The sequence below is a fragment of the Lysinibacillus sp. fls2-241-R2A-57 genome, assembly GCF_030209535.1.
Classification (GTDB): domain Bacteria; phylum Bacillota; class Bacilli; order Bacillales_A; family Planococcaceae; genus Lysinibacillus.
Map to the genome: position 1 here is coordinate 1 of NZ_JARVRU010000005.1, position 41255 is coordinate 41255.

Annotated in this window: 40 protein-coding genes and 1 pseudogene; 24 read left to right on the top strand and 17 right to left on the bottom strand. The window is 36.3% G+C overall.

Annotated features, from left to right (window positions below; genetic code table 11):
• Positions 1 to 343 precede the first annotated feature (343 nt).
• From QRN68_RS01405 to QRN68_RS01425, 5 genes are all read left to right on the top strand, one after another.
• Positions 344 to 907, top strand: coding sequence for a hypothetical protein (locus QRN68_RS01405; protein WP_285394811.1), 564 nt, complete (start codon positions 344 to 346; stop codon positions 905 to 907).
• Positions 908 to 1326: 419 nt separating this feature from the next.
• Complete coding sequence (locus tag QRN68_RS01410; protein WP_285394812.1) at positions 1327 to 1677, top strand: c-type cytochrome; 351 nt, start codon at positions 1327 to 1329, stop codon at positions 1675 to 1677.
• 179 nt (positions 1678 to 1856) lie between these two features.
• On the top strand, positions 1857 to 2549 hold the full coding sequence (locus QRN68_RS01415) for a tRNA (adenine(22)-N(1))-methyltransferase (protein WP_285394813.1): 693 nt from the start codon (positions 1857 to 1859) through the stop codon (positions 2547 to 2549).
• A gap of 1 nt (position 2550) precedes the next feature.
• Complete coding sequence (locus QRN68_RS01420) at positions 2551 to 3672, top strand: Nif3-like dinuclear metal center hexameric protein (protein WP_285394814.1); 1122 nt, start codon at positions 2551 to 2553, stop codon at positions 3670 to 3672.
• 15 nt (positions 3673 to 3687) lie between these two features.
• Positions 3688 to 3912 carry a hypothetical protein gene (locus QRN68_RS01425; protein ID WP_285394815.1) on the top strand — a complete coding sequence of 75 codons (225 nt, stop codon included), beginning with the start codon at positions 3688 to 3690 and terminating at the stop codon, positions 3910 to 3912.
• Positions 3913 to 4040: 128 nt separating this feature from the next.
• Here the strand turns inward: QRN68_RS01425 and QRN68_RS01430 are convergent, their stop codons facing one another.
• Positions 4041 to 5252 (bottom strand): MFS transporter, encoded by a 1212-nt coding sequence (locus QRN68_RS01430; RefSeq protein WP_285394816.1) that lies wholly within the window; start codon positions 5250 to 5252, stop codon positions 4041 to 4043.
• Positions 5233 to 6222, bottom strand: a complete 990-nt coding sequence (locus QRN68_RS01435; protein WP_285394817.1) for a ThiF family adenylyltransferase — start codon at positions 6220 to 6222, stop codon at positions 5233 to 5235. The genes QRN68_RS01430 and QRN68_RS01435 overlap by 20 nt, the downstream gene beginning before the upstream one ends.
• A 1067-nt stretch (positions 6223 to 7289) precedes the next feature.
• Between QRN68_RS01435 and QRN68_RS01440 the strand changes: the two genes are divergently transcribed.
• From QRN68_RS01440 to QRN68_RS01455, 4 genes and pseudogenes are all read left to right on the top strand, one after another.
• Positions 7290 to 7538 (top strand): DUF2164 domain-containing protein, encoded by a 249-nt coding sequence (locus tag QRN68_RS01440; RefSeq protein WP_285394818.1) that lies wholly within the window; start codon positions 7290 to 7292, stop codon positions 7536 to 7538.
• A 246-nt stretch (positions 7539 to 7784) separates the two neighbouring features.
• On the top strand, positions 7785 to 8318 hold the full coding sequence (locus tag QRN68_RS01445) for an NADPH-dependent FMN reductase (protein WP_285394819.1): 534 nt from the start codon (positions 7785 to 7787) through the stop codon (positions 8316 to 8318).
• 314 nt (positions 8319 to 8632) lie between these two features.
• A complete protein-coding gene (gene lepB / locus QRN68_RS01450; RefSeq protein WP_285394821.1) occupies positions 8633 to 9199 on the top strand; it encodes a signal peptidase I in 567 nt (188 codons plus the stop codon).
• 46 nt (positions 9200 to 9245) lie between these two features.
• Positions 9246 to 10271, top strand: a pseudogene (locus tag QRN68_RS01455) (PhzF family phenazine biosynthesis isomerase).
• 71 nt (positions 10272 to 10342) lie between these two features.
• Here QRN68_RS01455 and QRN68_RS01460 read toward each other — a convergent pair.
• Complete coding sequence (locus QRN68_RS01460; protein WP_285394822.1) at positions 10343 to 10522, bottom strand: hypothetical protein; 180 nt, start codon at positions 10520 to 10522, stop codon at positions 10343 to 10345.
• Between the two features lie 192 nt (positions 10523 to 10714).
• Between QRN68_RS01460 and QRN68_RS01465 the strand changes: the two genes are divergently transcribed.
• Positions 10715 to 11440, top strand: a complete 726-nt coding sequence (locus tag QRN68_RS01465; protein ID WP_285394855.1) for an alpha/beta fold hydrolase — start codon at positions 10715 to 10717, stop codon at positions 11438 to 11440.
• A 92-nt stretch (positions 11441 to 11532) separates the two neighbouring features.
• Here QRN68_RS01465 and QRN68_RS01470 read toward each other — a convergent pair whose 3' ends face one another.
• Entirely contained in the window at positions 11533 to 11679 is a 147-nt protein-coding gene (locus QRN68_RS01470; RefSeq protein ID WP_285394823.1) for a hypothetical protein, read from the bottom strand.
• 104 nt (positions 11680 to 11783) lie between these two features.
• On the opposite strand from QRN68_RS01470, the gene QRN68_RS01475 reads away from it, so the two are divergent.
• Positions 11784 to 12185: a hypothetical protein gene (locus tag QRN68_RS01475; protein ID WP_285394824.1), complete on the top strand. Its 402-nt coding sequence runs from the start codon at positions 11784 to 11786 to the stop codon at positions 12183 to 12185.
• Positions 12186 to 12221: 36 nt separating this feature from the next.
• Here the strand turns inward: QRN68_RS01475 and QRN68_RS01480 are convergent, their stop codons facing one another.
• The 3 genes from QRN68_RS01480 to QRN68_RS01490 form a co-directional block, all read right to left on the bottom strand.
• Positions 12222 to 12758 (bottom strand): tubby C-terminal domain-like protein, encoded by a 537-nt coding sequence (locus QRN68_RS01480; protein ID WP_285394825.1) that lies wholly within the window; start codon positions 12756 to 12758, stop codon positions 12222 to 12224.
• Between the two features lie 122 nt (positions 12759 to 12880).
• A complete protein-coding gene (locus QRN68_RS01485; protein ID WP_285394826.1) occupies positions 12881 to 14143 on the bottom strand; it encodes a dicarboxylate/amino acid:cation symporter in 1263 nt (420 codons plus the stop codon).
• 404 nt (positions 14144 to 14547) lie between these two features.
• Positions 14548 to 15597, bottom strand: coding sequence for a TRAP transporter substrate-binding protein (locus tag QRN68_RS01490; protein WP_285394827.1), 1050 nt, complete (start codon positions 15595 to 15597; stop codon positions 14548 to 14550).
• A gap of 111 nt (positions 15598 to 15708) precedes the next feature.
• On the opposite strand from QRN68_RS01490, the gene QRN68_RS01495 reads away from it, so the two are divergent.
• Together QRN68_RS01495 and QRN68_RS01500 are read left to right on the top strand one after the other, a co-directional pair.
• On the top strand, positions 15709 to 17292 hold the full coding sequence (locus QRN68_RS01495; protein WP_481817418.1) for an ATP-binding protein: 1584 nt from the start codon (positions 15709 to 15711) through the stop codon (positions 17290 to 17292).
• Between the two features lie 328 nt (positions 17293 to 17620).
• Entirely contained in the window at positions 17621 to 18322 is a 702-nt protein-coding gene (locus QRN68_RS01500) for a response regulator (RefSeq protein WP_285394828.1), read from the top strand.
• Between the two features lie 210 nt (positions 18323 to 18532).
• Here the strand turns inward: QRN68_RS01500 and QRN68_RS01505 are convergent, their stop codons facing one another.
• Positions 18533 to 19501 (bottom strand): 4-hydroxy-3-methylbut-2-enyl diphosphate reductase, encoded by a 969-nt coding sequence (locus tag QRN68_RS01505; protein WP_285394830.1) that lies wholly within the window; start codon positions 19499 to 19501, stop codon positions 18533 to 18535.
• A 73-nt stretch (positions 19502 to 19574) separates the two neighbouring features.
• Positions 19575 to 20132, bottom strand: coding sequence for a VrrA/YqfQ family protein (gene vrrA, locus QRN68_RS01510; protein WP_285394831.1), 558 nt, complete (start codon positions 20130 to 20132; stop codon positions 19575 to 19577).
• Positions 20133 to 20416: 284 nt separating this feature from the next.
• Here vrrA and QRN68_RS01515 point away from each other — a divergent pair, with 284 nt between their 5' ends.
• Positions 20417 to 20545, top strand: coding sequence for a hypothetical protein (locus QRN68_RS01515; protein WP_285394832.1), 129 nt, complete (start codon positions 20417 to 20419; stop codon positions 20543 to 20545).
• A gap of 214 nt (positions 20546 to 20759) precedes the next feature.
• On the top strand, positions 20760 to 22448 hold the full coding sequence (locus QRN68_RS01520; RefSeq protein WP_285394833.1) for a methyl-accepting chemotaxis protein: 1689 nt from the start codon (positions 20760 to 20762) through the stop codon (positions 22446 to 22448).
• A 170-nt stretch (positions 22449 to 22618) separates the two neighbouring features.
• Here the strand turns inward: QRN68_RS01520 and QRN68_RS01525 are convergent, their stop codons facing one another.
• The 6 genes from QRN68_RS01525 to QRN68_RS01550 all read right to left on the bottom strand — a co-directional run bounded on the left by QRN68_RS01525 (position 22619) and on the right by QRN68_RS01550 (position 28769).
• Positions 22619 to 22798: a FeoB-associated Cys-rich membrane protein gene (locus QRN68_RS01525; protein ID WP_285394835.1), complete on the bottom strand. Its 180-nt coding sequence runs from the start codon at positions 22796 to 22798 to the stop codon at positions 22619 to 22621.
• A gap of 10 nt (positions 22799 to 22808) precedes the next feature.
• The gene (gene feoB / locus QRN68_RS01530; RefSeq protein ID WP_285394836.1) at positions 22809 to 24788 is read right to left on the bottom strand and encodes a ferrous iron transport protein B; all 1980 of its coding nucleotides are present in this window, start codon (positions 24786 to 24788) and stop codon (positions 22809 to 22811) included.
• Positions 24785 to 25012 carry a FeoA family protein gene (locus tag QRN68_RS01535; protein WP_285394837.1) on the bottom strand — a complete coding sequence of 76 codons (228 nt, stop codon included), beginning with the start codon at positions 25010 to 25012 and terminating at the stop codon, positions 24785 to 24787. Before QRN68_RS01535 ends, feoB begins: the two co-directional genes overlap by 4 nt.
• Positions 25013 to 25121: 109 nt before the next feature.
• Positions 25122 to 25826: a response regulator transcription factor gene (locus QRN68_RS01540; RefSeq protein WP_285394838.1), complete on the bottom strand. Its 705-nt coding sequence runs from the start codon at positions 25824 to 25826 to the stop codon at positions 25122 to 25124.
• A complete protein-coding gene (locus tag QRN68_RS01545; RefSeq protein ID WP_285394839.1) occupies positions 25826 to 25987 on the bottom strand; it encodes a hypothetical protein in 162 nt (53 codons plus the stop codon). The genes QRN68_RS01540 and QRN68_RS01545 overlap by 1 nt, the downstream gene beginning before the upstream one ends.
• 64 nt (positions 25988 to 26051) lie before the next feature.
• Complete coding sequence (locus tag QRN68_RS01550; RefSeq protein ID WP_285394840.1) at positions 26052 to 28769, bottom strand: sensor histidine kinase; 2718 nt, start codon at positions 28767 to 28769, stop codon at positions 26052 to 26054.
• Between the two features lie 281 nt (positions 28770 to 29050).
• Here QRN68_RS01550 and QRN68_RS26895 point away from each other — a divergent pair, with 281 nt between their 5' ends.
• The 4 genes from QRN68_RS26895 (at position 29051) to kdpC (ending at position 33767) form a co-directional block, all read left to right on the top strand.
• The gene (locus tag QRN68_RS26895) at positions 29051 to 29119 is read left to right on the top strand and encodes a potassium-transporting ATPase subunit F (RefSeq protein ID WP_350224328.1); all 69 of its coding nucleotides are present in this window, start codon (positions 29051 to 29053) and stop codon (positions 29117 to 29119) included.
• Positions 29120 to 29143: 24 nt separating this feature from the next.
• Positions 29144 to 30847 carry a potassium-transporting ATPase subunit KdpA gene (gene kdpA, locus QRN68_RS01555; protein WP_285394841.1) on the top strand — a complete coding sequence of 568 codons (1704 nt, stop codon included), beginning with the start codon at positions 29144 to 29146 and terminating at the stop codon, positions 30845 to 30847.
• 194 nt (positions 30848 to 31041) lie between these two features.
• Positions 31042 to 33105, top strand: coding sequence for a potassium-transporting ATPase subunit KdpB (gene kdpB, locus QRN68_RS01560; protein WP_285394842.1), 2064 nt, complete (start codon positions 31042 to 31044; stop codon positions 33103 to 33105).
• An 11-nt stretch (positions 33106 to 33116) separates the two neighbouring features.
• Entirely contained in the window at positions 33117 to 33767 is a 651-nt protein-coding gene (gene kdpC / locus QRN68_RS01565; protein WP_285394843.1) for a potassium-transporting ATPase subunit KdpC, read from the top strand.
• 148 nt (positions 33768 to 33915) lie between these two features.
• Here kdpC and QRN68_RS01570 read toward each other — a convergent pair whose 3' ends face one another.
• Complete coding sequence (locus tag QRN68_RS01570) at positions 33916 to 34971, bottom strand: 2,3-butanediol dehydrogenase (RefSeq protein ID WP_285394844.1); 1056 nt, start codon at positions 34969 to 34971, stop codon at positions 33916 to 33918.
• A 699-nt stretch (positions 34972 to 35670) separates the two neighbouring features.
• On the opposite strand from QRN68_RS01570, the gene QRN68_RS01575 reads away from it, so the two are divergent.
• Positions 35671 to 36972: a DEAD/DEAH box helicase gene (locus tag QRN68_RS01575; RefSeq protein ID WP_285394846.1), complete on the top strand. Its 1302-nt coding sequence runs from the start codon at positions 35671 to 35673 to the stop codon at positions 36970 to 36972.
• A 12-nt stretch (positions 36973 to 36984) separates the two neighbouring features.
• Positions 36985 to 37878: a deoxyribonuclease IV gene (locus tag QRN68_RS01580; RefSeq protein ID WP_285394847.1), complete on the top strand. Its 894-nt coding sequence runs from the start codon at positions 36985 to 36987 to the stop codon at positions 37876 to 37878.
• 53 nt (positions 37879 to 37931) lie between these two features.
• On the opposite strand, the gene QRN68_RS01585 is transcribed toward QRN68_RS01580, so the two are convergent.
• Complete coding sequence (locus QRN68_RS01585) at positions 37932 to 38168, bottom strand: Nif11 family protein (RefSeq protein WP_068983573.1); 237 nt, start codon at positions 38166 to 38168, stop codon at positions 37932 to 37934.
• A gap of 429 nt (positions 38169 to 38597) precedes the next feature.
• On the opposite strand from QRN68_RS01585, the gene QRN68_RS01590 reads away from it, so the two are divergent.
• Genes QRN68_RS01590 through QRN68_RS01600 form a run of 3 tightly spaced genes read left to right on the top strand, consistent with a single transcriptional unit; the run spans position 38598 to position 40641 of the window.
• A complete protein-coding gene (locus QRN68_RS01590) occupies positions 38598 to 39344 on the top strand; it encodes a metal ABC transporter ATP-binding protein (protein ID WP_285394849.1) in 747 nt (248 codons plus the stop codon).
• A 14-nt stretch (positions 39345 to 39358) separates the two neighbouring features.
• On the top strand, positions 39359 to 40219 hold the full coding sequence (locus QRN68_RS01595) for a metal ABC transporter permease (RefSeq protein ID WP_285394850.1): 861 nt from the start codon (positions 39359 to 39361) through the stop codon (positions 40217 to 40219).
• Positions 40219 to 40641, top strand: a complete 423-nt coding sequence (locus tag QRN68_RS01600) for a Fur family transcriptional regulator (protein ID WP_285394853.1) — start codon at positions 40219 to 40221, stop codon at positions 40639 to 40641. The genes QRN68_RS01595 and QRN68_RS01600 overlap by 1 nt, the downstream gene beginning before the upstream one ends.
• Positions 40642 to 41255: the final 614 nt, after the last annotated feature.

The following is a 41255-nucleotide window of genomic DNA, read 5'->3' on the forward strand; positions in this document are numbered from 1 at the left end:
ACCAACTTTTTGAAAGAAATACACATTTCTTTTCTTAAGTTGACAGCTATGGCGAAGCGAATACCCGCGCGCCGGAGGAGAATACCCGCGGAAGCAAAGCAAATATCCGCGCGCCCGTAGAAACCCCTTCTCACCAAAAAACCTTTCTATCTTAAATTACTCTCCAACCTTTTTCTCATCTCATCGTCAATCATAGTAAATATTATTTCAATAATTACTTATATCGAGTAATTTGAATGAGACAATTTTAATATTTTTGCTACTTTTTACAGATGTGTTTTTGAAGATTTTGAGATAAAATTGTAATAACAACCATTATCAAGCAATGTTTGGAGTAAACACTATGACAAATCCTCGAAAAAAAATAATCTTAAATGAGATTTTGTTTTGGAAGCAGAACAAGCTATTACCGGAGCACTACTGTGACTTTTTAGCGGCTCTTTACGCAGAAGGAGCTGATCTTGAGGAGCTAGATCCAATACATCATAAACAAGCTATAATACCTTCAGAAAAGAGAAAGTTGGTACTTTTAATTGCAGGTATATGTATCGCTATAATTGCTCTTCTGTTTATCTATTTTACAATAACCTCATTAATGTTAATTTTAACGGTAATCGTTGGAATAGCTGCACTAGCATTATTCATTACAGCGTTTCGGGTGGCACAGAAAAATGATTTATTAGCTCCTATTTTTCATTTATTAGCAGCGGTTTTGTTATTTAGTATGTCTATTCGTATTTACACTACATATTTTAATGGAAATAATATTGCATTGTTTTGCTTGATTGCAGCAAATTGCGGTGTTTGGCTTTGGTCAGGTATAAAAATGAAGCTATTTTATTTCACGGTCTCAGGTGTTCTAGGATTACTAGCACTGATTGGCTACTATATCATAAACTTATCATAAGAATTCACCTTGTATAACTTCTTTTTAATGACGGGAATCTGTTTGCTTTCATATATAGCTTACAGATTCTTTTTTGCATCTCTTTTTTTGGGAAAAACCTTGTTCATCATAGAATAATAGTATTTTGAGATAATAGTATAGCTTATTTAGTTAATTAATTGTTTTAATTTCAGGTATATGAAAGCGTAAAGAGTGGAAAAATAACTGTGTGAAGAAGCTAGATTTTTAATAGATAGTCCAAATATTGGCGATTTCAAGACATATTTTATCCAATAGTTACAGAAATGTCGAATTTGTTACAAACAAAGGAAAACTTAGCGAATAGGGCTTTTCGTTTCATGGTTAATGAAGTACAATATTAGGTGTTGACTGATTCTATATTATAATAGAAGTAGATTTACAATGAGGAGGGGAAACATATGAAAAACAATCCAGTCGTTCCTTACATCTTAATCCTTGCATTTGGTATTGGTCTTATTTTCTTCATGTCTTTAACAGGTTCAGGAGACAAAAAAGAAATTGCTGCTGAAAAAGAGGGCGGTGGCGAAAAGACTGAAGCTACTGATGACGGTTCAGCTTTAGTACAATCTTGTATTGGCTGTCACGGTGGTGACTTAAAAGGCTCTGTAGGTCCAAACTTACATGGCTTAGATGAGGCTCGTATCGTTGACGTTTTAACTAACGGTATCGAAGGAACTCCAATGCAACCTGGAATGAAAACTGAAGCGGAAGCAAAAGAAATCGCTAAGTACATTTCAACTCTAAAATAGTAAAAAAAGTAGCTGTACTAAAAAAGCGTTAAATTGCGTAATTAGTACAGCTACAATTTATTTTATCTTCATTTCAAATGAAACATGGGGTTGCTCAAAATTTGAGGCAACTCCATTTGTTTTTTTTCACGACATCATACATACTAAGAATGGACTCTATATAAGGCAGGCGGTAAAAAATGAACGCACAGAAATTATCAAAACGATTAGAAACAGTAGCAAAATTTGTTCCCTCAGGAGCAGTTGTAGCGGATATTGGTAGCGACCATGCATATTTACCATGCTACTTAATTCATAAAGGTATTGCTTCTTCTGCGGTAGCAGGGGAAGTTGTGAAAGGACCTTTTGAATCAGCAGTTGGACAAGTGCAAAAAGAAGGGTTAACAGAAAAAATTACGGTGCGTCTTGCAAGTGGTTTAGCGGCAGTGGAAACAACTGATCACGTAGATACAGTTACTATTGCTGGAATGGGGGGACCTCTTATTGTTTCCATTTTAGAGAAGCACCCTGAAAAGCTGCAAGGGGTAACACGTCTTATTTTGCAACCGAATATTCATGCTAAGGTGATACGCGAATGGGCTTTAGCACATAATTGGGCAATACAGGATGAAGAGATTTTAGAAGAAGACGAAAAAATTTACGAAATTCTTGTATTACAAAGAGGTCCAATGAAGTTAACAGACCCAGAAATTTTATTTGGACCAAAATTAATGCAGCGAAAATCACCAGCATTTATTGAAAAATGGTCGCGTGAAAAAGAAAATTGGCAACGTGTATTAAAGTCCATTGAAGGGGCAGATCAAACACCTGAAATTGATGAAAAACGTGCAGAGTTAGGCGCACTACTTAGTTTAGTGGAAGGGGTTTTGTGAGATGAAGACAGTAAACGGTCAGGAAATTATCCAATTATTCGAATCATGGTCACCCAAAAAGCTTGCTTGTATGGAAAATGATCCAATTGGGCTTGCTATTGGCACATTAAACAAGCCTGTCAGTAAAGTATTAGTCACGTTGGATGTTAATGAAGCGGTGGCGCAAGAGGCAATCGAGCAAGGTTGTGAATTAATAATTGCACACCATCCACCAATATTCAGACGTTTAGCGAATATTCGTACTGACAATCCAGCTGGACGTTTATATGAAAAGCTTATCAAAAATGATATTGCCGTTTATGCAGCACATACGAATCTAGATGTAGCTGAAGGTGGTGTCAATGATTTACTAGCAGATGCTCTACAGCTTGAAAATCGATCTATTTTAGAAGAAACATATGCGGAAAATATGCTGAAGCTAGCTGTTTTTATACCGACTGCCAATGCAGATGCTCTATGTGAGGCATTAGCAAAGGCTGGAGCAGGTCGTATTGGTGATTATGAAGCATGTAGCTATACTACGTTGGGAGAAGGGCGTTTCCGTGCACTAGCAGGTGCAAATCCACATGTAGGTTCTATTGGTGAGTTACATGTTGAAGAAGAAGTGAAGGTGGAAGTGGTATTTCCGGAATCTATAAAAAATCGTGTATTAAAGGTAATGTTAAACGCACATCCATATGAAGAGCCTGCCTATGATATCATTCGCCTAGACCAGCAGACAAATGTAATGGGCTTAGGACGTGTAGGCTTCTTACCACAAGAAATGACCCTTCATGAATTTACTCAATTTGTAAAGCAGCAGCTAGATGTACCAGCTGTCCGAGTTGTTGGTGATTTACAGTCGAAAGTGAAAAAAGTTGCGCTTGTCGGTGGCGACGGCAATAAATATATCTATTCTGCAAAGCGTGCAGGAGCAGATGTATTTTTAACAGGAGATATGTATTTCCATACTGCACAGGACGCTCAAGCAATTGGTCTTCAAATTGTGGATCCAGGTCATCATGTGGAAAAAGTGATGATTGCCGGTGTAGCTAAAAAGATGGCAAAAATGTGTGAGGATAAAAAATTTACTGTTGAATTTGTGCAGTCTACTATTCATACAGAACCGTTTTTATTCGTGTAAGAGAGGGGAATAGATGTGTCGAGTGAAAGACCTGCTGGCAATAAAGCTGGTAAGTTATGGATTATGATTGGTTTACTGATTGCTGTGTTTGGAATAGGGATGACATTTATGACTAATTCGATGAATGCAAAAAAGATTGATGCAATGACAGAGCAATGTGAAAAAGACGGTGGAGAAGCTATCGTCTCAAAGGAAAAGAGTTTTCTATCAACAAACTATTCATTTAAATGTAACCAGTAATAATAAAAAGGCTGAATTAATCTATGTAATATAATTCAGCCTTTTTGTGTTGAAAATAAAACGCTTAAGGAAATCTTTGAGAATGTTGTGCTCAAAAAATGAGGGTAATTTCCGTTCCAAGCCATCGTTTAAACGTCTTCTAATGAATCTTTAGATTTGTTAAAAAATAAAAGATATAAACCAAATACTATAGTGATAACTCCTGTGATAAATATTAATTTTTCTACATCGTCATAAATCATAGGGATAAGCATACATGCAACAATGGCAGATGAAGAAACTGTATTTATTACAGATGAAACTTTACCTATATGTTTATAATCATAAAAATGATAGATCATTTTTCCATAAACTGTTCCTGACATACCAATTAACAAAAATGTTAAAGAAAAGAGAACTGTTTTTATTGCTATGTTATCTGTAAAGACAATCAATGTTATAGCTGTACCAGAAATCAGATAATCTATCATGAAAAAGTTTTTAAAAGGCATCTTAATATGGTTTGAGAGAAATACTCCAATTAACTCAGATCCCCTTTGGATAGCTAAAAGAATACCTAAATATTCAACTCCAATATTTATTATTACTAGATAAACACCAACAATTCGCATAACCATGGTTGTAAGGCCACTTAAAATACCTTCCATTACAACAATTCTTGAAGGTGTTTTTTCTGTCCAAAAATATTTAAATGAGTACAAAATGCTATCTTTGTAATTAAGATTTTGTTGAGAGTGATTGTCATTAATTGATGTATTATCAATGTTTTTATACGAAATTTTTAAGAATAATGCTATACATAATACAAAAGTAAATATATCAAGTACAAGTATACTTATTACGGACATATATATAAGAATAATTGCTGAGAGGAAGTTTGATATTATATCAACTGTATTATTAGTGATATTCATTATATAAACGGAATTTTCAATATCTTCCTTTTTGTTTTGTAATATTTCTGGAACAAAACTTGATTGAGCTGGATAAATCATTGTATTTGCAAATGAAAATATGAAATGCAATAAAAAAATTAATATTATATCTGATCTAAAGTACACAGTTAATAATATTCCAGTTATAGATATTAATTGGATAATTTCGAAACTAATTAATAATTTTTTTTTATTTTTAAAGTTGTCTATTAAAGTTCCAAAGGCAAAATTCATTAAGGATGGTAAAAAAGCTATTAATCCGAAGATAGCTAAAGCACTGGCACCAAAGTTATAAATAGATATTGTTATATAGGTTAAAACAACTGTATATAAGCTATCTCCGAAATTTGTTGCTAACCTTCCAGAAATTAAATAAATGAAGTTTTTATTTTTTGCTAAGGTCATATTTATATATGTTCCAGTCAAATAAGTCGATTTGAATTGCCTCTGGTTTATAATTTAGTTGTGTAATGACACTTTGAGCTTGATAAGAAATTAATCCTGCAGCCATATAAGTAATCGGAGCTATAACACTTGTCGGGAATGATATGTTTTCCAAAAGCTGTTCTCTTGAAGCACCTTGTTCTCCATATAGTTCAGAGCTTGTAATTGTTATATTTGGGTTCATACAAAATGTATTTATAACTGTAGAAGCATATGATCCTGAAATAAAAGGTTTATTAAATTCTATAGACAATTCATCAAACCAAACGTCAATTTTGTACTTTGGAGTATCGGCACAACATATTGAAATATCAAAATTATATTCTTTGAAAATATCCTTTAAGTCATCTTTGGTAGATATGTATTTATTAATTTTATTTACATTTACATTTGGATCTATTTTTTTTATATATTTATCAACTATATCAGCTTTATTTTTTCCTAAATCTTCTTTGAAATATGTACCCTGTCTAGTTAAATTTGATTCGTCTATAACATCATTGTCAATGATAGTGAATGTTTTAATACCCAATCTAGTTAAGATTTCGCAGACATTCGAACCAATTCCGCCTAAACCAACTATTAAAACATGTGCTTCATTTAATTTTTGTTGATAAATGGAAGGGTTTATATTATTCGAGATATCCATCCATTCGAAAAAGTTTATATTACGTGAATATTTATACTTTTTATCATATTCATTTGTAGTAAGTAGACCTAAATTCTTTAGAACATTAATTTTATTATTAAACTTTTCTTCGCTTATTTTTAATTCTGAACGTTCTTTCTCACCATTTAATACTTTTATAATATCAATGTTCATTTCACTTTTTTCTATTGATCTTTCGATTCCATCTTGGCCTAATCCAAAGACTATTTTTTCTCCTACAATTAAAGGCTGCAAAGTCTTTTTTATCTTTAATTCGGTCATAGAAATATTCCTCCAATTAAAACCTTATTTTTGAATTGAAACAAAACAGAAAGAGTGTAGATTCTTCTGTTTTGTTTTTTATAAAAGGGATTTTTGCAATATTTTTAGTGTTCTAGCACGCTATATTAGCGGTCGCCATTACGGAAATGTGGGTTCATTTAAATCACCTCCATTACTGATTAACGCTGTTCTTTGGAAGAGTGTGAATTTTCTGTGTATTCAGGACATCAGTCAACCTCTTACTTTTACCCGGGTATGATAAATAGCATATCATTAGCAATAAATATTTAAAAATCAACTTTTTTCATTAAATGAACAAAAAATGATGAAATTCAGAAAATCATTCACTGTTTTCTCTTCGAAATCGCAATAAAGAACTGTTGTTAGAATAAACTTAAAATATTTTGAACATTTAAGTACTCATAAATTCTTTAGAGAACCCTATGCTACCGGTCTATTATCAAGTTTTGTTATTAATTGAACAAAACTTGATAAAGTTCAATCTTTAATGATGGCTTTTAAAATTATATTAATTTTCTCTTTTGACAAACATATCTCTTAGGTCGCTTGAATTTTCCATTATTCCAAGTGAGGTTGTCGTTCTTCAAAATGAAGATCCAATATTGAAATATTCCAGAGGTTATCTTTCTTTAAATCTCTTCAAATTCAATGTTTGTTTGTCTTAACCTCCCGATGATGCTATCATCATCAAATTCAACTTCTTCATAATAAAGATACGAAGCAGTAAATTAAAAAAATGTAGAATGTGGATATAGAGCGAAGGCGAGTGCTGTAATACTATACGTTATTCTGGTGTCAGATAACAACGCGAGTGAAGCGGCTCATCCGACGCCCCCAGGAAAGCGCCGCCGGAAGGGAAATCAACCTCTCGTTTTGCCGAAGAGCCCAACATAATTTATTGTGATTCTTTAATTAATTGACATAATAGAGAATATGAAGACTGAATTATAGTATTTAATATAATTCAGTCTTTTTGTATATGCATGGATTAATTTTAGAGTGATATGATAGGTGAGTATAAATTGCAATGAGAGGAGAGTTGTGGAATGTTTATTCGTTTAACAAAAGAACAGCAAGAAACGATAATAGCTGATATTCAACGTTTTTTCTATAATAATCGAGATGAGGATATTACAGAATTTGAAGCAGAGCGAGTATTGGACTTTATCAAGGAAAACATTGCTCCGCATATTTATAATACGGCTATTTCGGATGCAAAATATGTTGTAGAAAGACAATATGCATCGATTGAGGAAGAACTTGTAGCATTAGAAAGACCAATTAAGATAAAATAATTAACTTCTTTCGGGTGTCCAAACACATTATGCCGAGGCATAATTGATTCCGAATCAAATAATTGGAAATTTTTATAAATGTATGATATTTTTATCTTGGATTGAAGATAATTTAATTCAAAATAAATTAACCATCTATGCATTGAATAAAGGAATGGATTCCTGTACAACATGGCTAGGAAAACCGTTTTTAAATTCAAATGAATGATTCGGTCACAATTTGAGGGATGAATGAGGAGGAGTAATATGTTGAAAATTGGGGTTATATTAGGAAGTACACGTGAGGGGCGTTTAAGTCCACAAGTTGGAGAATGGGTAAAGGCAGTAGCAGAAAAACGCGGTGATGCCGAATATGAAATAATTGATATCGCTGAATTTAAATTACCATTTCTAGGTGAGCCAGGAGGAGATACTTCAGGAGTAGCTGCTTGGTCACAAAAAGTCGCTGCCTGTGATGGTTTTGTATTTATCGCTGCAGAATATAACCATTCCATTACGGGTGCATTAAAAAATGCGTTAGATTATTTACGTAACGAATGGAATAATAAAGCAGCAGGTATTGTTTCTTACGGTTCTGTTGGTGGCGCAAGAGCAGCTGAACATTTACGTGGTATTCTTGGTGAATTATTAGTAGCAGATGTTCGTGTACATCCTGCTTTATCATTATTTACAGACTTCGAAAACGGCACAATTAAACCAAAGGATGTACAAACAGATTCAGTAAATCAAATGTTAGATCAACTTATTCCTTGGGCAACAGCATTAAAAACAATTCGATAAGAGCTTTAAGCAGTATGTACCGAAAAAAGTGCATATTGCTTTTTTTATGCGGAAACAAATTCATTGCTTTTAAAACATAGAGAACGAACACCATCTACTAGCAATATTTTTGGTAAAAGAGCTTCCGTGCTAATTCTTTCAATTTTTTTTAAAGAAAAAACTTTTTAGAATCGCTGAGGTACACATCATTCAATACCACTACGTGTCATGTCTCCGCTTCGATGCTTTGAACTTATGAAACTTTTTAGCAGGAAATTCGTATCCATTAATGTAAGACAATTGGATATTAGAGTAGAAGGATTGGAGTGTAAAGTGTGACAGAAAAACAAACAAGGAATGAATTTTGGGGATGGTTTAAAGCAATTGGACTAGCAATTATCTTAACAATGGGCGTCCGTTATTTTATTGTATCTCCTGTAGCTGTACAAGGTGCTTCAATGGAGCCAACTTTTGAAAATGGAGATAAAGTAATTGTTAATAAAGTGGGACCACGAATCTCAAATTATGACCGCTTCGATATTATTGTTTTTGAAGCAAAAGAAGATGAAAATTTTATTAAAAGAATTATCGGTTTACCAGGTGATCATATAGCCTATAAAGATGATGTTTTATATATAAACGGAAAAGCTTATGATGAGCCTTATTTAACTGAATATAAAGAAGCATTACGTGATAAAGGTAATTTTACTTATGATTTCACCCTAGAGGAACAATTAGGTGAAATGACTGTACCAGAGGGGCATTTTTTCGTTCTTGGAGATAATCGTCGTAGAAGCATAGATAGTCGAAAGCAGGAAGTCGGATTTGTTTCGCAGGATAAAATTTTAGGAACAGCAGACTTTGTATTGTGGCCATTTGAAAGACTTGGTAGTACACGCTAAAGTATCCACCTCACTAAAGAGCATATACAGAGAAAGGAAAAAGCATATGAAAATTGTTACAGTTCATCATTATGATGCGTTTAGCACGATACCTAATAAAGGTAACCCAGCAGGTGTTGTCGTTGAGGGAGATCAGTATAGTGAAATAGAAATGCAAGCTATTGCTAAGCAAGTAGGCTTTAACTTCTTTCAGCGGGTGTCCAAACCCCGCTGAAAGAAGTTAAAGCCTCCGGCGGATGTCACGGAATCGGAAAGGAGTTCTTTGTGCAAGCACAAAGCCGATTCCGGACGCAATTATGCCGAGGCATAATTGATTGAAACAGCCTTTGCACTAAAATCGGATAAAGCAGATTTACGTATTCGTTATTTCACACCAGGACATGAGGTGAATTTATGTGGACATGCTACGATGGCAACGCTTTATGCACTAAAAACAAAAGGTTTACTAGAAGATAAGTCAAAACTAACGATTGAGACGAAAGCAGGAATTCTTCCAATTGAGATAAAAGAACAACAAGCAGGACAAATTTACATCACCATGCACCATGCAACGCCTCAGTTTGAAGCCTTTAACGGTTCAAAATCTAAACTTGCACAATCAATAGGACTTACAGAGGAAGCGATACATCCTGAATTACCGATAGTTTATGGAAGTACCGGAATTTGGACATTGCTAATCCCTATTAAAAATTTATCATACTTTGAAAAAATGACGCCTCAATCTGCAGATTTTCCAGCGATCCTAGAAGAAATGCCAAAAGCATCCTTGCATCCTTTTTGTTTAGAGGCAATTGATAAGAATGCTGATATACATGCAAGGCATTTTTCATCTCCATATTCCGGAACAATTGAAGATGTTACGACAGGTACTGCCTCTGGTGTTATGGGGGCTTATTTTGCAGAATATATTGATCGACAAGCACAATTGCCAAAAACGCTAATCATCGAACAAGGTCAGGAACTTGGCAAGGATGGACGTGTCCATGTTCATGTGAAAAATGAAAAAGGGACATTGAATATTTCGATCACTGGAACTGCTGTGCATGTGAAGGAACTAAAGGTAGGAATTTAATAAGAATGGCCGCTTAAAGTTTTTTCATCACTTAAGAAGCGGCCATTTTTTCGGGAATGTTATCCATTCCATTAATGTTTTATTTCTTCAATGACTTTTTCTTTCAAATCTGGATCCATTGAGGAAAGCTTAACGTTATTAGTGAGACGTTCCTTTAATTCTCTGTCTGTCATAATACCGCGTTCTTCTAGAATTTGTACAAGAAGGTTTAATGTCATCAAGTTTTTAATGTCTGCTGCTTTTGTATCCATAAATAAATGCCTCCTAAAGTATAGTATTTCTACCTCTTTAGTGTACTCCTCTTTTAGAGGGATGGCATAAAAGTGTCAAAACAAAGCGAATTTATTTCGCGTCCCGGAATATATTGAATGATTCTAGCAAAAGCAAAACTAGCTCTTGATTACTCGATGAAATCTAAGTTAAAAAACAGAGGAAACGATAATATGTCTAAAGAAATGTTTGTACCAATTAATGATGTTAAAATGTATGCTAAATTGATAGGTAAAAAAAATGGTAAACCTACAGCGGTTATGGATGCAGGATATGGTGATTATTCTAAAGGGTGGGTTTCTATAATTTCTGATGTTTCAGCATTTACAGAAGTGTTAGTTTACGATAGAGCAGGACTTGGTAAAAGTGAAAAAAGTTCAAATCCTAGAACAAGTCGAGAAATGGTAAAGGAACTGAAAGAGCTTCTTATTAAATTGGAGATAGCACCTCCATATATATTTGTAGGTCATTCATTTGGTGGAGTAAATGCAAGGCTATATGCTAGTAAATATCCAAATGAAATTGCGGGATTGTTGTTGGTTGATTCTACTCCAGAGGACTACCAAGAAAGATTCCTTCCCACTATGACAAGGGAATTTCAAGAGGCGTATAAGAAACAATTTGTACACGAAGGCAATTATAAAGAATTTAAGGAAAGCTTAAAGCAATTAAAAGACCATCAGAAAAAATTAAACATACCGTTAATTGTTCTTTCTGCAGGTGACAAACATCATTATACGAAGGAATCTCAAGAACTGTGGAATAAAATGCAGAAAGAAATACTGCAAATTTCTACTCAAAGTGAATTTATTCTCGTAGAAAATAGTGCGCATTACATACAAAATGATGCACCGTCGATAGTGGTAGATGCAATAAAAAAGCTACTTAATAATTTTTAATATCATAGTGGCTGGGACGAAAACTGGTCAAAACCTTAAAAAGCACGATACATCAATAAAAAATATGCTTATATCATAAGCGACGTAAATTATCAGTGCGGCCAGAGAGTGTTACATGAAGGTAGATGTCGATATTTTTCAAAAGTTGGTTGATAAATTAAAATAGTTGGTTGATAAATCGATAAAGTTGGTCGATAAACAATCAAAAGTTCTCGATAAATCTCAAAACTGCAGCTCATTAAAGATTTTGTCGCTGCCGTTACGCTCCGCTCACTTTCGCTGCAGAAAAATGAGGTTTTGTCCCAGCCTTTATGGTTCATCATCAAAAATCGGAGATCCATTTATGAAACTATATGTCCTGTATATGTTGATCTTCGTTCGTTCCGACTGGACGCCCCCAGGAAGCTTTGCTCTGTGCGAAAGCGAAGCGACAGCGACAACAACTGTTTTATCTGTGCGAAAGCAAAGCGTCAGCAACAAATGGTTTATCTGTGCGAAAGCGAAGCGACAGCAACAACTGTTTTATCTGCGCGAAAGCATAGCGACAGCGACAATTGTTTTATCTGTGCGAAAGCAAAGCGACAGCAACAAATGTTTTATCTGTGCGAAAGCAAAGCGACAGCAACAACTGTTTTATCTGTGCGAAAGCGAAGCGTCAGCAACAAATGTTTTCTGTAGCGAAAGCAAAGCGACAGCAACAAATGTTTTCTGTAGCGAAAGCAAAGCGGCAGCGGCAAAGGCCTAGTCGGAACGGAAATCAACCTACGTTATGGTGATATTTCTAATTACTCATTGAGAATAATGCTTGATACAGAGTTGCTAGCAAAGCAACAAAAAGCGTATCATCTGAGTTAAAAAGCTTAAAAGCTACACCAGTACGTACGAGATCAGTTTCTATATTACTAGCACTTGCTATTTTCTCATCATTGCAATATAAATGGGCGGTAGATGTAAAGTCTTTTTCAAAGCGAAAAGCGAGTCCATCCATTGTAAAAGAGTACGAGGATTCAAGTAATTGAACCGTCTTCCTTTGTATTTGAAAAATTGTTCCATCTGGCATGATAAGCTGATGGCTGACACCCTTTGTCAATAGTGTGGATTGCACTTGAAAAAGAGGTGCATTTAAAGTAGAACGTGTTTCATAACGATGTGGTAAAGACTGCTGTGCGGCTACTAGCATGACAGCATTCATTACTTTTCCAACGGATGAACGTTCAACTTTTTGTAGCAAACATACTGCCTCATTTTGTTCATTTTTAATAGGAATATTTGAAAAGCTTTCGAAAGCTTTTGGGTAGGTAAGGGTAAATGTAGTCATATATAAACCTCCAATTTATTTACTATACGAGTAAGCGGTACAGGAGGTTTCATATTGAAAAGGGAAAATAAAAGGCTGGCCGATAATGTGAATATTTCACTTTCGGACAGCCTTTCATTTTATTATTTGATGATTGCTTCTCCTGCAAGAGCACGTTTTTCCTGCTCTGGATCGAATTCTTTCTCCATTTTTGAAACGACAACTGTTGCTACACCATTACCAATTAAGTTTGTAACGGCGCGAGCCTCTGACATAAATCGGTCGACACCAATTAAAAGTGCAATTCCTTCTACTGGAATCATTGGGAATGCCGCTAGTGTTGCCGCGAGCGTGATAAAGCCTGAGCCTGTTACTCCAGCAGCACCTTTAGATGTCAGCATTAGAATAGCAAGTAATGTAATTTGATGCCAAATATCTAAATCAACCCCATAAGCTTGTGCGATAAAAATAGCCGCCATGGATAAGTAAATAGACGTACCATCTAAGTTAAAGGAGTATCCTGTTGGCACAACAAGACCAACCACCTGTTTAGAGCAACCATAGTTTTCTAATTTGCGCATGATCGAAGGGAGTGCAGATTCTGATGATGATGTCCCGATAACAATGAAAATTTCATCTTTAATATACTTAATAAACTTAAAAATATTGAACCCAAAGTAACGTGTAATTAGGCCGAGGATGACTACGATAAAAATAAACATCGTAACATAAACGGATAGCATTAAAAACCCTAAGTTTCCAAGTGATTTAAGACCGAAATTTCCGATTGTGTAGCTCATAGCACCAAATGCACCAATCGGAGAAATCTTCATGACCATATTAACAATTTTAAAGAATATATCCGCTACTTGTTCGAAAAATTTAATAACTGGTTTAGCTGGTTCTCCAATAGAAGCAGCAGCTAATCCGAATAAAACAGCTGAGAATAAAACGGGTAATAACTCACCGTTTGCAAGTGCCCCGACAACATTTTCAGGAATGATATTCATAATAAATGCGCCAAAACCATGCTCTGTTTGAGCAGCAGCCTGTGTATATTGAGAAACATCTGCACCGTTTGCAGCTTCTGTATTAAAGCCTTTACCTGGCTGTACAATATTGACAACGATTAAACCAATCGCTAGTGCGAAAGTAGAGACGATTTCAAAATAAAGTAATGCCTTCCCGCCAATTTTACCAACTTTTTTTACATCGCCCATACTACCAATTCCAATAACAACCGTTAAGAAGATGATAGGAGCTATTAACATCTTAATTAATTTAATAAAAATATCAGCTAATATTTTTAACTGCGCTCCGAATTCTGGAAACACAGCACCGACAATAATACCTAGTACAATAGCAATCAGTACTTGTACAGTTAAGTTTTTAAAATTTATACGCATAAAGTTCTCCCCTTACACTAGTAATGAAAATTTTGTGAACGCTTTCATGTGGTTATCATAGCTGAAATTTTCCGACAATAGCTTTTATGACCGTAATGTTTCTATTGTTCATTTTGGTCATTTTCAGCTGAAAAACGAATAAACCTAGTGATAGCAAGGGTTCGAGCTGTTTTATAGTAGTTTTGTAGTTTTAAAAGCTATTATAATACAAAAAGAAAAATCCCCACTAAATGTGAGGATTTATCATAAATGAACAAAAATAAAGTTGTTGATGACATTTTTTAAGACGTATGCTTTGTATATAAGTTGACCTTCGTTACAGCTTGGTGAATCCTTTAGGCTCAACGGACGACCCCAGCCGGAACGGAAATCAATCACACGTTTTAGTGATGATCCCAAAATACTTATGGGGAAACAATTTTTTCAATTTCCGATAAAACATCATTATTTTGTACATTGTTTCTATAATAGTCATAGACAGGTGCTAGCTTTTCTTTAAAGCGTTGGCGTTCCTGATCACTCATCGTATAAATTTCAAAGTTATCTTGTTGCTCTAATTTTTGCAAATCTTTTTCATTCATTTGTATAGCTTGTTCAAATTGCCAGTCTGTTGTTTCTTTCATAGCCTCCATAATCTGTTTTTGGATTTTTGGAGGTAATGAATCCCAAAATTTATCGTTAATTAAAACAGCATATCCTAAAATCCCATGCTTTGTTAATGTCATATGCTTCTGCACTTTGTAAAAACCTTTAGAATAAATATTTGACGCTGTGTTTTCCTGCGCATCAATGGCATGCGATTCTAAATCAGTAAAAACCTCGCTAAAGGAAATCGGGATGGGTGTTGCTCCAACAGCCTCGAATTGCTTTTCAAGAGTTTCACTCGGCATTGTACGGACTCGTAAACCTTTTAAATCCTCGAATGTATGAATAGGGTGATCGACAGAGGTTAAATGTTTAAAGCCATTATGCCAAAAGCCTAGCCCCTTTATTTTAAAAGGCTCAAGCTCATTTAACAATTGTTCACCAATCGATCCAGTTAGAACCTCATGAACTTCTTCATCCGTATTAAAAAGGTAGGGTAAATCAAGAACCTGCCAATTTGGTAGATAGGATGTCATCTTTGAAAAAGTAGGGATAATCATTTCTACTTCTCCATTTTGTAAAGCTTGAAACTCGTTTTCATCATTAAACAAGGAGGAGTTTGGGTAGACGTGTACCTTCACTTCGCCATTTGTTTTTTCCTCAACAAGCTCGGCGAATTTACTTGCGGCCTGTCCTTTTGGCGTATTTTCAGCTACAACGTGACTTAAATGAATGGTAATTTGTGTGTCTAAGCCTTTTTGCTCATCATCATAGGGAAGAGGCTTGGCAAATAGTAAATCTTGCTGAACGCCTATTGCTATTGTTAACAGTAAAACGGTTGCTATTGTTCCAATAATAAATTTTTTCATCTATTACACCCAATTAATTCGTATTTTCTGATGTTTTTGTTATTCTAACATATGGAGTAAGCTAAAATATAGTATAAGGAGGAGAATATCTTGAAATTTCAAAAATTATCGATGAAGAGAAAAATTATGTCTCTAACTTTTTTTATTCTCATGCTCTCCTTTAGTATAGGTGGTACATTTTTGCTAGGGTTTGTAATGAATGAGCAGAAGGATAAGCTCGAAAATCAGGCTTTGCTTGTGGCAAAGACCGTATCACAGCTTCCTGAACTTAAAACCTACATTTCAAATAATAATGATTTTAACGAGGCTACTCAACACATTAATCCTGTAGTGGAAGAAATACGTGATATAAATGGTGCACAGTATATTGTTGTACTTGATATGAATAGACGTAAGTACTCACATCCAAATACAGAAGAAATCGGTCAAGTTTCGCAGTCAGGTGATCTAAACGCGGCGTTTGCTGAGCATTATTATACATCTATTGCACACGGTGAACATGGAGATATGGTACGAGCATTCGTCCCAATCATGAGTAATGAAGGAAAACAAATAGGTGTAGTAGTAGTAGGTTATAGTGTTTTAACTGTTGCTGAGTTGCTACAATCTATTCAAACAGAGTTAATTATTACAATTTTATTATCTCTTTTCTTTAGTGCATGGGGTGCTCATACATTGGGGCTGCATATGAAAAAGCAAATGTTTGGGCTAGAGCCCCATGAAATTGCTAAAATGTATGTAGAACGAACAGAAACCTTTAACGCGATGCATGAAGGGATTATTGCCATTGATAATGAATTGACAATTACAATATTTAATGAAAAAGCATGTGAAATATTAGATGTTCACAAACAACCGTCAACATTAATAGGGAAGAAAATCTTTGACGTGTTACCCGATACACGATTACCGGAGATTTTGGAGCTAGATCATCCTATTTTCAATCGTGAGCTCTATATTAATGGTCACAGTATTATGAGTAATCGCATTCCTATACAAGTAAACGGAAAAACAGTTGGAGCTGTGGCCATGTTTAAGGATCGTACAGAAGTGAAAAAGCTTGCGGAGGAATTAACAGGTGTTAAGGCTTTTGTACAAGCATTACGCGTACAAACACATGAGCATAAAAATAAATTGCACACCATTGCTGGTCTTTTACAACTTGGACATCATGAACAAGCACTTTCCTATTTACAACAAGTAAAGGAAGAGCATGATGAAATTACAAACTTTTTAAATGAACGGATTAAAAATGAAAATATTTCAGGGCTATTGCTTAGTAAAATTTCCTATGCAAAAGAACAAGGAATTCGATTGGAGATTGACCGAGAAAGTCGCCTGACAACATTTCCAAAAAATTTAGATCATCATGATTTCGTCATTTTATTTGGTAACTTAATTGAAAATGCTTTTGATGCATTAAGGGATGTACAAATTGAAGAAAAAATTATCCATGTTTCTGTTGATGAGGATGAGGAAGTACTGGCAATATTAGTAACGGACAATGGTATTGGTATGACAGATGAAGTAAAGGCACATATTTTTGATAATGGCTATTCAACAAAAGATAGAAAAGGTCGAGGCATTGGACTTTATTTAATAAAGGAAATTGTGCAAAAAGGGCAAGGTGAAGTAGATGTCATAAGTGAACCAAATAAGGGAACGAGCTTTTTAATAACTTTTTACCATCATTAATTTAGTAATTGAAAAAGGCGGGTTGATTAGGAAAAATAGGTTTATTATTGAGGGATAAAACGATTTTTTTGTTACTAATTTTGCCGATATATTTCCGTTTTAACTGATTATAGCGTAGGGCTACTCGACGCTCGCAGGAAAGTGAGTAGCCCGTATAGCGGAAATCAGAGCCTTCAAATTAATTAGTGTGGATAAAAATGGTTAATCAACAACACAAGGTGATTTAATTTTCTAGCAAAGGCAAGTGATTCTAGGAGGACGTGTGACGCTCTCCTTAGGTTCAATATTACACATATAGAGATAGAACAGAGTGTATGGAGGTCTGACAGTGACACAGATGAGGGTTTTATTAATAGAGGATGATCCAATGGTGCGAGAGGTAAATCGCCAATTTATTGAAAAGATAGCTGGATTCGAAGTAATTGGACAAGCCTCAAATGGAGTTGAGGGGATTGCTCAAATTCATAAACTTAAACCAGAACTAGTATTTATGGATATTTTCATGCCGGAGCAGGACGGAGTGACAAGCTTACGAAAAATTCGGGAACTCAAATTACCAGTAGATGTAATTACGGTAACTGCTGCTAATGATATGGAAACTGTAAAACAGGTACTGCATCTCGGCGTCTTTGATTATATTATGAAGCCTTTTTCATTTGAACGAGTGCAAGGAACACTTGAAAATTATTTGCGTTTCAAAAAGCAAATGCAAACAGAACGTGAGCTAACGCAAGGCGAGCTTGATCAGTTATTCCATTATCATAGTGGGCATAATGAGGTTCAGCAATCTAATGTCTCACGGTCAGAAAAAAGTTTACCAAAGGGTTTTAATCGTGCAACTCTGGAGAAAGTTGTGCATTATTTGCAATCTGTAGAAGGAGCATCGGCAGAAGATGTTGCGAGTGGTGTAGGCATTGCACGCGTAACAGCAAGACGATACTTAGATTATTTAGAGAAACAAGAGGAAATAACGATGGATGTGCATTATGGTGGTATTGGTCGTCCAGTCAATTATTATTTTAGTAAATAATGAAAAATCCTGATTGTCAAATAGGCAATCAGGATTTTTTTATTAAAATTTTAAGTTGTGGGTAACCAAAAGCATAGTTTTCGTCTAGGCTAAAGCGCTATATCCTCGAGGTCGCTTTGATCCCTCGGGCAAAAATGGTGGAGCGTTTACTTTTGCTTCGGGCTCGCCAGCGCTTGTCGGATGTAAACGAGTGCTTTAGCGCATTTGTTGTTAGTGAGGCATAATTTTTTCGACAGGTTTTGGTGTTTTAATTTTAGGTAAAATTTTATCTAATGTAACGGTACGCTTAATAATATGTGTTGATTCATCATTCTCATTAAATTGATCAAGGAATGAAATAACCTCTTTTACAATAGGCGTTGGTGTTGAAGCACCTGCTGTGACAGCGACAGTATTAATTCCTTTTAACCATTCAATTTTCAGCTCGGAAACGTCTGCGATTCGATATGATGGTGTTCCTGCTATTTCAACAGACACTTGCGTTAAACGATTCGAGTTATTGGATTTAGGGTCACCAACAACAATAAGTAAATCGGCTTCCCCAGCTTGCTGAGCAACCGCCTCTTGACGTACCTGTGTTGCCAAACAAATCTCTTTATGCACTTCAATATGTGGGAATTTCTCTTTTAAACTATCCATTAAATGAGCGACATCCCATTGACTCATTGTCGTTTGATTCGTTACCAGTAATTTATCATTTGTTAAATTTAATGCGTCAATATCAGTGGATGATTGCACTAAATGTACGTGATCTGGTGCAACTCCAATTGCTCCCTCAGGCTCAGGATGGCCTTTTTTACCGATATAAATAATATCATAGCCCTCTGCTGATTTTTCACGAATTAAATCGTGTGTAACTGTAACGTCAGGACATGTAGCATCAATGGATACTAAACCTTTTTGCTTTGCAATTTCACGAATTTCAGGTGAAACACCATGCGCTGTGAAAATAACAGTGCCAGTTTCAACTTGTTGAATAATTTCTAAACGATTATCACCATCTAATGTAATGATGCCATCCTCTTCAAAGGCATCCGTGACATGTTTATTATGCACAATCATACCTAAAATGTAGATAGGTCTTGGTAATGTTTTATCGAGTGCGGCGTTTCGAGCGATGACCATCGCATCAACAACACCGTAGCAATAGCCACGTGGATTAATTTTTAATACTTGCATGGTTGTGACTCCTTTCAAGCTTACCTATCTACATTATAACGGACAGGGACGGCGAATACAAAGAAACGTTCATCTACATAGGTGGCTGAAAAATACGTGGCTTGGATGGAAGTGGGTCAGGAGGAGTAAATGATGCACTTTGCCGCGACGTTTTTCGGCTTTTAGTAGAACCTACTCCATCGCTTGCCGCAGCCTCAGTTGCTGCTCCTGCCCCTGCTTTAGCTCCTGCAGAAGGTAGACCTTGAAATCCTTTATACAATTTTAAAAGTGACGGGATATTTTTTACCATTGGCATTGCTTGCTGAATGTAAGGCGTATATGTTTTAGCAGTGTTAAATATGTTATTCGCATTTTGTAAAAATGAACCGATCTTTGAAGCATCCTGCACTGGGGGCATTGGCATTTGTCCTCCGAATGATCCTATTCCACTGGACATTGGAAAGCCTCCTGGAATACGCGGTTGATTTGGAAAGCCACCTGGAATACGTGGCTGATTTGGGAAGCCTCCAGGCGTGAAAAAGGACTGCGGTGACATCGGTGTTGGCATTTGTGGCATTTGCATCGGCATTTGCATGGGCATTCTCATGCCACCAGGATACATTGAGAACGGATAAGGTGGTCTAAATACCATAACGATCTCCTTTCTTTAACATTGATGACATACCTGATTATAAATATGATATGCAGAAGGGGATGCTAGCGTTCGACAAAGACAAATAAACAAGTAAGGTGATTGTGAAGGTATCCCTCGAAAGTCATGTAGTTTTTTCTCAGTCCATATGTAGAATCATACTGGTTGAAAGGGGATACTATTTTGTTAGTAAATGGATCATCACCAAAAGTTGTGGATGACATTTGTTAAACGTATATCTTGTATATAAGTTGATTGGATCTTTGTTCCAGCTGGGCGACTCCTTGAGGATCAGCGTCACAGATGAGACCCTGGAGCAAGCAACGCGGCTCATCGGACGCGCCAGTCGGAACGGAAATCAACCACACGTTTTGGTGACGTGCCTTAAAAAAGTTGATTTTGTTAAAAAATAGTGAAATATATTACGTTTTTGTAAATAAATTGTTACAATATTTTAGTTAGACTCATCACCAAAAGCTGGGAATGACATTTGTTTGTTAAAACCTATGCCATGTATATAAGTTGATTGGAGTGAAGCGTTCAGGCGGAATGGAAATCAACACCACATTATAGTGATGAGACTTTTGCTAGACTAAAATAGCAGAGGTTAAAACTAGGAGGTATTCTGTGACTATTAAAGTTAGAAGTATAGTGTCATTTGGTCTTATTGTAATATTAGTTTTAATAATGGGGATTTTCCAAGAACAAAATGCCAAATCCCAACTTGAGCAAGTACATTTAATGAAAGAAAAAACACTTCAAACGACACTACTAGCAGATGAGATGAAGTTGTCGGTTGTACAGGTTCAGCAGTATTTGACTGATATTAGTGCCACAAGAGCACTCAATAATTTAGATGATGGATTTGAGCAAGCAGAAAAATATAGCAAAGTTTTTTATCAGAATTTGGAGAAACTGAAAAATTTGCATCCGCAAGATCAGAAAAGATTAGATGCGATTAAAGTAGCGTTTGATGATTATTATAGTACTGGTCAGAAAATGGCTAATAGCTATATTCAAGGTGGGCCTGAGCTAGGGAATAAAATTATGCTAGAATTCGATACTACATCAGTTGAGATTAACGAAAAAGTAGATATGTTTCAGCAAGAAAACATTACAGAAATACAAAACTCTTTAGCAAATGTTGAAAAACTCATTGATGATAATATGCAGTGGTTCTTATGGATGTTCATCATTATTGTAATTATTTGTATAGTCGTTGGGGTTGTATTCGCACGTTCCATCGTTGTTCCAGTAAATAAGCTAACTTCTGCAGCTAAGATAATTGCTAAAGGAGATTTATGTCAAAAGGACATTGAAGTCAGAGCAAAGGATGAAATTAAAGATTTGGCAAATTCTTTTAATGTGATGAAGTCGAATTTACATTCACTAATACATAGTATGACCGTAAGTGTTGAACATACAACATCAGCAGCTGAACAATTAGCAGCAAGTACAGATGAAATTTCACATTCATCTCATGATATTGCAAACCTAGTAGAGAGAATGGCCATCAGTGATAATCAAGCGGCTGCTACTGGTCGTGAAAGTTCGGTAGCAATGGATGAAACAGCACAAGGTGTTCAACGTATAGCTGAGGCTACTCAAATGCTTCATTCCAAAGCAGTAGACACACAATCTATTGCAAACGATGGTGAAAAAACGTTGCATATCGCAGAAAACCAAATGTCGATTATCCAACAATCTTCAAATACAACAAATGAACGTATTAAGAAGCTAAGCACACAATCGGCTGAAATCGTTAATATAACGAAAGTAATAACTGAGATTACTGAGCAAACAAATCTTTTAGCACTAAATGCTGCGATTGAGGCGGCTCGTGCAGGAGAGCATGGCAAAGGCTTTGCGGTCGTGGCAGATGAAGTTCGCAAATTAGCTGAGGAATCCAAAACATCTGCTAATCAAATAGTAGATGTAATTGCACTTATTCAGCAAGAAACGAAGGAAGTAGAAAAGGCGGTAAGTGTAACTGTAGTGAACGTGGATGAGGGTGTCACATTTATTCAAAATGCGCAAAATTCCTTCGATGAAATTTTACATGCGATTGGTGGTATGACATCTCAAATCGAGGATGTGTCAGCTTCTACACAACAAATTTCAGCAAGTATTGAAGAAATGGCAGCATCAGTCAATGAAATGTCTTCTTCTGCCGTACATGCCGCAGAGCAATCTGATACAATTGCATCGACAATAGAAGAGCAAGCTGCAACTATTCAAGAAATTAATGCAGTTGCAAAATCATTAAGTGACGAAGCGGTATCAGTGAAGGAAGAAATTAATAAATTTAAAATTTAAGCGGTTCTTCACCATAACGTAGAGTTGATTTCCGTTCTGACAGGGCGCATCCGATGAGCCGCTTCTAAATACTTGGGCTTTAAAATGAAACCTCCAAGTCTAAAAGTTCATATAAAAAGCGAGGTAGCCTCCAAAGGATTTGGAGCTACCTCGCTGTATTTTCTACAAATTTATTTATGGGTAATATCATTCAGTTTAGAAGGAGGTGCACATGTGTTGGTAGAACAACTCTTCTGTAATGAGCAAGCTGCACATTTGCCTTTTTTCTGCTTTTTAATGCTCTTATATAAGGTAATACCAGCATAGCCAAAAATAATACAACCGATTAAAATATTAATCAATAAAGTCATTCTCTACACCTCACATCAATAAATTCCCAATACCATAAATGATAAGTGCAATAATATAAGCTACAGCAAATGGATAAAGTGTTGCAAATAAAGTCCATTTTACAGACTGTGTTTCCCTTTTTATTGCACCTACTGTTGCTAAACAAGGCATATAAAGTAAAACAAATGCCAAGAATGTATAGGCACTTAAAGCAGTAAAATGAGTTGTCATTGTAGAGGATAAGACACCCTCACTCACGCCATAAATAATCGCCATTGTCGAAACAATCACTTCTTTTGCTAGGAATCCAGAAATAAGGGATGCACCAGCTTGCCAAGTTCCAAATCCAAGCGGGATAAACAACACGCCAAAAGCGCCCCCAATAATTGCTAAGAAACTTTCATCCATATTAACATTAGCGCCATGTGGTCCAAAATAAGAAAGGAGCCAAATGATAACGGAACCAGCAAAGATAATAGTACCAGCTTTGCGGAAAAATCCTTTTCCTTTTTCCCAAGTGGAACGCCAAAGTGTTTTAAACTGTGGTACATGATAGGCTGGTAACTCAACAATGAAAACTGAAGTTTTATTTTTCAAAATCGTCATAGATAATATTTTTGTCACAATAAGCGCTATCACTATCCCCATAATATATAAGGAGAATACCACTAAAGATTGATGTTCAGTAAAGAATGCTGCACCAAATAAAGCATACACAGGTAACCTTGCTGAACAGCTCATAAACGGAGCTACAAGTATAGTTAATAGACGTTCTCTAGGCTGTTCAATTGTTCTTGCAGCCATTACACCAGGAACGTTACATCCGAAGCTTACAATCATCGGAATAAAAGCCTTGCCGTTTAAGCCGAAAAATTCCATAATGCGATCCATGACAACAGCAATTCTCGCCATATAACCGGAATCTTCTAATAGTGAAATGAAGAAAAATAGTACAAAGATTTGTGGAATGAAAACTAAGACACCACCAACACCTGCAATGATCCCATCACATATTAAATTAATAATAAAAGGGGATGCACCAATAGCTTTTAAGCCTTGCGTCACTGTATCTGTAAATGGTCCACCTACAAAGCCGTCCAAGAAATCTGAAAGTGGGGTACCGATCCATGCAAATGTTGCTTGAAACATTAAATACATAAGCGCTAAGAAAATCGGAATACCTAAAATCGGATGTGTTAAAATTTTATCAACTTTCTCTGACCATTGTGTTTCACTTTTCTCTTGAATAATTACTTCGCTGTAGATGTTAGAAATATATAAATCACGTTTTTTAGCAATAGCATTCGTTAATGGTTCACCTATTTGCTTCTCTAAAGCATCACGCATTGCAACTAGCTTTTCAAAGTATTCCTTTTCTTTCAAATAAGCGTCAATCGCTTCATTTTCCATTAAAAATTGAATAGCACACCATCTGCGTTGTTCTTCAGGGACATGCTGTAACAATGCTTCAATTTTTGAGATACCTTCTTCAATGAGAGTATCATAGGTTAATGTGAAACGTTGTTGAGTACGATCTGAGGCTTGAATAGCAGTATAAATACCGTCAACACCTTTACCAGTACGAGCGCTTATTGGAATAACAGGTACTCCTAAAAAACTCTGTAATTTCTCGACATCAATTGAAATGCCTTTCTTTTTCGCAACGTCAATCATATTTAAACAAATGTAAACAGGTTTACTAAGTTCAAGTATATCTACAGTTAATTGCATATTTCGTTCGAAATTAGAAGCATCAATAATATTTAAAATTCCATCTACCTGATCTTCCAGTAAAAATGAAGTAACAACACTTTCATCCTTTGAAATGGGATTAAGCGTATAGACACCAGGTAAATCAATAATTTCCTTTTGTAGTTTCTTTATTTGTCCTACTTTTTTTTCAACGGTTACACCACTCCAATTGCCAACATATTCATATGAATTTGTCAACGTATTGAACAATGATGTTTTACCGATATTGGGGTTACCTATTAAAGCTAATCTACTCATAATTGCTCGACCTTTATCTCCATTAAATCTTTTTTTCTAAGTCCGATTTTCTGTCCCTGGCATTCCAATATACATGCTCCAGAAAACCATCCTTTTTGGACCATACAAATTTGGCAGCCTTCCTTTATGCCAAAAGCATTTAAACGTTTGCATAAAAGGGAGTCAATTTGCTGAAGATCTTTTACTTTAACTTTTTCACCCAATTGAACAGTATGAAGGTTCATGAGATCTACCTACTTCCTTGTGATTGATAATCATTATCAACAAGTATTATAGTATCATTATTTATCACATCTATCAATAAAAAGTTGAGGTTAAAGCTTGATCAGACCCTTATTCTTCGTCATGACAACGAAGCATTCTGTAACCAACGCGGACATGTGTTTGGATTAACTTTGGATTAGCTGGATTGTCCTCTATTTTCTTTCGAAGTGTGGCCATGAAAACTCTAAGACTTGGAACATCCGATTGTAGTACATTGTGCCAAATTTCTTTTAAAATAAAGTTGTGCGTTAAAACTTTACCGACATGCTTTGATAAAATAACTAATAGCTTATACTCAATAGGCGTCAAATGAACTTCTTTTCCATTTACAAACACAGTATTTGCCAAGTAGTTTATTTGTAAATGACCATTTACAAAGATAGAGGGTTCATTTTCTAACTGATGTTCATACGTTAATCTTCTTAAGGCTACTCGAATACGGGCTAATAGTTCTTCAACACTGAAAGGCTTTGTGACATAATCGTCTGCACCTGCATCTAATGCATTGATTTTATCGTGTTCTTCACCACGCGCACTAACAACGATAATCGGAGTTTGAGTCCAGCTTCTAATTTTCGATATAAGCTCTACACCGTCTATGTCTGGTAGTCCTAAATCCAAAATAATAACGTCTGGTTTCATGACGAGAGCCTTTTGTAGGGCACTATTACCATCTCGTGCAATATCGTATTCATAATGCTGCGTTGCTAACGTCATTTTAATTAAATTGCCAATGGCTACATCGTCTTCTACTACTAGAATTCGTTTATTCATCAAATTTCATTACTCCTTTTTGGCGCATCACCATAACGTGAGGTTGATTTCCGTTCCGACTGGGCGTTTTTTTTTGGCGTCCGATGAGCGCTTGGGCCAACATGTTTACTGTGCGAAAGCGAAGCGACAGGTTCCTCTGCTGGCTCGCTCCAAGGTCTCATCTTTGACGCTGACCAGGGAGTTGCCCATTCTCCAATCCAATCAACTTATATACACGACATATTTTTAATAAATGTCATGCCTAACTTGTGGTAATGGACTTTTTTTCAGTGAAAAGGTAAAAGTCGTTCCTTTAGGTTTATTGTCTGAAACAGTTATTTCACTATCATGTAATTTTAATATCGTTTGACAGAGTGCTAAGCCTAATCCTAGACCTCTTCGACTATCGCTACGCTGTATTTTTCCTGTTGTAAATGGCTCAAAAAGGTTGCTTTTTATAGCATCATCAATACCAGGTCCATCATCAGAAATGCTAAATTGTGCTAAGCCATCAGATTCTTTAACCGTTATAGTAATAACACTACCTGATGGTGTGTAGGTCAATGCATTATCAATAATATTTATCAGTACTTGAATAATAAGTCGTGCATCCATTACAGCGAGTAAAAATTCTGGTTCAATATGATAGGATATTTTATGTGTGTTGTTTAAACAAACGACATGGGTTAATGCCTCTTGAATAATATCTTCTACAAGCTCTAATTGCATCTCTAAAGCAAGTTGTCCATCTTCTAACTTAGAAACAGCAAGTAAGTTTTCCACCATTTGTACAAGCCATTTAGAATTTTTATAAATATCCTCATATATTTTGTTTTTTTCATCATCTCGAATTTGCGATGCATTGGTCAGTAATATATCTGCATTTCCGGAAATAGCAGTAAGTGGTGTTCTTAAATCATGAGAGATTGCGCGTAAAAGGTTAGCTCGCATCTGTTCCAGTTCAGCTTCTCTAGCTACTTCTTCATTGAGTTTCTGTAAATACCACTTATCGAGTGCGAATGAAAAATCATTGATAATGGCATGTAAAATATTACGCTCAAAAGCGGGTAATAGTAATTGCTTTGACAGTGCAATGCCAATAACGCCCTTAACACTCTCGTTAGAAATAACCGGTAAATAATAGGCATTTACTTCAGGAAATATATCAGTGGTCACTCCTGCTACATGCTTATTATTTATGACCCAGCTTACTACACCATGCTCATTCGGATTGTTAAAAAGGGACGCGATTTTTTTATTTTCAATGCTAGACATGCTCTCAGTACTGAAAAAAGTAGATTTCACAATTAAATTATTTTCTATTTCAAAGAATTGTACTGGTTTTTCTACTAACTTAACGATTTGCGACATGCCTTCAGTAATAATTTCCTCGATAGATTTAGCATGTTGAAGTCTGCGATTTGTATCAAGGAGCACCTCCATTCGATAAGATTTACGAACTGCTACAATGGTTTGCTCCTTTATTTTTTTCGTTAAGCTACTTGTAATTACTCCTGATAGAAACATGATCATAAAGGTTATCGGATAGTCGCGATGATAGGCCTCAAATGAAAAACGTGGTTCTGTAAATAAGTAATTAAAAAGGAGTACGGCTATGCTGGAGCTAATGATGCTTATCATCCATCCTGATGACCAAATGGCAAGAATTAAAACACCTAAAATATAGATCGTAATGATGTTCGATTCACTTACACCAATTGTGTAGAAATAGAGCCCGACAATCGATACTATGCCAAACACTATGACCATTTTAAATAAGTCAAGCCATTCAAATGACAGTTTATTTTTCACATTAGGGAAGTAGAATTGTTCATTTTCTTGATCTGGCACTATGTGTATGGCTAAATTCGGTACAAATTCGTTAAGTCGATCGCTAATTTTTGCGTTTGGTCGCCACCATTTTTTTCTCATGCTCGTTCTACCGATGACTAATTTAGTGACACCGCTAATTTGTGCATAGTTGGCCAGGGCAGCGGCTACGTCGTCTTCTTGAACAATTACGACATGGCCACCAAGCTGTTCAACAAGTTTCATATGCTGCTGAAGTCGTTCTGAATTTGCGTTATTTCGATCATGCTCCTGTACGTTTTGTACATAAAGAGCTGTAAATTTGCCATGTAATGCCTGTGCAAGCCTTGCAGTAGTTCGAATAACTTTAGCATTCGTAGGAGAACTACTAATCCCAACAAGTAAATGCTCTTCGATTTGTACATGATGTTTAGGAGATTCGTTACTATTTACTTGCTTATAGTTAATCGTATCGGCAGCTCTCCGTAGTGCAATTTCACGCAGGGATACTAAATTTTGTTTGCGAAAAAAAGATTGCAGCGCTTTTTCTACTTGTTGTTTTACATAAATTTTGCCTTCTTGTAGGCGTTGAATTAACTCATCTGGTTCAATATCGACAATCTTTATTTGTGCCGCTTGATCAATTAAATAATCTGGAATACGTTCTCGTACCTTTATGCCAGTTATTTCTTCTACTAAATCATGAAGACTTTCAATGTGTTGAATGTTTACAGTTGTATAGACATGAATACCCTTTGCAAGTAATTCCTCTACATCTCCAAAGCGTTTCTTGTGCCGCATCGTTGGAACATTAGTATGTGCCAATTCATCAATAAGGACAATTTCTGGCTTGCGCTGCAGTACCGCATCTATATCCAATTCCTGAAAAGTTTTTCCTTTATAATTTATTTTTTTCATAGGGATTTGCTCAAGCCCCTCGAGTAGAGCTAATGTATCTGGGCGAGGATGTGGCTCTACATAGCCAACTACCACATCTTTACCAAGTTTTTTTGCCTGATGTGCTGCATCCAGCATTGCATAAGTTTTACCTACTCCAGCAGCATAACCAAGAAAGATCTTTAGTTTTCCTACATATTGTTCCTCCTGTTGAAGCCTCGCTAAAAACGTCTCTGGAGTTGGACGTGTATTTTCCATCCTCTTTCACCTCATTTGTATTATAGCGTTATCTGCCATTAAGAAAGTGTTAAGATTTTCGCTCTTTATAGTTTCTTAATAGAAAAAGCGAATTCCTAACACTACATTAATTTGAAAGTCAGTATGATGAGAGCATCCTAATTGGAAGAGGGGTGTTTCGATTGATGGACTTTTATATGATTGGCTTACTCATTATAAGCTTTGCATGTCTTTATGCGTTAACCGCTTGGTGCTTCAAGCTAGTAGAAGAGAAGTAAGGAGGAATGAAAATGTGGATTTTTATGGGGATTGTACTTGTATTCCTTTTCGGTTATCTAGGGCATGCATTACTATATCCTGAAAAATATTAATAGGCTGGTAGGAGGTACTACAGTATGTGGCAAATCGCCATTGTATTAATCATTTATTTACCGCTCGTTATTTTAACTGGTCACTATCTATTTCGGGTGACGATGCATCAAAAAACATGGCTTGATCCAATTATGGATAGATTTGATGCTGTTATTTATAAGTTATGCGGCATTAAACAAGTCGATATGACTGGTAAACAGTATGTACTTTCATTAATTCTTTCAAATGCTTTTATGGTGTTTATTGGATATATTCTATTACGCATTCAAGCGATGCTGTTTTTAAACCCAAATAATATTGACAATATGGAATCAACACTTTCATTTAATACTATTATTTCATTTATGACGAACACGAATCTTCAACATTATAGTGGCGAATCAGGACTCAGTTATTTATCACAAATGTTAGTCATTATCTTTATGATGTTTACATCTGCAGCTACTGGTTATGCCGCGTGTATGGCGTTCTGCCGTCGTCTAGTTGCTAAAACTGACACTATAGGGAATTTCTTTGTGGATTTCGTTCGTGTTATTACACGTGTGTTAATGCCTCTATCTATTGTTGTTGCCATTATTTTAGTAGCTCAAGGTTCTCCGCAAACCTTAAGTGCGAATAAAACTGTCCAAACAATAGAAGGTAAATCACAAGATATTGCCCTTGGACCTGTAGCTTCTCTTGAATCCATCAAGCATATAGGCACTAATGGTGGTGGTTTTAATGGAGCGAATTCAACGACGCCTTTTGAAAATCCAACGGTCATTTCTAATATTGTGGAAATGCTATCTATGATGTTATTACCAGGTGCTTGTGTAGTTGCATTTAGTTTAATGGTCGCCTATAGAAAAAAGAAAACTATATTTGGAAAACAGGGGCTATCCATTTTTGTGGCAATGGGAGTGTTGTTCCTAGTCGGACTTACGACTGTGTATGTAGCAGAGAAAGCAGGTAATCCAATCATTAGTGAGCTCGGAATTTCGCAGGAGCTTGGAAGTATGGAAGGAAAAGAGATGCGCTTTGGGGTAGCACAATCAGCATTATTTACAACAGTGACTACTGCTTTTACAACGGGATCTGTTAACAATATGCATGATACGTTAACGCCGCTTGGTGGTCTTGTACCGATGTTCAATATGATGCTAAATGTTGTGTTTGGAGGCAAGGGAGTCGGCCTGATGAACATGATGATGTATGTGTTACTGACAATTTTCATCGCTTGTTTAATGATTGGTCGAACACCTCAGTTTTTAGGCAAGAAAATTGAAGAGAAGGAAATGAAGCTAATTGCCCTTTGTATATTGATCCACCCTGCTATTATTCTATTATTTTCAGCACTTGCAGTTGCAACAACAGCAGGAGTAGCGGGCATAACGAATCCAGGTGCACATGGTTTATCGCAGGTTCTCTATGAATTTGCATCGGCCTCTGCAAACAACGGCTCAGGGTTTGAAGGATTAGCTGACAACTCAACATTTTGGAATGTGACGACAGGTCTTGCCATGTTCTTTGGACGTTATTTGACGATTATTATTCAACTAGCTATAGCGTCTCTACTTGCTAAAAAGATGTTTCATAGTGATTCGGTGGGAACATTGAAAACGGATAATACTATTTTTACATTTTTACTTGTTGCTATCGTTTTAATGATTGGTGCTCTTACATTTTTACCAGCATTAGCTCTTGGGCCAATTACAGAGCACTTACAACTTTATCTTCCTTCAACTTAAGAATCCCGCCTGTTAATGCGGTAAGATGTTGCGGTTGTGGTTGAAGAGCCTTCGGACGCATTGTTATCTGTAGCGACAGCGAAGTGCTAACGTAGCGGCAACAACGAATGTTTTCTGTGCGAAAGCAAAGTGCTAACGTAGCGACAGCACAATTACGCCAAGGCGAAATTGATTTTTAATAAGGAGAGACACTTATGGAAACTGCAAGAAAAAGTTTTATTACGGGCAAAATGTTTAAAAGCTCGATGATAGACGCTTTAAAGAAGTTTAGCCCAGTATATATGGTGAAAAATCCTGTTATGTTTGTAGTAGAGATAGGGTTTATGTTTGTCCTGTTATTAACCCTATTTCCTAACATATTTGGGAACGAAGTAGGGGAACATGACCGATTGTATAATGCGATCGTCGCCGTTATTCTTTTTGTAACCATTCTATTTGCTAATTTTGCTGAGTCGATTGCTGAAGGACGAGGGAAGGCACAGGTTCAAACTTTAAAAAAGACGAAAACAGTGACACAGGCTCGTGTTCTGCTTAGTGATGGCTCTGAAATATTTAAACAGGCGCATGAGTTAAAAAAGGGCGATATCGTTTTAGTTCAGGCAGGAGAGGTTATTCCAAACGATGGAGAAGTCATTGATGGAATTGCTACCGTAGATGAATCTGCGATAACGGGTGAATCTGCACCAGTTGTAAAGGAGCGGGGCGGTGATTTTTCATCAGTTACAGGTGGTACGACGGTTACGAGTGATTGGCTGATGATCGAAATTACCTCAATGCCTGGTGAATCATTTTTAGATAAAATGATATCGCTCATCGAAGGAGCTAGTCGTAAAAAAACGCCAAATGAAGTAGCGCTCAATACACTTTTAGTAAGCTTAACAATTATTTTCTTATTAGTTGTTGTGACACTGTATCCAATGACAACTTATTTAAATGTACCGATTTCTATCGCAACGTTAATTGCCTTGACAGTTTGTTTAATTCCTACAACGATTGGTGGATTATTGTCGGCGATCGGAATTGCGGGAATGGATAGGGTTACACAGTTTAATGTAATAGCGATGTCTGGAAGAGCCGTAGAGGCGTGTGGAGACGTGGATACATTAATCTTAGATAAAACAGGAACGATTACTTATGGAAATCGTATGGCAGCTGAATTTCTGCCAGTAACAGGCGTAGAAAGTAAAGAGTTAATCCGAGCTGCATGGCTTAGTTCCTTAACAGATGATACACCTGAAGGAAAATCTATTTTGTCACTTGCTTGCGAATTAGGAGTAAATACAGGCGGTGAAGAAAACATTATCAAGTCAAGTGAACATATTCCATTTACTGCACAGACACGGATGAGCGGATTGGATATGAAGGATGGCACAAAAATTCGAAAAGGAGCCTACGATACGATAAAAAAAGAAAGTATGAAAGCAGGTTATAGTATTCCTGCAAATTTGGAACAGCTGATCCATCAAGTATCTTCTGTTGGTGGGACACCACTTGTAGTAACGTTAAACGACAAAATTTTAGGTGTTATTTACTTAAAGGATGTCGTCAAGGCAGGACTTAAGGAACGCTTTGAGCAGCTTCGTGCAATGGGTATTAAAACGATCATGTGTACAGGAGATAACCCACTTACTGCAGCATCTATCGCAAAGGAAGCGGGAGTGGACAGCTTTATTGCAGAAAGTAAGCCGGAAGACAAGATTCAAGTCATTAAAGATGAGCAGGCGCAAGGGAAAGTGGTAGCTATGACTGGTGACGGTACGAATGATGCGCCAGCATTGGCACAGGCGAATGTAGGGCTTGCTATGAACTCAGGTACGAATGCAGCGAAGGAAGCTGCAAACATGGTTGATTTAGATTCAAATCCAACTAAAATTATTGAAGTTGTAGAGATTGGGAAACAATTACTAATGACTCGGGGAGCACTAACGACTTTCAGTATTGCTAATGATATTGCAAAGTATTTTGCCATTATCCCAGCTATGCTAATGGTCGCTGTACCTGAGATGAGTGCATTAAACATTATGAAGCTCAATTCACCTTCAAGCGCAATTATTTCTGCATTAATTTTTAATGCGATCATCATTCCATTGCTAATTCCAATTGCAATGAAAGGCGTAAAATATAAGCCAATGAGTGCTGCAAAATTATTAAATAAAAACTTACTTATTTATGGAGTAGGTGGAATAATAGCTCCGTTTATTGGCATTAAGTTAATCGATTTACTAGTTGGGCCACTATTCCGGACGTTTGGTTTATAGGAGGAAGGTACATGCGAAAATTTTTTGAGAACTCAAAGCAAGCATTATTGATCACAATAACAATGTTCGTTCTATGTGGTTTTATATACCCGTTTGCTGTGACTGCATTAGCTCAAGGGTTATTTCATCATCAAGCAAATGGCAGTTTAATAGAAATCGACGGTGAAGCAGTTGGTTCAGAATTAATAGGTCAAGCTTTTACAGCGCCTGAGTACTTCTCGGGACGTGTTTCATCCGTCAATTACAATGTTTATACAAAAGAGGATACGATACCAGATGAAAATGGCCAGGTGAATTATAGCGGTGTAAGCTCTGGAACTTTTAACTATGCACCATCTAATCCGGAATTGAAGAAGAGAATAGAAGCAGATATCGAGAAGTTTTTAGTAGCAAACCCAACCGTAAAACGACAAGACATACCTGCTGATTTAATGACTGCTTCAGGTTCAGGGTTAGATCCCCATATCAGTGTAAAAGCTGCACAAATACAAGTAAAACGTATTGCCCAAGCAAGTGGGCTCTCTGAGGAAGAGATTGAAAAAATTATAGAGGCAAATACGGAAAAACGGTCATTTGGAGTTTTTGGCGAAAATAAGGTGAACTTCCTTATGGCCAATCTAGATATTATGAAAAAAATGGAGGGAAATGAGGCTCATCAATAAAAGTTGTGATGTCATATGTTAAAACGTAGGACATGAAAAGTTGATTGGAGTCGAACAGTCGGAACGGAAATCAACCGTACGTTATGAGAGTTAACAAATCAAAAACAGGTAGAGAAAAGTGTCTTTATTTTCTCTACCTGACTTTATTTTACGCTTGTGAATTTACAAGGATTTTAATTTGGTTGCGCTCTTTCATAAGTGCATCGAAGCCTTCTGTTACGACTTCATCAAGAGCAATTCGTTTCGTAACAAGTTTTTCAGCAGGGAAGTAACCTTGTTTCATTAATTCCATAACTGCTGGGAAAATATCACGATAAGCAATAATACCTTTTACAGAACGCTCTGTCAGTACGATATTGTTAGGCAGAATAGAAGCATCAGTTTCCCAAATAGAAACGATAATTGTTTCACCTTCGAATGTTGTTGAATCAATTGCTTGTTGTAATACTACAGGGACACCTGTTACTTCAAATGCAACATCTACGCCACCATTAGTTAATTCATGTAGGCGGGCGACCGCATCCTCGTCTTGAGGATTAATAACTGCTGTTGCGCCTAACTCTAAAGCTTTGGCAGCACGCTCTGCTGAAAGTTCTACAGCGTAAATTTCAGCTGCTCCAGCAGCACGCAATGCTTCGATAACAAGAAGACCGATTGGACCTGTTCCAAAGACTGCTGCTTTATCACCTGCTTTTAATTTACTTTGACGAACTGAATGTAATGCTACTGCTGCTGGTTCAACTAGTGCACCTTGTTCATAGGAAAGCCCCTCAGGCATTTTATGTACCATTTTTTCATCTACCATTGTATATTCAGAGAAACCTCCGCCACCGCCAGAAAGACCGTGGAATCCTAGGTGCTTACAAATATTATATTTCCCTTTTTTACAAGCAGCACATTCGCCACATGCAAGAATAGGTTCTACAACTACAGGATCACCAATTTGTACTTTTGTAACACCTTCACCAATTTCTACTACTTCACCAGAGAACTCATGTCCCATAACAATTGGCGCAATATCTTTACTTACATAATGAGGTTGTTCCACTGGAATAAAGATTGGGCCAGCTGCGTATTCATGTAAATCACTTCCACAAATTCCTGTCCAATGTACTTTGATTTTCACTTTTCCTGAGGCAATTACTGGTTCTTCAATGTTTTCTACTCGGATGTCTTTTGCTTTATACCATCTTGCTGCTTTCATGATAAATCAACCTCCTCTAATATCTTACATTTTTATCGTAACATATGGTAATTATTCAAATCATTAGTTATCGATTAATTGACATAAAATATACTAATTCTTAACTTTTTTCATCAGCATTTCAGCTTATACATTTGAAGAGGCTGATTAGCAAAAAAACAACAAAAAAATCCTTTTATCAGTCTGTAATAAACCTATATTTTCCTAATCAACATACTTGATAAAGTGTATCAAAAAACAAAGATTGATTTTCACTCCAAATAGGGCTTTTCCGCGCAAGTTCATCCCACAGGAATCACCACTCTCCATGAAAAATAAACGATTCCTCATCATTATTCTGAGTAGCAAACTGAATCAAAATAGTATTAAAGCTATGTTTAACATACTAAAAAGATCTAGACTACATTATATTGGAAGCTCACCATAGAACGAGACGGTTTTGACGCTCCTCACAAAATGGGAATATTGAGGTCTTACGATTAAAATATCATACAGCTTTATGCAATCAAGAGTAGCGTTTGCCTGAACTGAGCGCTTTTTTTTATTGCATATTAACAGCATTTCGAGTAACTTTGATAAGGGCTTCGCTACAGCTATGATTAAAGAATAAAATAATGTTCATGCTTAAGATAATAGGACGTTAATATACCTAAAAGTTGAATCATGATACAATGAGAAAGATGTTAGGAGGAACGAATTATGTCAAAATATACTGATTATAATTTTCAGCCATTTTTGCAGGACGCAATTGCAAAACTTGGCTTCACAGAACCAACGCCAATTCAAAAGGAAATCATTCCGCTACTACTAAAAGGGAAGAGTGCAATCGGGCAGGCACATACAGGAACAGGAAAAACACATAGTTTCTTAATTCCAATTGTGCAACGTATTAATCCCGACAAGCAGGAAGTGCAAGCTATTATTACGTCACCTACACGTGAGCTTGCTCAACAGATTTTTGATGCGTTAAATCAATTAATAGAAGGAACAACTATTCAAGCGAAACTATTTATTGGGGGTACGGACAAACAACGCTCTATCGATAAGTTAAAAACGCAACCACAAATTGTTGTTGGGACACCAGGACGTATTCGTGATCTTGTTACAGAGCAAGCGTTATTTGTGCATACGGCGCCAATTTTAGTTGTCGACGAGGCAGATTTAGCATTTGATATGGGCTTTATAGAGGAGATTGACGGCTTTGCCTCTCAAATGCCTGAAAAGCTTGAAATGTTTGTATTCTCAGCAACAATTCCAGAAAAGCTTCAGCCTTTCTTAAAAAAATATATGGAAGCACCTGTTCATATCCATATGAACGATAAACGCCCGGTCGCAGAAGGAATTGACTTTGTACTTGTACCAGTGCGTTCTAAATCACGAAACAAACGTTTGTTGGAAGTTATTGAAGGGATCAATCCATTTTTAGCTGTCATTTTCACTAACACACGTAAAACTGCAGAGCACGTTGCAGGCTACTTAAATGAAAACGGGATTCGCTGTGGTCAAATACATGGTGATTTAAGTCCGCGTGATCGTAAGAAGATGATGAAGCAAATTCGAGATTTGGATTATCAATATATCGTTGCAACAGATCTTGCAGCGCGTGGTATCGATATTCAAGGAATTTCACATGTCATTAACTACGAAATTCCAGAGGACTTAGAATTCTTTGTTCACCGTGTAGGACGTACAGCCCGTGCAGGTAATAAAGGAACTGCTATCACATTGTTTGAGCCATCAGATGAGGATGCAGTAGTACGTGTTGAGAAAATGGGCATTCCATTTGTTCAAAAAGACGTGAAAAATGGCGAATGGACTGAATTAAAAGAGCGTCATGCACGTAAAAATCGTGTGAAGCAGGAAAATGAAATCGATGCGAAAGCCAAATCATTAGTTCGTAAGCCGAAAAAAGTAAAACCAGGCTACAAACGTAATATGAAATGGGAAATGGAAAAAATTAAAAAGCGTGAACGTCGCATAAAAGCTCGCGGTAAAAAATAAGGAGGCATTCAAATGCTACTTGGATCACATGTTTCGATGAGTGGAAAAGAAATGATGCTCGGGTCAAGTAAAGAAGCTCTTTCGTATGGGGCAAATACCTTTATGATTTATACAGGAGCACCTCAAAACACTCGTCGTAAGGCAATTGCTGACCTTAATATTATGAACGGTTTACTACACATGAAAGAGCATGGCATGACAAATATTGTTGTCCATGCTCCATACATTATCAATATTGCGAACACAGAAAAGCCTGAAACTTTCCGTCTGGGTGTAGATTTCTTGCAATCTGAGATCGAACGTACAGCGGCTTTGGAAGCAACACAAATTGTATTGCATCCGGGTGCACATGTTGGTGCCGGAGCGGACGCAGGTATTGCTAAGATTATTGAAGGCTTAAATGAAGTATTATCACAGGACTACCCAGTACAAATCGCATTAGAGACGATGGCGGGGAAGGGAACTGAATGTGGTCGTTCCTTTGAAGAGCTTGCCAAAATTATTGATGGTGTGACACATAATGAGCGTCTTTCAGTATGCTTTGATACTTGTCATACACATGATGCGGGTTACAATATTGTCGAGGATTTTGATGGCGTATTAAATGAGTTTGATAAATTAATAGGTGTAGATCGTATCAAAGTCTTGCATATCAATGATTCAAAAAATGTTCGTGGTGCAGGAAAAGACCGTCACGAAAATATTGGCTTCGGTCATATTGGTTTTGACGCCTTAAAATATATTGTACATCATCCACAATTAATGGAGATTCCTAAAATCCTAGAAACACCATTTGTCGCATTAAATAGTGATGCCAAATCAAAATCGGCTCCTTATAAACATGAAATAGAGATGCTACGTAATGGAGAGTTTAAACCTGAGTTAATCGATGCTCTAAGAGGATAAAAAAATAGCCCGAAATCAGCTTGCATAAATACTGATTATCGGGCTATTTTCTATTATTTTGTAAATAGTGCGATAAGCTGTCTAGAACGCTTTCTACCTAAAACAGCTTCAACCTCTACAAGTATATCTTTCGGAATACCTAAAAAGAGCCAAGTAAATGAGAATTGCTCCAAATAAGGTCGAAGTTTTTTTACTTCAGAAGTTGTAATTTCAAATCCTTCGGCACGAGCAATGGCAACAACTTCTTTATCACTACTTTGTGCTAATTGCTGTAAAAATTGAATACTCAAAGCCAATCCCCCTTTTAAAGTTTTTTAGTTTCTTTGAAACGAAATCCTTCTTGTGAACGCCGTGACAACAATGAAAACCCTTACTTTAAAAGTGTTAGAATCAATGCCTATTACAATTTAATTTGAGCGCGGTTCAAATAAATAATAAAATCTTTGTTTAAGCGAAAAGACCACAATATTAGACACATAAAAGCAAACTAATTTTCCAGGTATGTTGATTAGCCATTTTTATACATTTGAATTAATTCAAATCGGCTGATTTCAAATAGGAATATATTAGCAAAATAGCAACGAGAAAAAGCCTTTATAATAAACCTATTTTTTTCCTAATCAACACGGCTGATAATTTTCTTTACAAAAACGGTACTTTCATTTATACTTACAATTTGTAAATCGTAATGATTTTGAATTAGAAAGAAGCGATCGTGCATGAAAAAAGCATTTATTGAAATTGAAAACGTGTCATTTCAATATGACTATACACAAGTATTAAAAAATATCTCTTTCCGTGTAGAAGAGGGAGATTTTTTAGCACTTCTCGGTCCAAATGGTTCTGGGAAATCGACATTATTAAAAATTATTTTAGGATTATTAAGACCAATGTCTGGAGAAATAAAATTATTTGGTGAACCAAGTGCAACTTTTAAGCATCGTGAATGGATAGGGTATGTGTCACAAAAATCCAATGCCTTCAATTCAGGATTTCCAGCAACCGTCCAAGAGGTAGTAAAAAGCGGATTAACTAAAAAATTAGGGCTATTTAAAAAACCTGGACGAGATGCAAAAGGAAAAGTACTTGAAGCATTAAAAGCTGTTGGAATGGAAGCTTTTATGAATCGTAATATTGGTGAATTATCCGGTGGGCAACAGCAACGTGTCTTCATTGCAAGAGCCTTAGTCAGTGAACCGAGGCTACTAATATTAGATGAACCAACTGTCGGCATTGATCATGAGAATGTACAGTCATTTTATGATATGCTGGTCAAATTGAATCGGGAACAGGGAATTACAATGATTCTTGTTACACATGATGTCGATACAGTATCGAACCGTATCAGCCATGTAGCATGTTTAAATCAAACTATACACTTCCATGGTTACAAAAATGAATTTGATACAATTTCTCAGGATGCGCTTGATGCTTGGTATGGCCATTCTGTGAGAAAGATTCACTAGAAGGAGAAGGCACAATGATTGAAGCAATTTTTAACTATGAATTTTTACAAAATGCCTTTTTCTCGGGAATATTAATTGGCATATTGGCACCACTGCTAGGTGTTTTTATTGTTGTTCGCAGGCTGTCACTTATTGCAGATGCCTTGTCACATGTGACACTCGCAGGTATAGCGGGTAGCTTATATATCAGTCAATCTGTCCCGGCCTTGGCCATGCTAAATCCAATTTATTTAGGCATCATTGCCTCTGTCAGCGGTTCGATTTTAATTGAGCGTCTTAGACGTTTATATAAGCACTATGAAGAGCTTGCCATTCCAATTATTATGTCAGGTGGGATTGGGATTAGTGCTATATTTATTTCGCTTGCAAGTGGCTTTAGCACGGATTTAATGAGCTATTTATTTGGTTCGGTATCAGCTGTGTCACGTCAGGATTTATGGGTAGTGGTAGGAATTGCTGCCGTTGTTATTATCTTTTTGTTGTTATTTTTTAAGGAGCTTTTTGTTTTATCGTTTGACGAGGAATATGCAAAAGCTAGCGGTCTACCTGCACGTTGGATTCATCTCTTATTTATGGTTGTGACAGCACTAGTTATTGCTGCAAGTATGCGTATAGTTGGTATTTTGCTTGTGTCGTCACTAATGACATTACCAGTGGCTGCTGCCATGCGGTTGGCAAAGGGCTTTAAGCAAACGATTATCTATGCGATTGTCTTTGGGGAAGCAGCTGTGTTAATAGGTCTTGTCAGTGCTTTTTATCTGGATTTAGCGCCTGGTGGTACAATTGTCGTCACTTCCATCTTCATTTTGTTGCTAGTTATTCTAGGGAAGAAAGTAGTATTTAAAATAACTGCAAAACAAGAGGAGGTTGCTTAGTGAATGTTTCGAAAGCGTGGGAAATTTTAAAAAAGAACGGCTATAAAAAAACAGATAAGCGGGAGTTAATTTTAGATATGTTTGCAGCAACAGATAAATATCTAACAGCTCGTGACTTATTGGATGTTTTAAAAAAAGATTTTCCTGGTATGAGTTTTGATACAATTTATCGCAACCTAGCAACGTTTGTGAAGCTTGGAATACTGGATGAAACGGAGTTATCTGGGGAGCGAAATTTCCGTATGCATTGCGAGTCTGAACATCATCACCATCATTTTATTTGTATGGATTGTGGCAATGTCAAGGAGCTAAATCTTTGTCCTATGGAAATGCTCGGAGAAAAACTACCAGACTATGAAATTGAAAATCATAAATTTGAGATTTATGGTAAATGTCCGGAATGTAAACATGAAGCCTTTTAAAGCTTGAGTTTTTTACTACTGTAAATCTAAAATGACAATACTAAAAAAAGGGTTAGCTCCAAGTGATGTTTCACTTGGAACTAACCCTTTAATAGTTTCTAAGCAATTCTGCGAATAGCATCAATCTTATTGCAATCAATTGTTAGAATTATTGAAGTTGTTTCTAGGAAAGTTGCACAACAATTTTGTGGGTCGAAGGCAATGAATGTCACACCAAGGAAAAGATGTCTAGTCTAGTTGGGACTTCTAATTTTCTTAATTGATGGCAAATACAATCTTTACAGTTATGGCTGAATCTACTAGAGTATTTTTCCATTTCATGACAACATTTTTTATGACACTTGCTGTAATCCCAGTTCATATGTGTTGCGAATCGATTATCTTCCATTACTAAGACCGCCCCGTGGCTATTAGTGTAAAGTTTGCACCTTACACTGTAATCTATTATTTATCAAGAAAAAGAGATTGGTAAATGTCCGATAGGTAATTTAAAAAGTTATTTTTTCTTAAATATTGATAGAGGGATTTTGCTGTTTTTGTATAATTTGGGCTCTTCACTAAAACGTGTGGTTGATTTCCGTTCCGACTGGGCGCTTTCCAGGGGGCGTCCGATG

Bases quoted from the DNA above. Each gene is read 5' to 3' on its own strand.
- QRN68_RS01595 (WP_285394850.1), top strand. From the start codon at position 39,359: ATGATTGAAGCAATTTTTAACTATGAATTTTTACAAAATGCCTTTTTC.
- QRN68_RS01415 (WP_285394813.1), top strand. From the start codon at position 1,857: ATGAACGCACAGAAATTATCAAAACGATTAGAAACAGTAGCAAAATTT.
- QRN68_RS01440 (WP_285394818.1), top strand. From the start codon at position 7,290: ATGTTTATTCGTTTAACAAAAGAACAGCAAGAAACGATAATAGCTGAT.
- QRN68_RS01580 (WP_285394847.1), top strand. From the start codon at position 36,985: ATGCTACTTGGATCACATGTTTCGATGAGTGGAAAAGAAATGATGCTC.
- QRN68_RS01430 (WP_285394816.1), bottom strand. From the start codon at position 5,252: ATGACCTTAGCAAAAAATAAAAACTTCATTTATTTAATTTCTGGAAGG.
- QRN68_RS01545 (WP_285394839.1), bottom strand. From the start codon at position 25,987: ATGAGACCTTGGAGCGAGCCAGCAGAGGAACCTGTCGCTTCGCTTTCG.
- kdpA (WP_285394841.1), top strand. From the start codon at position 29,144: ATGTGGCAAATCGCCATTGTATTAATCATTTATTTACCGCTCGTTATT.
- feoB (WP_285394836.1), bottom strand. From the start codon at position 24,788: ATGAGTAGATTAGCTTTAATAGGTAACCCCAATATCGGTAAAACATCA.
- QRN68_RS01490 (WP_285394827.1), bottom strand. From the start codon at position 15,597: ATGAAAAAATTTATTATTGGAACAATAGCAACCGTTTTACTGTTAACA.
- QRN68_RS01480 (WP_285394825.1), bottom strand. From the start codon at position 12,758: ATGACTACATTTACCCTTACCTACCCAAAAGCTTTCGAAAGCTTTTCA.
- QRN68_RS01460 (WP_285394822.1), bottom strand. From the start codon at position 10,522: ATGGATACAAAAGCAGCAGACATTAAAAACTTGATGACATTAAACCTT.
- QRN68_RS01470 (WP_285394823.1), bottom strand. From the start codon at position 11,679: ATGAGCTGCAGTTTTGAGATTTATCGAGAACTTTTGATTGTTTATCGA.
- QRN68_RS01420 (WP_285394814.1), top strand. From the start codon at position 2,551: ATGAAGACAGTAAACGGTCAGGAAATTATCCAATTATTCGAATCATGG.
- QRN68_RS01535 (WP_285394837.1), bottom strand. From the start codon at position 25,012: ATGAACCTTCATACTGTTCAATTGGGTGAAAAAGTTAAAGTAAAAGAT.
- QRN68_RS01410 (WP_285394812.1), top strand. From the start codon at position 1,327: ATGAAAAACAATCCAGTCGTTCCTTACATCTTAATCCTTGCATTTGGT.
- kdpC (WP_285394843.1), top strand. From the start codon at position 33,117: ATGCGAAAATTTTTTGAGAACTCAAAGCAAGCATTATTGATCACAATA.
- QRN68_RS01495 (WP_481817418.1), top strand. From the start codon at position 15,709: ATGAAGAGAAAAATTATGTCTCTAACTTTTTTTATTCTCATGCTCTCC.
- QRN68_RS01575 (WP_285394846.1), top strand. From the start codon at position 35,671: ATGTCAAAATATACTGATTATAATTTTCAGCCATTTTTGCAGGACGCA.
- QRN68_RS01550 (WP_285394840.1), bottom strand. From the start codon at position 28,769: ATGGAAAATACACGTCCAACTCCAGAGACGTTTTTAGCGAGGCTTCAA.
- QRN68_RS01405 (WP_285394811.1), top strand. From the start codon at position 344: ATGACAAATCCTCGAAAAAAAATAATCTTAAATGAGATTTTGTTTTGG.
- QRN68_RS01570 (WP_285394844.1), bottom strand. From the start codon at position 34,971: ATGAAAGCAGCAAGATGGTATAAAGCAAAAGACATCCGAGTAGAAAAC.
- QRN68_RS01540 (WP_285394838.1), bottom strand. From the start codon at position 25,826: ATGAATAAACGAATTCTAGTAGTAGAAGACGATGTAGCCATTGGCAAT.
- QRN68_RS01525 (WP_285394835.1), bottom strand. From the start codon at position 22,798: ATGACTTTATTGATTAATATTTTAATCGGTTGTATTATTTTTGGCTAT.
- QRN68_RS01445 (WP_285394819.1), top strand. From the start codon at position 7,785: ATGTTGAAAATTGGGGTTATATTAGGAAGTACACGTGAGGGGCGTTTA.
- QRN68_RS01465 (WP_285394855.1), top strand. From the start codon at position 10,715: ATGTCTAAAGAAATGTTTGTACCAATTAATGATGTTAAAATGTATGCT.
- vrrA (WP_285394831.1), bottom strand. From the start codon at position 20,132: ATGGTATTTAGACCACCTTATCCGTTCTCAATGTATCCTGGTGGCATG.
- QRN68_RS01505 (WP_285394830.1), bottom strand. From the start codon at position 19,501: ATGCAAGTATTAAAAATTAATCCACGTGGCTATTGCTACGGTGTTGTT.
- QRN68_RS01435 (WP_285394817.1), bottom strand. From the start codon at position 6,222: ATGACCGAATTAAAGATAAAAAAGACTTTGCAGCCTTTAATTGTAGGA.
- QRN68_RS01485 (WP_285394826.1), bottom strand. From the start codon at position 14,143: ATGCGTATAAATTTTAAAAACTTAACTGTACAAGTACTGATTGCTATT.
- QRN68_RS01590 (WP_285394849.1), top strand. From the start codon at position 38,598: ATGAAAAAAGCATTTATTGAAATTGAAAACGTGTCATTTCAATATGAC.
- QRN68_RS01475 (WP_285394824.1), top strand. From the start codon at position 11,784: ATGAAACTATATGTCCTGTATATGTTGATCTTCGTTCGTTCCGACTGG.
- kdpB (WP_285394842.1), top strand. From the start codon at position 31,042: ATGGAAACTGCAAGAAAAAGTTTTATTACGGGCAAAATGTTTAAAAGC.